The following is a 53582-nucleotide window of genomic DNA, read 5'->3' on the forward strand; positions in this document are numbered from 1 at the left end:
CGACAACGCGGGCCTGCTGCTGCGCGGCACCAAGCGTGACGACGTGGAGCGTGGCCAGGTGCTGGCCAAGCCGGGTTCGATCACCCCGCACACCGAGTTCGAGGCCGAGGTGTACGTGCTGTCGAAGGACGAGGGCGGCCGCCACACTCCGTTCTTCAAGGGCTACCGCCCGCAGTTCTACTTCCGCACCACCGACATCACCGGCGCGGTTCAGCTGCCGGAGGGTGTGGAGATGGTGATGCCGGGCGACAACGTGAAGATGGTGGTCACGCTGATCAACCCGGTGGCGATGGACGAAGGCCTGCGGTTCGCGATCCGCGAAGGCGGCCGCACCGTCGGTGCCGGCGTCGTGGCGAAGATCGTCAAGTAATTCAGTGGTTTACGGTCGCCGCCCCCTGGGCGGGTGGCGACCCTACAGCGAAAAGAGGCACAGGACGTGCCTCGTGTTCGCCGGACAGGGAAGGGTCGCGTGACGTATCGCGCGCAGCAGCCGGATCGGCTGTTGACGCGCATGTTTACGCGTTCTATACTTTTCCGTCTGGGCAGACCGGCTTGCTGGTCTGCCCGCGCTTTTGGGGCCAGAAGGCCTGGCCGGAGTCTCCGCGGCGACCGGCCGAAGCTTCACGAACCATACCGGGGCAGGCATCCCAGAGGCCGCGCCCGTCGCTCTTTTAACGAAGGAACTCCGTCATGGCGGACCAAAAGATCCGGATTCGGCTCAAGGCGTTCGATCATCGTCTGATCGACCGTTCGGCCAGCGAGATCGTCGAGACGGCCAAGAGGACCGGCGCGCAGGTGCGTGGCCCGATCCCGCTGCCGACCAAGATCGAACGTTACACCGTTCTCGTCTCCCCGCATGCCGACAAGGATGCGCGTGACCAGTACGAGACCCGCACGCACAAGCGCGTGCTCGACATCGTCGACCCCAACGACAAGACCGTGGACGCGCTGATGAAGCTCGAGCTCGCGGCTGGCGTCGACGTCCAGATCAAGCTCGCCTGAGGACTGCCGACATGACGAAGAAGTATTCGTTGGGTCTGGTCGGCCGCAAGGCCGGCATGAGCCGCGTGTTCACCGATGATGGCCGCTCCATCCCGGTGACGCTGATCGAGGCCACCCCGAACCGCATCACCCAGATCAAGACCGTCGAGGCCGATGGCTACAGCGCCGTCCAGGTGACGACCGGCTCGCGCCGTGCCGCCCTGATCAACAAGCCGCTGACCGGCCACTACGCCAAGGCCAAGGTCGAAGCCGGCCGCGGGCTGTGGGAGTTCCGCGTTGCCGACGACAAGCTCGGCGACTTCGCCGTTGGTGGCGAGATCAAGGCCGACATCTTCGAGGTCGGCCAGATCGTCGACGTCCAGGGCGTGACCAAGGGCAAGGGCTTCCAGGGCACGATCAAGCGCCACAACTTCACCATGGGTGACGCCACCCACGGTAACTCGCTGTCGCACCGCTCGCCGGGTTCTATCGGCCAGCGCCAGACGCCGGGTCGCGTGTTCCCGGGCAAGAAGATGTCCGGTCACATGGGTGCCGAAACCCAGAGCGCGCAGAACCTCGAAGTGGTGCGCGTCGATGCCGAGCGCGGCCTGATCGCCGTTCGCGGCGCCGTCCCGGGTGCCCCGGGTGGCGACGTGGTCGTGCGCCCGGCGAGCAAGGCGTAAGGAGAATCACGATGGAACTCACCATTACGGGTAGCGCCAACAAGCTGTCGGTTTCCGACGAAGTGTTCGGCCGCGATTTCAGCGAGGACCTGGTCCACCAGGTCGTCGTCGCCTACCGCAACGCCGGTCGCGCCGGCACCAAGGCGCAGAAGACCCGCGCCGAGGTCAACGGCACCACCAAGAAGTCGAAGAAGCAGAAGGGCGGCGGCGCGCGTCATGGCGCCCTTACGGCCCCGATCTTCGTCGGCGGCGGCGTCACCTTCGCGGCCAAGCCGCGCAGCTTCGCGCAGAAGGTCAACCGCAAGCAGTACCGCGCGGCGATCGCCTCGATCCTGTCGGAGCTCAATCGGCAGGGCCGCCTGAAGGTCGTCGAGTCGTTCGACGTCGACACCATCAAGACCAAGGGCCTGATCGAGAAGCTGGCCGGTTACGAGCTGGGCAAGCGCCCGCTGATCGTCACCGAGGACGCCTCCGAGAACCTGTTCCTGTCGTCCCGCAACCTGCCGTACGTGCAGGTCCGTGACGTGCAGGGCCTGGATCCGGTCGCCCTGGTCGGCGCCGATTCCGTGCTGATCACCGCCGATGCGGTCAAGAAGGTCGAGGAGTGGCTGGCATGAGCGCCAACGAGAAAGTTTTCAGCGTGCTGCTCGCGCCGCGCGTGTCCGAAAAGACCGCGCGCCTGCAGGAAGTCAGCAACCAGTACGTGTTCGAGGTTTCGAACGACGCCACCAAGGCCGACGTCAAGGCCGCCGTGGAGCAGCTGTTCGACGTGAAGGTCGAGTCGGTCAACGTCGTCAACGTGAAGGGCAAGAACAAGTCCTTCCGCTTCCGTTCCGGTCGCCGCGGCGACTGGCGTAAGGCGTACGTGCGCCTGGCCGACGGCCAGAGCATCGACGTGTCCGCCAAGGCCTGAGGGTGATCCCATGCCATTGATGAAGTTCAAGCCCACCTCTGCCGGCCGCCGTTCCGCGGTCCGCGTGGTCACGCCCGACCTGCACAAGGGTGCTCCGCACGCCGCGCTGGTCGAGAAGCAGAGCAAGTCCGGTGGTCGCAACCACCACGGCCGCATCACGACCCGCCACGTTGGCGGCGGCCACAAGCAGCATTACCGCCTGATCGACTTCAAGCGCGACAAGGAAGGCGTCGTGGCGCGCGTCGAGCGGATCGAGTACGACCCGAACCGCACCGCGCACATCGCCCTGCTGTGCTATGTCGACGGCGAGCGCCGCTACATCATCGCGCCGAAGGGCCTGAAGGCCGGCGACCAGGTGATCGCGGGTTCGGATGCGCCGATCAAGGCCGGCAACACGCTGCCGCTGCGCAACATCCCGGTCGGTACGACGGTGCACTGCATCGAGCTGAAGCCGGGCAAGGGCGCGCAGATCGCCCGTGCCGCCGGCGCCGGCGTCCAGCTGGTCGCCCGCGAAGGCACCTACGCGCTGCTCCGCCTGCGTTCGGGCGAGATGCGCAAGGTCCCGGCCGAGTGCCGCGCCACCATCGGCGAAGTCGGCAACGACGAGCACAACCTCGAGAAGCTGGGCAAGGCCGGTGCCAAGCGCTGGCGCGGCGTCCGTCCGACCGTCCGCGGTGCGGCCATGAACCCGGTCGACCATCCGCACGGCGGTGGTGAAGCCAAGGCCGGCCAGGGCAACCCGCACCCGGTCACCCCGTGGGGCGTGCCGACCAAGGGCTACAAGACGCGCAAGAACAAGCGCACCCAGCAGTTCATCGTTCGTGATCGTAGGGGCTAATCGACCATGCCACGTTCCCTCAAGAAAGGCCCGTTCGTCGATCACCACCTCGTCAAGAAGGTGGAGGCTGCGGGCGGCACCAAGAAGCCGATCAAGACCTGGTCGCGCCGTTCCATGATCCTGCCGGAAATGGTGGGTTTCACCATCGCCGTGCACAACGGCAAGAACCATGTTCCGGTCCTCGTGAACGAGAACATGGTCGGCCACAAGCTCGGCGAATTCGCTGTCACCCGGACCTTCAAGGGTCACGGCGGCGACAAGAAGTCGGGCAAGTAAGGAGATGACCATGGAAGCGAAAGCCATCCTGCGCACCGCGCGCATCTCCCCGCAGAAGGCCCGCCTGGTCGCCGACCAGGTGCGCGGCCTGCCGGCCGAACGTGCCGTCAACCTGCTGAAGTTCTCCGACAAGAAGGCCGCCGCCCTCATCAAGAAGGTGGTCGAGTCTGCCATTGCCAACGCCGAGAACAACCAGGGCGCCGACGTCGACGCGCTGAAGGTCAAGACCATCATGGTCGACGAGGGCCCGACCCTGAAGCGCTTCATGGCGCGTGCGAAGGGCCGCGGCACCCGCATCCTCAAGCGGACCAGCCACATCACCGTCGTCGTGGGAGAGGGCAAGTAATATGGGTCACAAAGTTCATCCCACCGGCATCCGTCTTGGCATCGCCAAGGACTGGAATTCGAAGTGGTACGCCGACAAGGGCGAGTACGCCCAGTACTTGGCGGCCGACCTGAAGGTGCGCGAGATGCTGCGCAAGAAGCTGGCGCAGGCCGGGATCAGCAAGATCCTGATCGAGCGTCCGGCCAAGACCGCGCGCGTCACGATCCACACCGCCCGCCCGGGCGTGGTGATCGGCAAGCGCGGTGAGGACATCGAGAAGCTGCGCAAGGAAGTCAGCGAGCTGATGGGCGTCCCGGCGCACATCAACGTGACCGAGGTCCGCAAGCCGGAACTCGACGCGCAGCTGGTCGCCGAGTCGATCGCGCAGCAGCTCGAGCGCCGCATCATGTTCCGCCGCGCGATGAAGCGCGCGGTCGGCAATGCGATGCGCCTGGGTGCCCTGGGCATCAAGGTCAACGTCGCCGGTCGCCTGAACGGCGCCGAGATCGCGCGTTCGGAGTGGTATCGCGAAGGCCGCGTGCCGCTGCACACCCTGCGCGCGGACATCGACTACGGGTTTGCCGAGGCTCACACCACCTACGGCGTGATCGGCATCAAGGTATGGGTCTACAAGGGCGAGATCTTCGACTTCGCCCAGGTCGGACAGGAGAAGCAGGAAGAAGCCAGCAGCCCGCGCCCCGAGCGTGGTGACCGCGAGCGTCCCTCCCGTCCCGCACGTGAAGCGAGGTAACGGCGATGTTGCAACCCAAGCGAACCAAGTTCCGCAAGCAGTTCAAGGGCCGTAACGAGGGCCTGAGCTGGAGCGCCAACGCCGTGTCCTTCGGCGAGTACGGCCTCAAGGCCACCGCCCACGGCCGCCTGACCGCGCGCCAGATCGAAGCGGCCCGCCGCACGATCAGCCGCTACGTCAAGCGCGGCGGCAAGATGTGGATCCGCGTCTTCCCGGACAAGCCGATCACCCAGAAGCCGATCGAAGTCCGCATGGGCTCGGGCAAGGGTAACGTCGAGTACTGGGTGGCCCAGATCCAGCCGGGCCGCATGATCTATGAAATCGAGGGTGTGCCGGAAGACCAGGCGCGCGAGGCGTTCCGGCTGGCGGCCGCCAAGCTCTCGGTCACCACCACCTTCGTGACCCGCACGGTGCGCTAATGGCTACGATCAACGAACTCCGCGAAAAGTCGGCCGACGAGCTGAAGGCCCACCTGCTGGATCTTCGCAAGGAGCAGTTCTCCCTGCGTATGCAGCGGGCGACCGGTCAGCAGTCGAAGACCCACGAAACCCGCCAGGTGCGCCGCGAGATTGCTCGCGTGAAGACCCTGCTCGGCAGCAACCAGTAAGGGATCGCAGCGATGAGCGACAACAACAGCAAGACGCTGCGCACGGTCGAAGGCCGCGTCGTCAGCAACAAGATGGACAAGACGGTGACCGTGCTGGTCGAGCGTCAGGTCAAGCACGCCCTGTACGGCAAGTACATCAAGCGTTCGACCAAGCTCCACGCCCACGATGCGGACAACAGCTGCAACGAAGGCGACGTGGTGCGCGTGACCGAGATCGCGCCGCTGTCCAAGACCAAGAACTGGCGCGTGGTGGAAATCGTCACCCGCGCGGCCGAATAAGGGAGATCTGAATCATGATCCAGATGCAGAGCTACCTCGACGTGGCCGACAACTCCGGTGCCAAGGAGCTGATGTGCATCAAGGTGCTGGGCGGCTCGAAGCGCCGCTATGCCGGCATCGGCGACATCATCAAGGTGACCGTCAAGGACGCGATCCCGCGTGGCAAGGTGAAGAAGGGTGAGGTCTACGACGCCGTCGTGGTCCGTACCCGCAAGGGCGTCCGTCGTGCCGACGGTTCGCTGATCCGCTTCGATGGCAACGCCGCCGTCCTGCTGAACAACAAGCAGGAGCCGATCGGTACCCGTATCTTCGGACCGGTGACCCGTGAGCTGCGTTCCGAGAAGTTCATGAAGATCGTTTCGCTCGCGCCTGAAGTGCTCTGAGCGGAGGAAGCAGACATGGCTAACCGTATCAAGAAGGGCGACCAGGTGGTCGTCACGACCGGCAAGGACAAGGGCAAGCAGGGCGAGGTGGTGCGTGTGGACGGCGACCGCGTGGTCGTTTCCAACGTCAACCTGGTCAAGCGGCACACCAAGCCGAACCCGCAGGCGGGCGTCGCCGGCGGCGTGGTCGAGCGCGAGAGCTCGATCCACATTTCCAACGTGATGCCGGTCAACCCTGCCACTGGCAAGGGCGAGCGCATCGGATTCAAGGTCCTGGAGGATGGACGCAAACTGCGTGTGTTCCGCTCCAGTGGTGAGGCGCTCGACGCCTGAGGAATGAAGCAATGACCACGCGGCTCGAAAAGATCTACAAGGAACAGGTTGTGCCGGCTCTCATGGAGAAGTTCGGCTACACCAACCCGATGGAAGTCCCCAAGCTCGTCAAGATCACGCTCAACATGGGCGTGGGCGAAGCGGCTGCCAACAAGAAGGTGCTGGAGAACGCCGTCGCCGACCTGGCCAAGATCACCGGCCAGAAGCCGGTGACGACCAAGGCCCGCGTGTCGGTCGCGTCGTTCAAGATCCGCGACGGCTGGCCGATCGGCTGCAAGGTCACCCTGCGTCGCCACCAGATGTTCGAGTTCCTCGACCGCCTGATCAGCGTCTCGCTGCCGCGCGTCCGCGACTTCCGCGGCGTGTCGGGTCGTTCGTTCGACGGCCGTGGCAACTTCAACATGGGCGTGAAGGAGCAGATCATCTTCCCGGAAATCGACTTCGACGCCGTCGACGCGATCCGCGGCATGGATATCGCCATCACGACCACCGCCAAGACCGACGCCGAAGCCAAGGCGCTGCTCGAGGCGTTCAAGTTCCCGTTCCGCAACTAAGGGTTAGAGACATGGCAAAGACCTCCATGGTCAACCGCGACGCGAAGCGGGAAAAGCTGGCCAAGAAGTACGCCGCCAAGCGCGACGCCCTGAAGAAGGTCGTTTCGTCGCAGACCGCGTCGTACGAAGAGAAGATCGAGGCGGCGACCAAGCTGGCCAAGCTGCCGCGCGATTCTTCGCCGAGCCGTCAGCGCAACCGTTGCGAGCTGTCGGGGCGCCCGCGCGGCGTGTACCGCAAGTTCGGCCTGGGCCGCAACAAGCTGCGCGAAGCCACCATGCGCGGCGACGTACCGGGCCTGCGCAAGGCCAGCTGGTAACCGGCGTCGGGCGGCCACGGCCGCCCGGGCGCGGCGACCTGGGGTGAAGCCGGCTATGGGCCGGTTTTATCCGCTATACTTGCCGGCTTCCCGGGGCGATCCCGGGTGCGGCACGAGGGCCTGGCCTCTCCAGGACACAATCCAGATTTCGCGAAAGCGGATATCGGTGCACTCAAGGAACCATTCATGAGCATGACTGATCCCATCGCCGACATGCTGGTCCGCATCAAGAATGCGGCCGCTGTGGGCAAGCAGACGGTGAAGCTGCCGTCCTCCAAGATCAAGGTCGCCATCGCCACCGTCCTGAAGGACGAGGGCTACATCTCGGACCTGCGCGTCGTCCAGGGCGAGAACAACAAGGCCGAACTCGAGATCGTGCTGAAGTACTTCGAAGGCCGCCCGGTCATCGAGCAGCTCAAGCGCGCCTCGCGCTCGGGCCTTCGCCTGTACCGCGGCAAGAGCGAGCTGCCGAAGGTCCTTGGCGGCCTCGGCGTGGCCATCATCTCCACTTCCCAGGGCATCATGACCGACAAGCAGGCGCGCAACGCCGGCGTTGGCGGCGAAGTCCTGTGCTACGTGGCCTAAGGAGTTACGACGACATGTCCCGCGTAGCCAAGAAGCCGATCGCCCTGCCGAAGGGCGTCGAACTGAACATCCAGGACACCAGCGTCAGCGCCAAGGGTCCGAAGGGCACCCTGTCGCTGGCCAAGCCGGCGGGCGTGCAGATCGCCGTCGAGGACGGCAATGCCGTGCTGTCGGCCAACGACGCCTCGCTGGTCCCGCTGACCGGCACCGTGCGCGCCATCTTGGCCAACATGGTCAAGGGCGTGTCCGAGGGCTTCGAGCGCAAGCTCGAGCTGGTCGGCGTCGGTTACCGCGCCGCGATGCAGGGCAAGGACCTGAGCCTGTCGCTCGGCTTCTCGCACCCGGTCGTGTTCCAGGCGCCGGAAGGCATCACCCTGGCCACCCCGACCCAGACCGAAATCCTGGTGCAGGGCGCCGACAAGCAGCGCGTCGGCGAAGTCGCCGCCAAGATCCGTGGCTTCCGTCCGCCGGAGCCGTACAAGGGCAAGGGCGTGAAGTACTCCGACGAAGTCATCATTCGCAAGGAAGCCAAGAAGGCCTAACGGCCGATCCGCTTTCCGAGGACACCTATATGAGCATCAAGAACGACGCCCGCCTGCGCCGCGCCAAGTCGACCCGCGCCCACATCCGCAAGCTCGGCGTGCCGCGCCTGTCGGTGCTGCGCACCGGCCAGCACCTGTACGCCCAGCTGTTCACCGCCGATGGCGCCAAGGTCATCGCGGCCGCCAATACCCTCCAGGCCGACGTCAAGGAAGGCCTGAAGAACGGCAAGAACAGCGATGCCGCCGCCAAGGTCGGCAAGCTGATCGCCGAGCGCGCCAAGGCCGCGGGCATCGAGAAGGTCGCCTTCGACCGCTCGGGCTACCGCTTCCACGGCCGCATCAAGGCGCTGGCCGACGCCGCGCGCGAAGGCGGCCTGCAGTTCTGATCCAGCGGGCCCGCTGCGGCGGGCCCCGACCTGCCGGCGCAGGGTGCGCCGGGCGCCGTCCTCCTTCTGCGGGGACGTGACGCTACACCGCGACAGCCCACAACCATAAGCGGCCCTGAGCCGTACATACTCCAGACAACCAAGGAATTCGAAATGGCAGAAGAGCGTCAGCCGCGGGGCCGCGATCGCGACCGCAACCGCGAAGAGAAAGTCGACGATGGCATGATCGAGAAGCTGGTCGCGGTCAACCGCGTCAGCAAGACCGTCAAGGGCGGCCGCCAGTTCACCTTCACCGCGCTGACCGTGGTCGGCGACGGCGACGGCAAGGTCGGCTTCGGCTACGGCAAGGCCCGCGAGGTCCCGGTGGCCATCCAGAAGTCGATGGAGTATGCGCGCAAGGGCATGCTGACCGTCGACCTGAACAATGGCACCCTGTGGCACCCGGTCAAGGCCGGCCACGGCGCGGCGCGCGTGTTCATGCAGCCGGCTTCGGAAGGTACGGGCGTCATCGCCGGCGGCGCGATGCGCGCCGTGCTGGAAGCGGTCGGCGTGAAGAACGTGCTGGCCAAGGCCGTCGGTTCGCGCAACCCGATCAACCTGGTCCGCGCCACCCTTGCGGGCCTGGAAGCCATGCAGTCGCCGGCACGCATCGCGGCCAAGCGCGGCAAGAAGGCGGAGGAACTCCTCAATGGCTAACGAGTCCAACAAGACCGTCAAGGTGCGCCTGGTGCGCGGCCTACGCGGCACCCAGTCCCGCCACCGCCTGTCGGTGAAGGCGCTGGGCCTGAACAAGCTCAACGACGTCCGCGAGCTGAAGGACAGCCCGCAGGTTCGTGGCCTCATCAACCAGCTGCACTACCTGGTGCGGGTCGAGGACTAAGGAGAACACCATGCGTCTCAACACTCTCAAGCCCGCCGAAGGCGCCCGCCAGGAGCGGACCCGCGTCGGTCGCGGCATCGGCTCCGGCCTGGGCAAGACGGCCGGCCGCGGCCACAAGGGCTCGTTTGCGCGCGCCGGCAAGGGCAAGATCAAGGCCGGCTTCGAAGGCGGCCAGACCCCGATGCAGCGCCGCCTGCCGAAGGTCGGCTTCCGCTCGGTGACCGCCAAGGACACCGCCGAGGTGCTGCTGTACAAGCTCGAGCTGGTCGAAGGCGATACCGTCGACTTCGCGACGCTGAAGGCGGCCAAGCTGGTCCCGTCGACCGCCAAGCGCGCCAAGATCGTCAAGAAGGGCGAGCTGTCGCGCAAGCTGACCATCAAGGGCGTGCAGGTGACCGCGGGTGCCAAGACCGCGATCGAAGCCGCCGGCGGCAGCATCGAGGAGTAAGAAGCACATGGCGCAAGCTGGCATCGGCAATCTCGGCAGCGGCCTGGGCAAGTTCACGGAACTTCGCCAGCGCCTGCTGTTCGTGCTGGGTGCGTTGATCGTCTACCGCATCGGCTGCTTCGTGCCGGTGCCGGGCGTCAACCCCGATGCCATGCTCGCCATGATGCAGGCGCAGGGCGGCGGCATCGTCGACATGTTCAACATGTTCTCGGGCGGCGCCCTGCACCGTTTCAGCATCTTTGCGCTGAACGTGATGCCGTACATCTCGGCGTCGATCGTGATGCAGCTGGCCGTGCACATCTTCCCGGCGCTGAAGGCGCTGCAGAAGGAAGGTGAGTCCGGCCGCCGCAAGATCACCCAGTACTCGCGCGTCGGCGCGGTGTTGCTGGCGGTCGTGCAGGGCGGCAGCATCGCCCTGGCGCTGCAGAACCAGATGGCCCCGGGCGGGGTACCGGTGGTCTATACGCCGGGGATGGGCTTCGTCCTGACCGCGGTGGTTTCGCTGACCGCCGGCACGATCTTCCTGATGTGGCTGGGCGAGCAAGTCACCGAGCGTGGCATCGGCAACGGCGTGTCGCTGATCATCTTCGCGGGCATCGTCGCCGGGTTGCCGTCGGCCGTCATCCAGACGGTGCAGGCCTACCAGAACGGCAGCATGAACTTCCTGTCGCTGCTGCTGATCGTGGCGGTGGTGCTGGCCTTCACCTGGTTCGTGGTGTTCGTGGAACGCGGCCAGCGCCGGATCACGGTGAACTACGCGCGCCGTCAGGGGGGCCGCAACGCGTACATGAACCAGACCTCGTTCCTGCCGCTCAAGCTCAACATGGCGGGTGTGATCCCGGCGATCTTCGCGTCCAGCATCCTGGCGTTCCCGGCGACGCTGAGCATGTGGTCCGGCCAGGCCACTCAGGCGACCTGGCTGCAGCGCGTTTCCAACGCGCTCGGCCCGGGCGAACCGCTGCACATGATCGTGTTCGCTGCGTTGATCACCGGTTTCGCGTTCTTCTATACGGCGCTGGTGTTCAACTCGCAGGAAACGGCGGACAACCTGAAGAAGTCGGGCGCGCTGATTCCTGGCATCCGTCCGGGCAAGGCGACTGCGGATTACATCGATGGCGTGCTGACGCGGCTGACCGCAGCCGGCGCGGCTTACCTGGTGATCGTCTGCCTGCTGCCGGAAGTGATGCGCACGCAGCTGGGGACCTCGTTCTATTTCGGTGGGACCTCGCTGCTGATCGTGGTGGTGGTGGTGATGGATTTCATCGCCCAGATCCAGGCCCACCTGATGTCGCACCAGTACGAGAGCCTGCTCAAGAAGGCCAACCTGAAGGGCGGTTCCCGCGGCGGCGGTCTGGCCCGGGGCTGATCCACAGAACAGATTCCATCCCGGCGGACCCATTCCGCCGGCATCCGGGGCGACCGGATCATCCAAATGGGCGGCCCGTGCGACGTCTCGCGCGCGGGTGAGACGATGCGGTGCCGCGCTGGAGTAGCGCGGCCGGCGGTTCCGGGAAACCGGACCCGCCAGCAAAGTCCGGCGCCGGAGCATGGGCACACTCCCCATGCCGGGTTCAGGGCCTCAGGGCCCCGGGCTTCCAAGTAATCCGGGACATTGATAGAATTCGCAGTTCACTTTTGAACCAATCCTGTCGGGCGTGCCCAGTGCGCGTGCCGACCCTCAAGTTTGGAGATCGCGTCATGGCGCGTATTGCAGGCGTCAACCTGCCGACCCACAAGCACGTCTGGGTGGGTTTGCAGAGCATCTATGGCATCGGCCGCACCCGGTCGAAGAAGGTGTGCGAGGCCGCCGGTGTGGCGTCCAACACCAAGATCCGTGACCTGTCCGAGCCGGAAGTCGAGCGCCTGCGCGCCGAGATCGGCAAGTACGTGGTCGAAGGCGACCTGCGCCGCGAAATCGGCATCGCCATCAAGCGTCTGATGGACCTGGGCTGCTACCGCGGCCTGCGTCACCGCCGCGGGCTGCCGCTGCGTGGTCAGCGTACCCGTACCAACGCCCGCACCCGCAAGGGCCCGCGCAAGGCGATCAGGAAGTAAGGGACTAGAAGACAATGGCCAAGCCAGCTGCTGCCAAGACCAAGAAGAAGATCAAGCGCGTCGTCACCGACGGCATCGCGCACGTGCACGCTTCTTTCAACAACACCATCGTCACCATCACCGATCGCCAGGGCAATGCGCTGTCGTGGGCCACTTCGGGCGGCGCGGGCTTCCGCGGTTCGCGCAAGTCGACCCCGTTCGCCGCGCAGGTCGCCGCCGAGAAGGCCGGCAAGGCCGCGCTCGACTACGGCGTGAAGTCGCTGGAAGTCCGCATCAAGGGGCCGGGCCCGGGTCGTGAGTCGGCCGTCCGCTCGCTCAACAACGTGGGCTACAAGATCACCAACATCATCGACGTGACGCCAATCCCGCACAACGGGTGCCGTCCGCCGAAGAAGCGTCGCGTCTAAGGGGGCGATAAGAAATGGCTCGTTATATCGGTCCTACCTGTAAGCTCGCGCGCCGCGAAGGCGCCGACCTCTCCCTCAAGAGCCCGGCCCGTGCGCTGGACTCCAAGTGCAAGCTGGAGCAGAAGCCCGGCCAGCACGGCGCGACCGCGCGCAAGGGCAAGCTCTCCGACTACGCCACCCAGCTGCGCGAGAAGCAGAAGGTCAAGCGTATCTACGGCCTGCTGGAGCGGCAGTTCCGCAACTACTACAAGAAGGCCTCGACCAAGAAGGGCAACACCGGCGAGAACCTGCTGCAGCTGCTGGAAACCCGCCTGGACAACGTCGTCTACCGCATGGGCTTCGCCGTGACCCGGCCGTCGGCCCGCCAGCTGGTGAGCCACCGCGGCGTGCTGGTCAACGGCAAGCCGGTGAACCTGCCGTCCTACCAGGTGAAGGCCGGCGACGCGATCGCGCTGTCGGAGAAGGTGCAGAAGCAGCTCCGCGTGCAGGAGGCCCTGACCGTCGCCGAGCAGCACGACACCACCCCGTCGTGGATCGAAGTCGACGCGAAGAAGTTCGCCGGCGTGTTCAAGGCCGTCCCGGACCGGGCCGACCTGCCGGCCGACATCAACGAAGCGCTGATCGTCGAGCTGTACTCGAAGTAACAGTGGCTGGCTGCCGCGTCCCCCAGGGACGCGGCGCCGCATCCCACGCCCCGGCCGGATCGCGTTGCCCCGCCTTCCGGTCGCCCCCGGATGACGGGGCCACAAGCCAGAGCCGGCGGTTCCCCTGATCGTCGGCTCATTGCAGGAGAATCCGCAACATGACGGTTACCGCCAACCAGGTCCTGCGTCCCCGCGGACCGCAGATCGAACGCCTCACCGACAATCGCGCCAAGATCGTGATCGAGCCGCTCGAGCGCGGCTACGGCCACACGCTGGGCAACGCGCTGCGCCGCGTCCTGCTGTCCTCGATCCCCGGCTTCGCGATCACCGAGGTCGAGATCGACGGCGTGCTGCACGAGTACACCACGGTCGAAGGCCTGCAGGAGGACGTGCTGGAAGTCCTGCTGAACCTGAAGGACGTCGCCATCCGCATGCACAACGGCGAAAGCGCCACCCTGAGCCTGTCCAAGCAGGGTCCGGGCGTGGTCACCGCCGGTGACATCAAGACCGACCACAACGTCGAGATCCTCAACGTCGACCACGTGATCTGCCACCTCACCAAGGACACGGCGCTGAACATGCGCCTGAAGATCGAGCGCGGCTTCGGCTACCAGCCGGCCACCGCCCGTCGCCGTCCGGACGAGGAAACCCGTACGATCGGCCGTCTGGTGCTGGACGCGACCTTCTCGCCGGTCCGCCGTGTCGCCTACGCGGTCGAGGCCGCGCGCGTCGAGCAGCGTACCGACCTGGACAAGCTGGTCCTGGACATCGAAACCAACGGCACGATCGACGCCGAGGAAGCGGTGCGCACCGCCGCCGACATTCTCAGCGACCAGCTGTCGGTGTTCGGCGACTTCACCCACCGTGACCGCGGCGCCGCCAAGGCGGCTCCGACCGGCGTGGATCCGGTGCTGCTGCGCCCGATCGACGACCTCGAGCTGACCGTGCGTTCGGCCAACTGCCTCAAGGCCGAGAGCATCTACTACATCGGCGACCTGATCCAGAAGACCGAGGTCGAGCTGCTCAAGACCCCGAACCTGGGCAAGAAGTCGCTCACCGAGATCAAGGAAGTCCTCGCCCAGCGTGGCCTGTCCCTCGGCATGAAGCTCGAGAACTGGCCGCCGGCCGGCGTTGCCGCCCACGGCATGCTCGGCTGAGAAGCAACGCCGTTCCCGCATCCATCGGATGCGGGAACGTTTCGGCGCCGACGTGCCTGAAGGCATGCGGCGACTCACCGGCCACGGAATGCCGGTTCGGGCCAGCGCAGTCCACAGCTCCAACGCCTGGATGGCGACAGCGAACCACAACCGTCCCACCATTCCACAGGAACCACGCCCATGCGTCACCAGAAAGCCGGCCGCAAGTTCAGCCGCACCAGCGCCCACCGCGAAGCGATGTTCAAGAACATGGCTGCGTCGCTGTTCAAGCACGAACTGATCAAGACCACCCTGCCGAAGGCCAAGGAACTGCGCCGCGTCGCCGAGCCGCTGATCACCCTGGCCAAGGTCGACAGCGTCGCCAACCGCCGCCTCGCCTTCGCGCGCCTGCGCGACAAGGAAGCGGTGGGCAACCTGTTCACCATGCTGGGCCCGCGCTACCAGGCGCGTCCCGGTGGCTACCTGCGCATCCTCAAGTGCGGCTTCCGCGCCGGCGACAACGCGCCGATGGCGTACGTCGAACTGGTCGACCGCCCGCAGGCGGCCGAGTAAGGTCGCAGCAGCCGCAGCGCACCACGAAAGCCCCGGCACCCGCCGGGGTTTTTCGTTTCACACGCCACGATTACCGCTGCGGCCCCGGATGCGGAATAATCAGCCGGTTCTTCAGGCATCGGGCATTACCCGCCAATGAATCCGTTCCGCTGGAGTTTCCGCGCGCAGTTCCTCGCCGGCTTCCTGGGATGCGTCGCCCTGCTGGGCTACGCGATCAAGACCCAGCTGTACGATGGGCTGGAACCGTGCCCGCTATGCATCTTCCAGCGCCTGGCCTATGCATCGCTGGCGCTGGTCTTTCTGGTCGGCGGCCTGCATGCCCCGCGCTCCCCCGGTGGCCGCGGGCTGTACGGCGTGCTGGTGGCGATCGCGGCCCTGGTCGGGATCGGCATCGCCGGTCGCCACGTCTGGCTGCAGTCGTTGCCCCCCGAACTGGCGCCGTCCTGCGGGCCGCCGCTGTCGTTCCTGCACGAAACGCTCGGGACGTTCGAAACGGTGCGCAAGGTGCTCACGGGCAGCGGCAACTGCGGCGACATCGACTGGACCCTGCTGGGGCTAAGCATGCCCGCCTGGAGCCTGATCGGCCTCGTCCTGCTCGGTGCCTGGGGCCTGCAGGCCGCGTTCCGCCGCCGCAAGGGCCGTAGCCGGCTCTGAGCCTTCTCCCTCCACGATCGCGAGCCATCCATGAGTACGCCCGAACGCAACCTGCATCCCGTCAACCTCGCGGAGGACTGGTCGCCGGGCAGCTGGCGCGGCCGTACCGCGCTGCAGATGCCGCAATACCCCGATGCGGCTGCGCTCGAATCCGCGCTGGCGGAACTGCGCCTGCTGCCGCCGCTGGTGACTTCCTGGGAAATCTTCGCGCTGAAGAAGCAGATCGCCGAGGCGCAGGAAGGCAAGCGTTTCCTGCTGCAGGGCGGGGACTGTGCCGAGAACTTCAGCGACTGCGAGTCGGGCACCATCTCCAACCGCCTGAAGGTACTGCTGCAGATGAGCCTGGTGTTGGTCCACGGCCTGCGCCTGCCGGTGGTGCGCGTGGGTCGCTTCGCCGGGCAGTATGCAAAGCCGCGTTCGGCCGACATGGAAACCCGTGGCGACGTGAGCCTGCCGAGCTACCGCGGCGACGTCGTCAACGGGCCGGAGTTCACGCCGCAGGCGCGCGTGCCGGATCCGCGGCGCATGATCACCGCGCATGCCCGTTCCGCGATGACGATGAACTTCGTCCGTGCACTCATCGATGGCGGCTTCGCCGATCTGCACCACCCGGAATACTGGAGCCTGAGCTGGGTCGGCTGCTCGCCACTGGCCGAGGATTACCAGAAGATGGTCAATTCCATCGGCGATGCGGTGCGCTTCATGGAGACGCTCGCCGGCGTCGAGGTGCACAACCTCAACCGGATCGACTTCTACACCTCGCACGAAGCGCTGCTGCTGCCGTACGAGGAAGCGCTGACCCGGCAGGTGCCGCGGCAGTGGGGCTGGTTCAACCTGTCCACGCACTACCCGTGGATCGGCATGCGCACCGCCGCGCTGGATGGCGCGCACGTTGAGTATTTCCGCGGGATCCGCAATCCGGTCGCGATCAAGGTCGGCCCCTCGGTGCAGCCGGACCAGCTGCTCAGGCTGATGGACGTGCTCAATCCCGACGACGAGCCGGGCCGGCTGACCTTCATCCACCGCATGGGGGCGGTGCAGATCGCCGACAAGCTGCCGCCGCTGCTGGAAGCCGTGCGCCGCGACGGCCGGCGCGTGCTCTGGGTGTGCGATGCGATGCACGGCAACACCGAAAGCACCGCCAACGGCTACAAGACCCGCCGCTTCGCCAACATCCTGGCCGAGGTGGAGCAATCCTTCGACCTGCACGCGGCGGCGGGCACCCGCCTGGGTGGCGTGCACCTGGAGCTGACCGGCGAGGACGTCACCGAATGCACCGGCGGTGCGCGCGAGCTGACCGAGGTGGACCTGGAGCGCGCGTACCGCTCCACCGTCGATCCCCGCCTCAACTACGAGCAGTCGCTCGAGATCGCGATGGCGATCGTGCGCAAGCAGGGCCAGCGCGTCCCGCGCACCACGGCCTGACCGGCGGCGCGCGTCCCGCGACGCGCTTTCCCGCTGCTGCAATGCATCCCCGTCACCCGTGGGCGGGCAGGATGTCGGCATCGACGCGATGCCGGCCAGCATCCTGTTCGCGCTGGGCCCGGCTCGCACCCGTGAGGTCGCGACAGGAGGAGAAGGATGCGAGGTCTGCAAGCAGCGGAATGGGGATGGCTTACCGATTACGTGGTGCCCCTGGGTGGAGCGCTGGCGCTCGGGATCCTGGTGCACCTGGTGTTGCGCTTCGTCGCCCGCCGTGCGGGCACGCGTGAATCCGCGCGCGCGCGCGTGGTCGGCGTCGTGGCCTTGCCGCTGGCGTTCGCGCTGCCATTGCTGTTCGCAAGCGTCGCGTTGCGCAGCGTGCCGATGCCTGCCGAGCACCTCGCATTGTGGATCCAAGTCCTGCGGCTGGCGCTGCTGGCCTGCGTCACCTGGCTGCTGGTGCGCATCGTCGGGGCCGTCGAGGCGTCGATCCTGCGCCGCAATCCGATGGAGATCGCCGACAACCTGCATGCGCGGCGGATCCAGACCCAGGCCCGCGTGCTCAGCCGCATCGCCAGCGGCACCATCCTGCTGCTCGGCGTGTCGCTGGCGCTGATGACGTTCCCGGCGGTGCGCCAGATCGGCACGACGCTGCTGGCCTCGGCCGGCATCATCGGCCTGGTCGCGGGCATCGCCGCCAGGCCGGTGTTCGGCAACCTCATCGCTGGCCTGCAGATCGCCCTGGCGCAACCGATCCGGCTGGATGACGTGGTCATCGTCGAGGGCGAGTGGGGCAGGGTCGAGGAGATCTCCAGCACCTATGTCGTCGTCCGCATCTGGGACGAGCGGCGGATGGTGGTTCCGCTGTCGTGGTTCATCGAGAACCCGTTCCAGAACTGGACGCGGCGCACCGCGCAGATGCTGGGTACCGCCTTCCTGTGGCTGGACTACCGCACGCCGATGGAGGAGGTGCGCGCGGAACTGGAGCGCATCTGCCGCGCTGATCCGCGCTGGGACGGGCGCGTCTGCATCGCGCAGGTCACCGAGACCGGGGAGCATGTGATGCAGGTGCGCCTGCTGGTCAGCGCACGGGATTCGGGCGAAGCGTTCGACCTGCGCTGCGTGGTCCGCGAACGCATGATCGCGTTCCTGGCTGCGCGGCATCCCTACGCATTGCCACGGCTGCGGGCCGAAGTGGAGCTCGACGGCGCGACGGAACCCGCGACCGGGTCACCCCGGCCGGCGGGCGACATCCCGAGCTCACCCCGCGCCGAGGATGGCGACGAGGCGGAGATGCCGGCGCCCGCGTGAACTTCAGTGGTGCACCGGCTCGGGGACCGAAGCCGGGAACGTGGGCGGTCGTCGCGCGCGGGTCAGCTGTTCGTAGGCATGGCCGATGCGCAGCAGGCGCGCCTCGCTCCACGCAGGCCCGATGAAGGTCAGTCCCAGCGGGAGGCCGCGGCTGTGCCCCATGGGGACGGTCAAGGCGGGGTAGCCGGCGACGGCGGCGGCGCCGTAACCGCCGCCGGGAAACACGTCACCGCCTGCGGGGTCGATCCTCCACGCCACGCCCGTGGTCGGCGCGACGAGCACGTCGAGGCGCTGCGCGCGCAACGCCGCGTCGATGCCCTCGACGCCCGCCAGTCGCCGTGCACGCATGCGTGCGGCGATGTAGGCCGGCGCGGCCAGGCCTTCGCGCCGCTCCGCCTGCTCGAACAGTTCCTGCCCGAACAGGGCCATGGCCTCGTCCGCATGCTGCCGGTTGTAGTCGATCAGGCCTGCGAGGCTTTGGTAGGGCGCGTGGCGCTGCCGCAAGTAGTGTTCCAGCGCCGGTTTGAATTCGCTGAGCAGCACTTCGAGTTCGTCGTCCTCCCACTGGTCTTGGGTCGGAATCGCCGAGTCGACCACGGTCGCGCCCGCCTCGCGCAACGCCGCAACCGCGCGCTCCGTCGCCGCCGCGACCTCCGGCGAGATGGCCATGCGGTCACGCAACAGGCCAATGCGGACGCCACGCAGGTCGGTATTGCGCAGTTGTTCGAGGTAGTCGAAGGTGGCCAGCTGGCGGGTGCCGGAGGTGGCCGGGTCGTCCGGGTCACGCCCGGCGATGGCCGCGAGCAGGATCGCGGCGTCCTCGACGCTGCGCGCCATGGGCCCGGCGGTGTCCTGGCTGGGGGAAATCGGCACGATGCCGGCGCGGCTCACCAGCCCCACGGTGGGCTTCAGGCCCACGATGCCGTTCATCGCCGCCGGGCACAGGATGCTGCCGTCGGTCTCCGTCCCGATCCCGGCCGTGGCCAGGTTGGCGGCAACGGCCACGGCCGTGCCGGAGCTGGAGCCGCACGGCGAACGGTCGAGCGCATACGGGTTGCGCGTCTGTCCGCCGAGCGAGCTCCACCCCGAGGTCGAGCGGGTGGAGCGGAAGTTCGCCCATTCGCTGAGGTTGGCCTTGCCGAGGATGACCGCGCCAGCCGCGCGCAGCCGGCGCACCAGATAGGCGTCGTCGCCGGGCCGGAAGCCGGCAAGGGCGAGGGAGCCGGCGGTCGTGGCCATCGGCGTGGCGTCGATGTTGTCCTTGAGCAGGACCGGGATCCCGTGCAACGGACCGCGCAGGTGGCCCGCGGCGCGCTCGGCATCCAGTGCGGTGGCCTCGTTGCGCGCGTGCGGATTGAGTTCGAGGATCGCGTTGAGCCGGGGGCCATTGCGGTCCAGTTCGATGATCCGCGCCAGGTACGCCTGGACGAGCGCGTGGCTGCTGGTTTCGCCGCGGGCCATGGCCGCCTGGAGCTCGGCGATCCCCGCTTCGGCATAGGCGAAGCCGGCCGCCGGCGCCGCGGGCTGTGCCGGCGGCACGCCGGCATCCGGCGCGGGCCGGCAGGCGGAAGCGGCACAACACAGGGCGGCCGCGGCCAGCCATGCGGTGAGGCGCATCTGGAACTCTCCCCGTGACCTGCAGGCAGAGCGTACGTCCGCCCCGGGCCCGAGGCAAACCCCGGAAAGCAGGACGCCGGCACATGGCCGGCGTCCTGGAGGTTCTCGCGTCCGCCGTGGCGGCGCGCGGTCAGGCGGCGCGCGAGGCGCGCTTGCGGTCGCTCTCGGTCAGCATCTTCTTGCGCAGGCGGATCTCCTTCGGGGTGACTTCGACCAGCTCGTCGTCCTCGATGAAGTCCAGCGCCTGTTCCAGCGAGAACTTGATGGCCGGGGTCAGCTTGATCGCGTCGTCCTTGCCCGAAGCGCGCATGTTGGTCAGCGGCTTGGTCTTGATCGCGTTGACGGTCAGGTCGTTGTCCTTGGAATGGATGCCGACCAGCTGGCCTTCGTACACGTTGTCGCCTTCGGCCGCGAACAGGCGGCCGCGCTCTTCCAGCGGGCCCAGCGCGTAGGCCGGGGTCGGGCCGGGCGCGTTGGCGATCATCACGCCGTTGATGCGCTTGGCGATCGCGCCCTGCTCCTTCGGGCCGTAGTGGTCGAACACGTGGAACAGCAGGCCCGAGCCCTGGGTCAGCGTCTTGAACTCGTTCTGGAAGCCGATCAGGCCCCGCGCCGGGATTTCATAGTCCAGGCGCACGCGGCCCTTGCCGTCCGATTCCATGTTCTTCAGCTGGGCCTTGCGGGTGCCGAGCTTCTCCATCACGCCGCCCTGGTGGATCTCCTCCACGTCGACGACGAGCTGCTCGATCGGCTCCATCAGCTGGCCGTCGATTTCCTTGATGATCACTTCCGGGCGCGACACGGCCAGTTCGTAGCCCTCGCGGCGCATGTTCTCGATCAGCACCGACAGGTGCAGCTCGCCGCGGCCGGAGACCAGGAACTTGTCCGCGTCCTCCAGCTGCTCGACCTTCAGCGCGACGTTGTGCACCTTCTCGCGGTCCAGGCGGTCCTTGAGCTGGCGGCTGGTCAGGAACTTGCCGCCGGACAGGTCCTTGTTGCCGGCGAACGGCGAGTTGTTGACCTGGAAGGTCATCGAGATGGTCGGCTCGTCGACCGTCAGCGCCGGCAGCGCCTCGGGCGATTCCAGCGCGCAGACGGTGTCGGAGATGGTCAGCTCGGCGATGCCGGAGATGGCGACGATGTCGCCGGCCTCGGCGGTCTCCTGCTCGATCCGCTCCAGGCCCATGAAGCCCAGCACCTGCAGGACCTTGCCCTGGCGCTTCTTTCCTTCGCGGTCGATCACCGCCACCGGCATGTTCTTCTTCAGCGTGCCGCGCTGGATCCGGCCGATGCCGATGACGCCGACGAAGCTGTTGTAGTCCAGCTGGCTGATGCGCATCTGGAACGGGCCTTCGACGTCGACCTCCGGCTTGGGCGCGTGCTGCATGATCGCTTCGTACAGCGGGGTCATGTCGCCCGAGCGCGCTTCCGGATCGAGCGAGGCGTAGCCGTTCAGGGCCGAGGCGTAGACGATCGGGAAGTCCATCTGCTCGGCGGTGGCACCGAGGCGGTCGAACAGGTCCCACACCTGCTCCACGACCCAGTCGGGACGCGAGCCGGGGCGGTCGATCTTGTTCACCACGACGATCGGCTTGAAGCCCATCGCGAACGCCTTCTGGGTCACGAAGCGCGTCTGCGGCATCGGGCCGTCCATCGCGTCGACCAGGATCAGCACGGTGTCGACCATCGACAGCACGCGCTCGACCTCGCCACCGAAGTCGGCGTGGCCGGGGGTGTCGACGATGTTGATCCGGTTGCCCTGCCAGGTGATGGCGGTGTTCTTGGCCAGGATGGTGATGCCGCGTTCCTTTTCCTGGTCGTTGCTGTCCATCACGCGCTCGGCCAGCACGGTGCGTTCGGACAGGGTGCCGGACTGCTTCAGGAGCTGGTCGACGAGGGTGGTCTTGCCGTGGTCGACGTGGGCGACGATGGCGATGTTGCGCAGGTTTTCGATGGACATGGATTCTGGGATCGTGGCGCTTGAGATCAGAAACGCGCACCCAGGTACCCCCTTCGAAGGGGCAAGGCGCGCGGAGGGGTCGAAAAGGAAGCGCGCTATTATAACCGGTCAACCGCCCCCACCGGGCATCTGGAGCTGAATACATGAGCCTGACCGCCACCTTCGACACCGCCAAGGGCGTCATCAAGGTCGACCTGCTGCCCGAGAAGGCGCCGCTGACCGTGGCCAACTTCGTTAACCTGGCCCAGCGGGGCTTCTATGACGGGCTGAACTTCCATCGGGTCATCGCCGATTTCATGGTCCAGGGCGGCTGCCCCGAGGGCTCCGGCCGCGGCGGCCCGGGCTACCGCTTCGAGGACGAGACCAGCAACGGCGTGGCCCACGAGCGCGGCGTGCTGTCCATGGCCAATGCCGGCCCGAACACCAACGGCAGCCAGTTCTTCATCACCCACGTCGCCACCCCGTGGCTGGACGGCCGCCATACCGTGTTCGGCAAGGTGGTCGAGGGCCTGGATGTGGTCGACGCCGTCGCCCAGGGCGACAAGATCAACTCGGTGAAGATCGAGGGCGACGCCGCCGCGGTGCTGGCCGCCAAGGCCGACCGCGTCGCCGAGTGGAACCGTTACCTGAGCGCCTGACCGGCGCCCGCGGCCGTGTCCGGCGAAACCTCCGCCGGACCGGCCGGCCCGGGGCCGCGTGATAAAATCGCCGGCTCCCGGCCCGGCCGCCCGACCCGAATCCACATGCGCATCCTCGGTCTGCTGCTGGTCGTCGGCCTCCTCGGCGGGCTCTATGCCTGGTGGTCGGCGGATCGCCAGCCGGAGCTGCATCCGGACGACCCGCGCACGCTCACCGGCGAAGCGGGCATCGTCATGCTGGCCGCCGAATGGTGCGGCTACTGCCGCAAGCAGCAGGGCGACTTCGAGCGCGCCGGCGTGCGCTACCGGGTGCTGGACATCGACGACGAGGACGGCGACCGCGCCATGCGCGCGCTTGGCGCCCGCGGCGTGCCGGTGACCGTGGTCGGCCAGGCCGTGATCCGCGGCTACAACACCAGTGCCCTCGACGAGACCCTGACCCCGCTGGGGTACGACGTCTACTAACCCGCGCGCCGCCACGGCCCGCATTGTTCTCCACGCGACACATCGCACCCACCGAAGGACCTCCCCACCGATGAAGACCCCCGTTCGAGTTGCCGTCACCGGCGCCGCCGGCCAGATCGGCTACGCCCTGCTGTTCCGCATCGCCTCCGGCGAAATGCTGGGCAAGGACCAGCCCGTGATCCTGCAGCTGCTCGAGCTGCCGATGGAGAAGGCCCAGGCCGCGCTCAAGGGCGTGATCATGGAGCTGGAGGACTGCGCGTTCCCGCTGCTGGCGGGCGTGGTCGGCACCGACGACCCAGAAGTGGCGTTCAAGGACGCCGACGTGGCCCTGCTGGTCGGCGCGCGTCCGCGCGGCCCGGGCATGGAGCGCAAGGACCTGCTGCTGGAGAACGCGAAGATCTTCACCGCCCAGGGCGCGGCGCTGAACAAGGTCGCCTCGCGCGACGTGAAGGTGCTGGTGGTCGGCAACCCGGCCAACACCAATGCCTACATCGCCATGAAGTCCGCCCCGGACCTCAAGCCCGAGAACTTCACCGCCATGCTGCGCCTGGACCACAACCGCGCGCTGAGCCAGCTGGCCGCCAAGGCCGGCGTGGCCGTGGGCGACATCGAGAAGCTGGTGGTGTGGGGCAACCACAGCCCGACCATGTACCCGGACTACCGCTTCGCCACCGCCGGCGGCGTGTCGCTGAAGGACAAGATCAACGACGCCGACTGGAACGCCAACGACTTCATCCCGAAGGTAGGCAAGCGCGGCGCGGCGATCATCGAGGCCCGCGGCCTGTCCTCGGCCGCCTCGGCCGCCAATGCCGCCATCGACCATGTCCGCGACTGGCTCCTGGGCAGCAACGGCAAGTGGGTCACGATGGGCATCCCGTCCGACGGCTCCTACGGCATCCCGGAAGGCGTGATCTTCGGCTTCGCGGTCACCACCGAGAACGGCAAGTACACGATGGTCCGCGACCTGCCGGTGGACGACTTCAGCCAGAAGGCGATCGACAAGACCCTGGCCGAACTGGAAGAAGAGCGCAGCGGCGTCGCCCACCTGCTCTGACCCGCGGTTTGCACGGTGTCACGCGGGGCGGCTTCGGCCGCCCCGTTTTTTTTGCACCCGATACCGTGGCCGCGATGCGGTCCGCGAACCGGGCGCGTTGCGCGTGCCAGCGCCTCCACCGGCGCATGACCGATGGCACATGCGTGGCCTGGCCGGGGAGGGCGGTGTTGTCGCCATGCTAGGTTGCACGATCTTCATGATCGCGGGGACATGCATGCGCACGACGTGGCGCCCTCTAGGGCTGGGAATGGGGATCGTGGTGCTGGCCGGAGGCGGGTTCGCCCCGATCGCACAGGCGGCTGGCGACGGCTACCGGCAGCCGCCCGAGCCGCTGCTGGGCGTGCTGCGCGCGCCGCTGAACCCCTCGCCCGTGATCGACTCCACCGGTAGCCGCGCCTTGCTGGTGCGGCAATCGCTGTATCCGCCGGTCGAGCGCGTCGCCGAGCCCTACCTGAAGCTGGCCGGCGTGCGGATCGAGCCACGCAACCGCAGTCGGCACGACCGCTCCAACGGCTATGGCATCCGCACCTGCCTGGACGGCTTCAGCGTGCTCGACCTGGCCACCGGCGCGCAGACGGTCGTGGCGCTGCCTGCCGGCGCCTGCCCGGGCATGCCTTCGTGGTCGCCGGATGGCCAGCGCTTCGCCTTCGACAACACCACCGACCGCGGGGTGGAGCTGTGGTTGGGCGACGCGACGACCGCGGCGGTGCGGCGCATCGAAGGCGTGCAGCTCAACACCATGCTGGGCAGCGAGGTGCAATGGCTGGGCGCGCAGCAGACGTTGCTGGTCAAGCGCGTCCCACCGGGCCAGGGGCCGGCGCCGCAGAAGGCCGCGGTGCCACCGGGGCCCGAGATCAAGGAGGCGATCGCCGGCAAGGGCGAGAGCAGCACCTACGAGGCCCGCGACACCCTCTCGGGGCCCGAGGACGAGGCGCTGTTCGACTACTACGCGGCATCGCAGTTGGCGACGGTGGATGTGGCGACCGGCGCGGTCGCCGCGATCGGCCAGCCGGCGGTGATCGGGGAAGTCGATGCGGCGCCCGATGGCCGGCATGTGCTGGTCGAGACGCTGCAGCGTCCGTATTCCTACGTGACCACCTGGAGCCGCTTCGCCCGTGACGTCGCGGTGCTCGACCTGGACAACGGCCGTGCCCGCACCGTGGCGCAGCTCCCGGTCGCCGACCGGGTGCCCGTGCGCGGGGTCCCGACCGGACCGCGCAGCCACGGCTGGCGCGCGAACCAGCCGGCGACCCTGGTCTGGGCCGAGGCGCTGGATGGCGGCGACTGGAAGGCGGACGTGCCTGCACGCGACCGCCTGATGAGCCTGGCCGCACCGTTCACCGCCAAGCCGCGCGAGGTCGCCCGACTGAAGCAGCGCTACGCCGGCATCGACTGGTTCGCCGAGGGCGGTCGCGCGCTGGCCCACGAATACGACGCCAATCGCAACTGGCAGACGACGACGCTGGTGGACGTGGACCAGCCCAGCGTGCCTGGACGCGTGCTGTGGGACCTGTCCACCGACGAGCTCTATGCCGATCCGGGCAGCCCGCAGTATCGCCGGCTCGCGAGCGGCGCGTGGGTGCTCCGCGAGGAGGACGGCGCGCTGTTCCTGGCCGGTGGTGGCGCGACCCCGCAGGGCAATCGCCCGTTCCTGGACCGCTACGACCTCGCCAGCGGCCGGACCCAGCGGATGTTCCGCAGCGCGCCGGACGCCTTCGAGAATTTCATCGGCTTCGCCGGGGGCGACACTTCACGCCTGCTGACCTGGCACCAGTCGCCGGTGGATCCGCCGAACCTGCACCTGCGCGCGCTCGGCGACGCCTCCCCGGATGCGGCCGGGGGCGAGGCCGTCTTCGCTTCGACGGCGCGGGCGGTGACCACCTTCCCGGATCCAACGCCGCTGGTCCGGGGCGTCAAGAAGCGACTGGTGACGTACAGGCGCAAGGACGGCGTGGAGCTGTCGTTCACGCTGTACACGCCGCCGGGCTACCAGGACGGCACGCGGGTGCCGGCCATCCTCTACGCGTATCCGGCCGACTACGCCGATCCCTCCAAGGCCGGCCAGGTCAGCGGGTCCGAGCAGACCTTCACCCGGCTGGCCGGGTACCGGCTGCTGCTGCTGGCCGGCTACGCGATCATCGACAACGCGTCCTTCCCGATCGTGGGCGACCCGAAGACCGCCTACGACACCTACCTGGAGCAGCTGGTGGCCAACGCGGAGGCGGCGGTGGACAAGGCGGTGGAGCTGGGCGTCGTCGACCGCGGGCGGATCGGCGTGACCGGCCACAGCCACGGCGCGCTGATGGCGGCCAACCTGCTCGCGCATACCGACCTGTTCCGCGCCGGCGTGGCCTCCAGCGGCGGCTACAACAAGACCCTGACCCCGTTCGGCTTCCAGAACGAGCGGCGTTCGTTCTGGGCCGCGCCGCAGGTCTACGACCAGGCATCGGCGTTCTTCCATGCCGACCGCATCGACGAGCCGCTGCTGATCGTGCACGGCAGCGACGATGCCAACCCGGGTACCGAGTCGACCCAGTCGCCGCGCCTGTTCCAGGCCATCCGCGGCAACGGCGGCACGACCCGCCTGGTGATGCTGCCGTTCGAACCGCACTGGTACACCGCGCGGGAATCCAACGAGCACTTCGTGGCCGAGATGCTGGCCTGGTTCGACCGCTACGTGAAGGAAGCGCCGTCGCAGCGGTCCGCTCGCGCCGAAGCGGGCAGGGGCGTCGGCAAGCCGTCGGGTTGATCGGACCGGTCAACCCGTGGCGGACGGAAAGGCCGGGTTTTCCGGCCTTTCCACATCCATGTGCGTGGATTTCGACCAAGGTCGCAGGGTCGTTCAAGGTGGGCGGGACTATGCTCCGGCCATCGCCAGCCCGTCGTCCCCTGGGAGGGAGGCCGCCATGCGCTACGAAGACCTGTACCGGCGTTCGGTGGAAGAACCCGAAGCGTTCTGGGCCGAGGCCGCCGCCGCCATCGACTGGCAGGTGCCGCCGCAGGCGATCCTCGAATACACCGATCCGCCGTTCCGCCGCTGGTTCGCCGGGGGCACCACCAACCTGTGCCACAACGCGGTCGACCGGCACCTGGCCGAGCGCGCCGACCAGCTGGCGCTGGTGGTGGTGTCCACCGAGACCAACGTCACCCGCGAGATCACCTACCGCGAGCTCCATCGCGAAGTGAACGCGTTCGCGGCGGTGCTGAAGAAGCTCGGCGTCGGCAGGGGCGACCGGGTCGTCGTGTACATGCCGAACATGGCCGAGGCGGTGTTCGCGATGCTGGCCTGCGCGCGCATCGGCGCGATCCACTCGGTGGTGTTCGGCGGATTCGCCGCACACAACCTGGCGCTGCGCATCGACGACGCGCAGCCGAAGCTGCTGGTCGCCGCCGATGCCGGCAGCCGCGGCGGCAAGGTCATCCCGTACAAGCCGCTGGTCGACCAGGCCTGCGCGGAAGCGAAGTTCCCGCCGCCGAAGGTGCTGCTGGTCTCGCGCGGGCTGGACCCGGCGCAACCGCGCGTCGCCGGCCGCGACGAGGACTACGCGGTGCTGCGCGCGCAGGCCCTCGAGGAGCACGCCGGCGACATCCAGGTCCCGGTGGAATGGCTGGAGTCCAACGAGCCCAGCTACCTGCTGTACACCTCGGGCACCACCGGCCGGCCCAAGGGCGTGCAGCGCGACGTCGGCGGCCACGCGGTGGCGCTGGCGCTGTCGATGCGCACGGTCTACGACGTCGGCCCCGGCCAGGTCATGTTTTCCACCTCCGACGTGGGCTGGGCGGTGGGGCATTCGTACAACGTCTATGGGCCGCTGCTGGTCGGCGCGACCTCGCTGCTCTACGAAGGGTTGCCGGTGAACCCGGATCCGGGCGTGTGGTGGTCGCTGTGCGAACGCTACGGCGTGCGCACGATGTTCTCCTCGCCGACCGCGGTGCGCGTGCTGAAGAAGCACGACGTGGCGTACCTGCGCGACCACGACCTGTCCAGGCTGCGCTACCTCTTCCTGGCCGGCGAGCCGCTGGACGAGCCGACCGCGCAATGGATCACCGATGCACTGGGCAAGCCCGTGATCGACAACTACTGGCAGACCGAGACCGGCTGGCCGGTGCTGTGCCTGCTGCCCGGGGTGGACATGAAACCGGTGAAGTTCGGGTCGCCCGGGCTTCCCAACCTCGGCTACCGGCTGCGTGTCATCGACGAGGCGACGGGCAACGAAGCGGCCGCCGGGCAGAAGGGCGTGCTGGTGATCGAGCCGCCGCTGCCGCCGGGCTGCATGACCACGGTGTGGAACGACGACGCCCGCTTCCTGAGCAGTTACTTCAGCCATTTCAGGGAGCTGCTCTACAGTTCGCTGGACTGGGCGATCCGCGACGAGGACGGCTACACCTTCATCCTGGGCCGCACCGACGACGTGATCAACGTGGCCGGCCATCGACTCGGTACGCGCGAGATCGAGGAGTCGGTGTCCAGCCACCCGGCCGTGGCCGAGGCGGCCGTCATCGGCGTTCAGGACGAGCTGAAGGGCCAGGTGCCGGTGGTGTTCGCCACGCTCAGGCGCAGCGACACCGTGCCCGCCGAAGCGGCCGCGCAGATGATGCGTGCGGTGACCGACCAGCTCGGCGCGGTGGCGCGGCCCTCGCGCGTGTACGTGGTCAGCGCGCTGCCCAAGACCCGCTCGGGCAAGCTGCTGCGGCGCTCGCTGCAGGCCCTGGCGGAACATCGCGACCCGGGCGACCTGTCCACCCTGGACGATCCCGGCTCGCTGGAGGAAGTCAGGCGCGCGCTGGAGCGGGACGCCGACGCCGGGAGCTGAAGCGGCGTTACAGTTGGGCCTGCGTGGATGGCGCGCGGATGCGGGTGGCGGCGATGCTCACGGGAGGCTGCCTGTGCGGGGCATCGCGGTACCTGTCCCCGGGGCCGGTCCTGTTCGCGGCGATCTGCCACTGCCGCGACTGCCAGCGCGCGTCCGGCAGCGGCGGGGTGCCGGTGATGGGCGTGGAGAAGGCCTCGTTCGCCTGCAGCGGTCCCGTTCGCGCGTGGCGCTCCCCCGGCGGCAGCGGCCGGTCCGCGGTGCGCAACTTCTGCGGCGAATGCGGCAGCCTGCTGTTCGGCACCCCGGAGTCGGCGCCGGACCTGGTCACCGTGTATGCCGGCAGCCTCGACGAGCCGGCGCGGTTCGAACCGAGCGCCGCGCTGTTCGTCGCCCAGCGCCCGCACTGGGCCAGGCTGGCGGCGCGGCTGGCCGAACACGACGGGTTGCCGCCGGATGCCTGATGCGGGGGCGGTGCGCGGTCGCAGCAGCGCGGCGCGGCGTCGACATGGCCGCGCCGGCGGTTTGTGCGAGGCCTGCGCCTCCGGCACCTGTGGAAGCTGAAGTATTCACGCCGTCTTCACCCCTTCCGCCACGCCGGTTGTCCACGCAAGACCGCGTACCCGAATTCAGTTACGCTCCTCCGACTAAGTCGGCTGGGGGGGCCCGCGTGTGTGGCGGGCGTGGCCCGGCCGCCCACACAGGAACCCATGCATGGCCGCCCTCGACCCGCGCACGCTCAAGCTCATCGAATCCAGCCAGACCGCCGTCATCGACGCGTGGGTCGCCAGCCTGGCCCAGGCCTCGCAGGACGGGCGCACCTCGCAGCGCGAACTCGATGTCCAGGTCCGCGAATTCTGGCGGCTGTTCCTCGGCGCTATGCACGCGGCGGACGCAGGCAACCTGCAGGGCCGGGAGTGGGACGAGATCCGCCACTTCCTCGAAGACCTCTCGCGCGAGCGCGTGCTCAAGGGCTTCAGTTCGTCCGAGACGGCGACCTTCATCTTCTCGCTCAAGCGCCCGCTGTTCGACGTCATCCAGCAGGCCAATGCCGACTCGCCGGTGGAACTGGCACGGCAGCTGTGGGCGGTTTCCGAACTGCTCGACCAGCTCGGCCTGCACACGGTCAAGGCCTACCAGAAGACCCGCGAGGAAGTGATCCAGCGCCAGCAGGAAGAAATGCTGGAGCTGTCCACCCCGGTGGTGAAGCTGTGGGACGGCGTGCTGGCGCTGCCGATGATCGGCACGCTCGACTCGCAACGTACCCAGGTGGTGATGGAGTCGCTGCTGCAGCGGATCGTCGAGACCGGCTCGGAGATCGCCATCATCGACATCACCGGCGTGCCCACGGTGGACACGCTGGTCGCCCAGCACCTGCTCAAGACCGTCACCGCGATCCGCCTGATGGGCGCCGACGCGATCATCAGCGGCGTGCGCCCGCAGATCGCCCAGACCATCGTCCACCTGGGCCTGGACCTGCAGGGCATCGTCACCAAGGCCAACCTGGCCGACGCGCTGGCGCTGGCGCTCAAGCGCACCGGCCTGACCGTGTCGAAGGCGGGCTGACGCGTGGAACGCATCCCGATCCTGCAGATGGGCGACATCCTGCTGGTCACCATCCAGGTGGACATGCATGACCAGCTGGCGCTGACCCTGCAGGACGACCTGACCGAGCGCATCCGCGCCACCTCCGCGCGCGGCGTGCTGATCGAGATTTCCGCGCTGGACATCGTCGACTCCTTCATCGGCCGGATGATCGCCACGATCTCGGCGCTGGCCTCGGTGATGGACGCGCGTACCGTGGTGGTGGGCATGCAGCCGGCCGTGGCGATCACCCTGGTGGAGCTGGGCCTGAACCTGACCGGCGTGCGCACCGCGCTGAACGTGGACCGGGGCATGAAGCTGCTGCAGCAGATCGACGACGAGGCCCGATGAGCACCAGCGGCCAGTTGCCGGTTCGCACCGAACAGGACGTCGTGCTCGCCCGCCAGGCAGCGCGCCAGGCGGCGGTCGCCTGCGGCCTGCGCCTGGTCGACCAGACCAAGCTGATCACCGCCGCCAGCGAGCTGGCGCGCAACGCCGTGGTCTATGGCGGCGGCGGCCACATGAACTGGGAAACGGTGCAGCAGGGCGTGCGCAAGGGCGTGCGCCTGGAGTTCGTCGACCAGGGCCCGGGCATTCCCGACATCGACCAGGCCCTGACCGACGGCTGGACCTCCGGCAACGGCATGGGCCTGGGCCTGTCCGGCTCGCGCCGGCTGGTGGACGCGTTCGAGCTGGACAGCGCACCCGGGCGTGGAACCCGGGTAGCGATCACCAAATGGGCGTAGGGTTCGCCGGCCACGCCACCCGCACGATACCGGTCGAGGAGTCCTCCCAGGTAGGCCAGGTGCGGCGCGAGGCGCTGGGCCTGGCGGTGCTGGCGGGGTTCGGTGAGCTCGATGCGGGGCGCGTGGCGCTGGCCGCGACCGAGCTGGCGACCAACGTGCTCCGCCATGGCGGGGGCGGACGGATCCTGCTGTCGCTGGTGCAGGGGCGGGCGGGCAAGGGCGTGGAGGTCTGTGCGACCGATCGCGGCCCGGGCTTCTCGCTGGCCCGCTGCCTGCCCGACGGCTTCTCCACCGCCGGCAGCCAGGGCCAGGGCCTGGGCGCGATCCAGCGCCAGTCGCAGGTGTTCGACGCATGGTCCGACGACCGGGGGGCGGTGGTGCTGGCGCGCATCTACGCCGAAGAGGCGCCGGCCAGCGACCTCGGCTACGGCGCGCTGCGCGTGCCGATGCGGCATGAGCTGGTGTGCGGCGACGGCTGGTTCCTGGGCTGGGACGCGGGGCGCCTGGTCGTCGCGCTGGTCGACGGCCTCGGCCACGGGGTGCAGGCCAACGAGGCGGCCGAGCTCGGGACCGCCGCGGTCGCCGAAGCGCCGGACCTGCCGCCGGACGAACTGATCGCGCGGATGCATGCGCGGATGTCGCGCACCCGGGGCGGCGCGGCGGCGGTGTTCTGCCATGACGAAGCCACCGGCCAGGCGCGCTTCGCCGGGGTCGGCAACATCGCCGCTTCGATCCACGAGGGCGGCGCCTCCGGCCGGGGCATGGCCTCGCATCCGGGGATCGTCGGCGGGCAATACCGGCGCGCGGCGCCGTTCGCCATCCCGGCGGCGTCCGGTGCGCTCCTGCTGATGCATAGTGACGGCCTGCAGTCGCGCTGGAACCTGGGCCAGTACGAAGGCCTGGTGTTCCGCCACCCGGCGCTGGTGGTGGCGGTGCTGCTGCGGGATTTCGATCGCGGGCGCGACGACACCAGCGTCATCGCCGTCCGCCTGGGAGGACGGGCATGAACAGTGCCGTGGACATCGACGCCGAACTGCAACGGCTGCGCGCGGAAAACGCGGCCCTGCGGGCCGAGCTGGACGAGACCAACCAGGGCGTGCTCGCCCTGTACGCCGAACTGGACCAGCAGGCCGAGGAGCTCAAGCAGGTCTCCGAGCTCAAGAGCCGCTTCCTTTCCTACATGAGCCACGAGTTCCGCACGCCGCTGGGTTCGATCCTGAGCATCACCCGGCTGCTGGAGGACGGGCTGGACGGCCCGCTCAACGACGAGCAGCTCAAGCAGGTGCGCTTCGTCAGCGCCGCGGCCGTGGAGCTGCGCGACATGGTCGACGACCTGCTGGACCTGGCCAAGATCGAGGCCGGGCGCATCTCCATCTCGCCGGCGTGGTTCGACCTGATGGACCTGTTCTCCGCCTTACGCGGCATGTTCCGCCCGCTGGTGGAGGGCGCCGGCAGCGTCGAGCTGGTGTTCGAGGATCCGCCGCCGCTGCCGATGCTGTACACCGACGACAAGAAGCTGGCGCAGATCCTGCGCAACTTCATCGCCAACGCCCTGAAGTTCACCCCGCAGGGCCGGGTCTCCGTTTCGGCGCGCCTGCAGGGCGAGAGCCACGTCTGCTTCAGCGTGCGCGACACCGGCATCGGCATCCCCGAGCACATGCTGGGCGCGCTGTTCGAGGACTTCGTCCAGGTCGACTCGCCGATCCAGAAGCGCCTGCGCGGCACCGGCCTGGGCCTGGCCCTGTGCCGGCGCTTCGCCGAGCTTCTGGGCGGCAGCGTCGGCGTGAACAGCGTGGTCGGCGAAGGGTCGGAATTCCACGTGATCCTGCCCATCGCGCTGCCGGAGGGAACCGATGACGGAGGCTAGCCGCATCCTGGTGGTGGACGACAACGTCGCCACCCGCTACTCGGTGCGCCGGGTACTGGAACACCACGGTTTCAGCGTCGAGGAGGCCGGTACCGGCACCGAGGGCCTGGAGCGGCTCGAACGCGAGGCATTCGTCGCGCTGGTCCTGGACGTGAACCTGCCGGACATGAGCGGCTTCGACGTCGTGCGCACCCTGCGCGCCTCGCCGCGCACCAGCCTGCTGCCGGTGGTCCATGTCTCGGCCGCCTCCATCGCCACCGGCGACCTGATCACCGGGCTCAACGCCGGCGCCGACGCCTACCTGGTCCATCCGGTGGACCGCGACGTGCTGCTGGCGACGCTGCGCACGCTGCTGCGCGTGCGCAGGGCCGAGGAAGCGCTGCATGCCAGCGAGGCGCGCTTCCGCGAGATCTTCGAGAACGTTGCCGCGCCGATCGCGGCGGTGTCCTGCGACCTGGACGTGCGCGAGGAGAACCCGGCGTTCCGCAAGTTGCTGGTCGAGGCTGGCGCGCCGACCCTGGCCGCGCTGTTCGGCGACCAGCCGGTCGCCGGCCTGCGGGACGCGCTGCGCAACGACGGCAGCTGGCGCGGCACGTTCACCCTGCAGACGCCCGCCGGCGCGCGCGTCACCGAATGGCGGGTCACGCCCTACAAGGAGCCGGGCGTCGGCCTGCTGTACGTGGAAGACCAGACCGAGCACCACGCCCGCGAGCGCGCGCAGCGGCTGCAGCTGGACTCGGCCACCAGCGAGCTGGCGGTGCAGATCGCCGAGCGCGAGCGCACCGAGCTGGAGCTGCAGCAGGCGCTGAAGATGGACGCGCTGGGCAAGCTGACCGGTGGCATCGCGCACGACTTCAACAACCTGCTCACCGGGATCATCGGTGGCCTGGACATGATCGGCATGGCGCTGGAGAACGGGCGGCTGGAGCGCATCCCGCGCTTCGCCAGCATGGCCTCGACCTCCGCCTTCCGCGCCGCGGCGCTGACCCAGCGCATGCTCGCCTTCGCCCGCAAGCAGTCGCTGGACACCACCGCCTTCGACATCGGCGCGCGCGTGTCCACCCTGGCCGAGCTGCTGACCCGCTCGATCGGCGAGAACATCGCGCTGGAGTTCGACCTGCCCGCGCAGGGGCTGGTGGTGGTGGCCGACGCCAACCAGCTCGAGAGCGTGGTCCTGAACCTGGTGATCAACGCCCGCGATGCGCTCGCCGGCGCCGGACGGATCACGATTTCCGCGCGGCCGGTGGTGGTCCACGGTGGCGAACTGGCCCCCGGCGACTACGTGAGCCTGTGCGTGTCCGACGACGGCCCCGGCATTCCCGCGGACATCGTCGACAAGGTGTTCGAGCCGTTCTTCACCACCAAGCCGATCGGCGAGGGCACCGGCCTGGGCCTGTCGATGACCTACGGCTTCGCCCGCCAGAGCGGCGGCACGGCCCGCGTGCACAGCGTGGTCGGGCAGGGCACGACCATCGAGCTGCTGCTGCCGCGCGGCGAGCAGGCAGGCGACGCCGACGCCGGCGACGAGGCCGCGGTCGAAGGCGGGGCGGAGAGCATCCTGCTGGTGGACGACAACGAGCTGGTGAGGGCCATGTCGCAGGAAGTGCTGGTCGACGCCGGCTACGAGGTGGTGGCCTGTGCGGACGCCGGCGAGGCGCTGCAGGCGCTGGCCGGGCGCCGTTTCGACCTGCTGCTCACCGACGTCGGCCTGCCCGGCATCAGTGGCCGCGAACTCGCCGACCGGGCCCGCGAGCGACAGCCGGCGCTGCCGGTGCTGTTCATCACCGGCTACGCGGAGAACGCGCAGAACCGCCAGGCCTTCCTCGGCGAGGGCATGGACATGCTGCTCAAGCCGTTCAACCTCAACGAACTGCTGCGCGCGGTCCGGCAGAACCTGGGCTGAGCCGGACGGCGGAGGCGCGGGCCGCCGCCAAGGCAAGGCGCTTGCGTCGCGCGCTGGCGGGAGGATGATGCGGCGATGGCCGGACGTCCCGGCGCGCCGCCGGTTGTCCGCCTGCGACTGCGCATGTGCGCAAGGGAGACGTGACCGTGGCTTCATCGAGGAAGAAGACGGCACCGGCGGGCAACAACGGCTGGAAGACCTGCAGCCGCGGGCACAAGTACCGCGGTCCCGGCCCGTGTCCGGTCTGCTGGCCGGGCGGCGCGGGGAAAAAATGACCCGCGCGGCCGGGGAGGCAAGCCGGAGCGGAACGCGGTCCCGGCGGGGGCGGGAGGGCCTCGGCGAGGCGCGCGGCCGAAGAGGACTTGCGCGGTGATGCATCCCGGTGACGGTCGAGAGCGTCCGTTCGAGCTTCCGGTTCGGGAGACGTGCGACCTGTGCGAAGGCATCGCCGGGCGCGAGGAACGATGGGCCGTCATCGAGGAGGGCGCGGCCACGCTCACGGTGATCAACCCGTGGCAGTTCGAGGTCGGCCAGTGCTGCGTCATCACCCGCCGGCACGTCGCCACGCTGCTCGACCTGTCCGACCAGGAGTGTGCGGCGGTACTGCGGGCGGCCAGGCGGGCCGCGGCAGCGCTCGTCGCGGCCTATCGCCCGCTGGGCCTCCTCACGTTCCAGAACAACGGGGTCTACAGCGGCCAGGAAACCCCGCATTTCCATTTCCACGTGGTGCCGCGGCAGGCGGGCAGCGACTGGGGCATAGGGCCGCCCCAGCTGGCCACGTTCGACGGCGCCGGCCGCCGGCCGGGCACGCGGCACGATCCCGCCGGCGATGCGCCGCGCCGCGAGCGCGTCCGTGCTCCAGCGGGTCAGTTGGCTGCAACGGCGGCCCTGATCCGGTCGAACCTGCCGGACTAGTGAAGCGCACGGGCGGCGATGCCGGCCTTGGCTGTGCCGGTCCCCCCAAGGCCCGCGTGCGCATGCCCGGTCCGGGCGAATCGAGTGTGCGCGTGTCCATCGATTCCGCTCATGCCGCGATCCCGTGCTGCGGAGCAGCGGGGTCGTGGTGCACGCACAAGATGGTCAGGCCGTGGCCACCTGCGCCTGGCCGGAGAGATGGGCCCGCGTCACTGCGCACGCGGATCGGCTCATCACGCATGCGACCGGGAGGGGCCCGACGCCGGCGGGCCTCGCCTGCCGTCGCGATACCGCCAACACGTTTGCCGCCGGGCCGGATGGAACGTAGGATCAGGTCCAGGCATCACGCCGTTCCACCCGCATCGCCGTCTTTGTCCTTCGGTTTATCGAGGAGATCAGCATGGCCGTCGCAGGGAAATGGGCAGTCGCATCGATCGTCCCCATGCTGTTCCACGCGTGGGCTGCCGGCGCGGAACCGGTGGGGAACGCGTCCGCTGCGCCGGACCGGCTCAGCGCAATGTTCGCCTGGTGGAACCAGGCGATGGCCACGCCCGGCGCCTTCACCGAAGAAGCCTTCGCGCGCCACTTCACCGACGACGCCCCGCTGGTGATCAACGGGGTGGAAACCATGCGCGGGCCCGCGGGCTGGGCCGAGCGCTTCCAGATGATCCAGGCCGCCACCGACGCGGTGGAGATCGTGCTGCCGTTCCGCTACAGCTTCCAGCAGGGTGATCGCATCTACACGTACCACGTCATCCGCAGCCGCGCGGGAGGCAAGGTGGACTGCATGCTCGCGGCAACGACATCTCCGCGTTGCGCAGCCTGGGCTTCGTGATGAAGGGCGGACGCGTGTACCGAAACGACTGGGATGCGGCGGCCGGCGGCGATGCCACCGGACCGGGCAGCGACGTGGTCGGCGGGACCGGGATGCCGGGGCACGACGACGTCTTCTGAACATGCGGTGCGGATGCCGCGCCGGCAAGGTGCCGTTGCGGGATTGCAGTGTGTCGCCGGCCTCGCGTGGAGGCCCCCGTGGGCCGCTCGGCCCGAACAGGAGAGGATCATGAAGAAGCTGATGCCGGCGCTGCTGGCGATGGTGCTGACGGCGGGCGTGGCGGCGTGCGGCAGTTCCGGCGCGCCCAGGGCCACCGATGCCGAGCGCCTGGCGTTCTATCACGCGCACGCGGGCGACCCGGTGCGCAGTTTCCGCATGTTCGGCCGCCTCAATGGCTGGACGCCGCTGGGCAACAGCGCGCTCGTGGTCTGGACCCGGCCGAACGAGGCCTTCCTGCTCAATTTCACCGGGCCCTGCCAGGACCTGCAGTTCGCCAGCTCGATCACCTTCTCCCACTTCTCCAACCAGGTCACCGCGCGCTTCGACACGGTCAGGCCGGTCGGGCCCGGGATCAGCCAGGTCGGGCGCATTCCGTGCCGGATCGACACGATCCGTCCGATCGACGTGCAGGCCTTGAACCAGAGCCGCGAGGAGATCCGCCAGGCCAATGCCGAGGCCCGGCAGGACGCGCCGCCGGCCGAGCCGCCGCCGTCGAACTGACGCGCCACCCGACGCCTCCCGTCGGGGCGGTGGAAGCCGCCTCGCCGGGAGGTTCTCCGCGGCATGCGCGCGGCGCGTGCCGCGCGAGGTCCGCCGTCTGCGTGGAGGCCGGGGACGCGCAGCGGATTCCGGATCCACGGAGCGCGCGCGCCCGGACGCGTTGCCCTCGGCGGGGGGGCGAGCGATCGCGGGCCGCATACACGCCGCCACCCGGACGTGGTCTGCCACGTCGCCGGGCCTGTGCGCGGCGGCACAGCCGCCATGCGGCCCTCCCGCGAACGCGCGCACACCGTGTCGGGCGGGCCTGCTGGCATCCGGCGCATGCCGCCCCCATGGACTCCGCACGCAGAGGGAGAAAACCGATGGGCCGCGAATGCATCGTGACGGTCTGCATCACTGCCGGAGAGGGAGGCGAGACCACCCGCCGGGACCTGGGGGAGTTCCACGCGGTCTGGGGCAAGGGGGTGGCGATCGGTCGCGATGGCTGGTGCGACATCAGCCTGCCGGGGTTGGAAACGGTGGCGGCGATCGTGCTGGCGGTGTCGAACCACAAGCTGCTGTACCGGGCCGGCTCGCCCGGGTTCGCGGAGGCGTGCAACCACGTGCGCGGGCAGGGTATTCCCGACTACGACGCACGCGTCGACAACAGCGTGTTCGCGGTCGGCCCGTACCTGGTGCAGTTCGGCGAGCGCTACGAAGACCTGCCACGCGCGCGGGATCACGCCGGCGGATGATCCCGGACCCCGTCCGCGCACGTGCGCATCCACGGCAGGCACCTGCGCCATCCGCCGGAGTCGTCCACGGCCCCTGCATCCGCGGCTGACTACAGTCGCTGTTTCCGCCAACAGGTCCAGCGCACGCGTGACCGACCCGCTCTACACCCCGGACCGGCGCTACCTCGTCGTGCGCGGACGCCTGTGGCGGGCGGCCAACCCGCACCTGTCCGAAGACGTCCGCCAGCGACTGGTCCGGCAGTTGATGGAGGCGCGCAGGGGCGTGCGCGCCGCGTTGCGCGACGGCGATGCGGACCGGTTGGGCCAGGCGCGTGCCGCGGTCCAGGCCGCCAAGGTCGCGCTGGGCGAACGCGGGCCGGCGTGGTGGACCGATGGCGCCAGGGACTACAACCGGCACCTGGCGCGGAGCAGTCCTTACGCGGACTGGTACCGCGGGCTTGGGCTATCGTAGGACCGCATGCCGGCCGCGCGTCGCATGAAGGGAGGGCGCCCGTCGGGGCGCGCGGCTCGAACCGGGCATGCCCACCATCACGGAGATCGCCATGGGTCGCATCGTCCGCCACATACTTGCCGTCGTCGTCGGGCTGTTCGCGGGCAGCCTGGTCAACATGGGACTGATCCAGCTGGGTGCAGGCCTGGTCCCGCCGCCCGCCGGGGCGGACGTGGGCACCATCGAAGGCCTGCAGGCCGCGCTCCCGCTGTTCGAGCCCAGGCACTTCCTGTTTCCGTTCCTGGCGCACGCACTGGGGACGCTGGCGGGCGCGATCGGGGCCACCCTGCTGGCGCCCGGGCGCAGCGCGGGTCCGGCCTGGGCGGTCGGCGTGCTGTTCCTCTGCGCCGGCATCGCCAACGTGTTCCTGCTGCCGGGGCCGCTCTGGTTCGACGTCCTCGACCTGGTGTGCGCCTACCTGCCGATGGCCTGGCTGGGCCAGCGGATGGTGCGTGGACGCGCCGCCCGGGTGGTCCGCACGGAGGCCGCCTGACCTTCGCTACCCCGTGACCGGGCGGCCCGCGATCCGCTTGGCGTGATCCGTCCGGCGCGGCAGTGGCGGGTGGTCCTGCTCGGGCTCCGGCCGCGCCGCCCCGCGCCCGACGCGTTGCCAGGGGCCTCGACGTCGTCCATGCCGCACATCGCCCGCAGCCGGCGGCGGCCTGGCCAGTCCGGTCGCCGCATGCGCCGGGCCAAGCCATCGGTCCACGGCATACCTTCGCCCCACATTCGAATACCGGCCGCGTCCATCGGGCCGCTATGCTCGATCGTTCTTCGACCCGCAGGTACGGACGCATGCGCGGTGGCATTCTCCTGGTGCTCCTGGCCGCGTTCGCCCCGGCGGGGGCAGCGAACGAACACGCGCCACGCGCGATCCGGCTCGACGTCGCCCGGGCGGTCGAGCCGGTGGACCGGTTCCACGACCTTTCGGTCGGCTCGGATTTCCCCGGCACGCTGATCCGCGACGACGCACAGGCGCACCTGGGGCTGGCCGTCGACGAACTCGGCTTCCGCTACGTGCGCTTCCACGACCTGTTCCACGACGCGCTCGGCACCGTCCGCAGGGTGGACGGCCGGATCGTCTACGACTGGACAAGGATCGACCAGCTGTACGACGGGATGCTGGCCAAGGGCATCCGTCCGTTCGTGGAGCTCGGATTCACCCCGGCCGAACTGCGGACCTCGGAGCAGACGCTGTTCTACTGGAAGGGGAACACCTCGCACCCGAAGACCGCGATGTGGAACGAACTGGTCGATGCCTACCTGCGGCACGTGATCGCGCGGTACGGCATCGACGAGGTCCGGCGCTGGTACTTCGAGGTGTGGAACGAGCCGAACCTGGCGGGCTTCTGGGAGGGCGCCGACCAGGCCGCCTACTTCGACCTGTACGCCAATACCGCCCGCACCCTCAAGGCGGTCGACGCGCGGCTGCGCGTCGGCGGGCCCTCCACCGCCGGCGCGGACTGGGTGCCGGAACTGCTGGCGTTCTGCCAGGCCCACGGCGTGCCGATCGACTTCGTGACCACGCATACGTACGGCGTCGCCGGCGGTTTCCTGGACGAGGAGGGCAAGGAAGACACCAAGCTGCTCGACTCGCCGGACGCGATCACCGCCGACGTGCACCGGGTCAGGCGGGAGATCGAGGCGTCCGCCTTCCCCGGCCTGCCGCTGTTCTTCACCGAGTGGAGCAGCAGCTACAGCCCGCGCGATTTCGTGCACGACAGCTACATCAACGCGCCGTACGTGCTGACCAAGCTCGCCCAGGTCGAAGGCGTCGTCCAGGGCATGAGCTACTGGGCCTACAGCGACCTGTTCGAGGAAGCCGGCCCGCCGCCGGCGCCGTTCCATGGCGGGTTCGGCCTGGTCAACCGCGAGGGCGTGCGCAAGCCGACCTGGTTCGCCTACAAATACCTGCACCAGGTCGCGGGCCTGCGGATCCCGGCAGCCGACGCCCAGGTGCGGGCGGCGGTCGATGGCGGGCGGATCACGGTGCTGGCGTGGGACTGGCAGCAGCCGCGGCAGGACGTCAGCAACACGCCGTTCTACACGCGCAAGTTTCCCGCCGGCGGCGCCGCGCCACTGTCGATCCAGCTGGCGGGCGTCGCCCCCGGTCGCTATCGGCTGGCGGTCCACCGCACCGGCTACCTCCGCAACGACCCGCTGTCGCACTACATCGACATGGGCCGGCCGGTGGACCTCACCGCCGCGCAGCTGGCGCAACTGCAGTCGGCCACTGCCGACGAAGCCGAACAGGACCGGGTGGTGCGCGTGGCGGCCGACGGCGCGTTCGCGCTGGACCTGCCGATGCGCAGCAACGACGTGGTCCTGGTGACGCTGGAGCCGGTCGCCGAATAACGCGCGCGCCGCCGTCGCAATCGGGTCGCCGTGGCGCGTGCTCGACCGCAGCCGCCGGGACGGACCGGCCTGCTTCAGTCGTGCGCCACGTCCGCGTCCGCCTCGGGCTGCAGTCCGGTGTAGCTCGCGCGCGGCCGGATCAGCTGCCCCTGCGCCTGCTGCTCCAGCGCATGCGCCAGCCAGCCCGCCAGGCGCCCGGCCGCGAAGATCGACAACGCCGGCGCCGGCGGCAACCCGTGGGCCAGGCAGATCGCGGCCAGGGTGAAGTCCACGTTCGGGCGGCGGCCACTGGTGGCTTCGGCCGCGGCGATCACCGCGTCCAGCGTGCGCATCGTGCGGGTATCGGCCGCGGTGGCGCGCAGCATCGCCAGCAGCGTCGCGGCACGCGGGTCGCCATCGGGATAGAGCGCGTGGCCGAACCCGGGCAGGTCCTCGCCACGCTGCCAGCGCTGGCCGATGAAGCGTTCGACGTCCGTCGAGTCGCGGGCGCCTTCGACCAGCGCATAGGCGCGGGCGGTCGCGCCGCCATGGCGCGGGCCGGACATCGCGGCCAGGCCTGCGCAGACGGTCGCATGCAGGTGCGCGCCGGTGGAGGCGACCACGCGTGCGGCGAAGGCCGACACGTTGAGCTCGTGGTCCGCGCACAGCACCAGCGCGGCGCGGACCAGGTCGGCGAAACCCGCGTCGCCGGGGCGCCAGGCCTCGCCGAGCAGGTGGTGGACCGGACCGGCCGGACGCCGGGCGACGAGCAGCGCGGCGTTCTGGCGGAGCAGGGTGGCGGCCACCGCGCGGCGGGTCGGCTGGTCGGCCTGGAAGGAATGCGGCACGTGCAGCGCCAGCAGCGGGATGGCGGCCATCGCCCGGCTCAATGGCGGCAGTTCGGCGTCGGTGGCCAGCGGCGCCACCCGCGCGGGCCAGCCGCCGGGCGGATCGGAGAACGGGTCCTGGCTGCCGCAGTCCCACAGCAGGCGGGCGATGTCCTCGAGGGTGGCGCCAGCCTCGGCGGCAGCCACCGCCGAGCGGCCGCGGTAGTACGGGCCGTCCGGACGGATCAGCGAGATCCGGGTCTCCAGCACCGGCAGGCCGCGGTCCAGGCTCTGCGCGGCGCCGCGCGCAGGGCCGCGGCCCAGGCGCTTGCGTTCGGCCAGCCGCTCCACGTCCTGGCGCCGGTAGACGCGGCTGCGGTGGTCCTGGCCGGGGCGCGACTCCAGCAGCCCCCGGCTGACGTAGGCATAGAGCGTGGCGGCGCTGATGCCGAGGATCCGGCAGGCTTCGGCGGCGGGAATCAGGTCGCGGTCCATCGGGAAATATTGATCGATACGATCAAGATTGATCAACCGGTGGCAGGGTGACACATTGCCCCGGCCGCGTGCACCCTGCGCACCGAGGAACCGATCCATGTCCAGTCCGACTTCCGCGGGCGCGAAGTTCCGCGCCGCGCTCGCCGCCGAATCGCCGCTGCAGGTGATCGGCGCGATCAACGCCAACCATGCGCTGCTCGCGCAGCGCGCCGGCTATCGCGCGATCTACCTGTCCGGCGGCGGCGTGGCGGCCGGTTCGCTGGGCCTGCCGGACCTGGGCATCAACACCCTCGACGACGTGCTGGTCGACACCCGCCGCATCACCGACGTGTGCGAGCTGCCGCTGCTCGTGGACATCGACACCGGCTTCGGCCCGAGCGCGTTCAACATCGAGCGCACGATCAAGTCGCTGATCAAGGCCGGCGCGGCGGCGTGCCACATCGAGGACCAGGTCGGCGCCAAGCGCTGCGGCCATCGCCCGGGCAAGGAGATTGTTCCGGCCGGGGAGATGGCCGACCGGGTCAAGGCCGCGGCCGATGCGAAGACCGACGCCTCGTTCTTCCTGATCGCCCGCACCGACGCGATCGCGGTGGACGGCGTCGATGCGGCGATCGAACGCGCCATCGCCTGCGTGGAAGCCGGCGCCGACGGCATCTTCGCCGAGGCCGCCTACGACCTGCCGACCTACCGGCGCTTCGTCGATGCGGTGAAGGTCCCGGTGCTGGCCAACATCACCGAGTTCGGCAAGACCCCGCTGTTCACCCGCGACGAGCTGGCCTCGGCGGGCGTGGCGATCCAGCTGTTCCCGCTGTCGGCGTTCCGCGCGGCCAACAAGGCCGCCGAAAACGTCTACCAGGCGATCCGCCGCGATGGCCACCAGCAGGGCGTCATCGACAGCATGCAGACCCGCGAGGAGCTGTACGACCGGATCGGCTACCACGCCTTCGAGTCGAAGCTCGACGCGCTGTTCGCGGCGAAGAAATAGCCTTTTTCGTCCTTCCCGACCGGGAGGGATCCACATTGCGGACGGGAGCATCCAGATGAGCGAGACCACCGCCACCTTCAAGCCGAAGAAGTCGGTCGCCCTGAGCGGCACGCCGGCCGGCAACACCGCGCTGTGCACCGTCGGCCGCAGCGGCAACGACCTGCATTACCGCGGCTACGACATCCTCGACCTGGCGACCACCAGCGAGTTCGAGGAGATCGCCCACCTGCTGGTCCACGGCAAACTGCCCAACGCCGCCGAGCTGGCCGGCTACAAGGCCAAGCTGAAGTCGCTGCGCGGCATCCCGGCGGCGGTCAAGGCCGCGCTGGAGGAACTGCCGCCCTCGGCGCACCCGATGGACGTGATGCGCACCGGCGTCTCGGTCCTGGGCTGCGTGTCGCCGGAAAAGGACGACCACAACCACCCCGGCGCGCGCGACATCGCCGACAAGCTGATGGCCTGCCTGGGCTCGATGCTGCTGTACTGGTACCACTGGAGCCACAACGGCCGCGCCATCGACGTGGAGACGGACGACGATTCCATCGGTGGCCACTTCCTGCACCTGCTGCACGGCGTGCCGCCGCGGCAGTCGTGGGTGCGGGCGATGCACACTTCGCTGATCCTGTATGCGGAGCACGAGTTCAACGCCTCGACCTTCACCGCCCGGGTCATCGCCGGCACCGGCAGCGACATGCACAGCTGCATCGCCGGTGCGATCGGCGCGCTGCGCGGGCCCAAGCACGGCGGAGCGAACGAGGTCGCCTTCGAGGTGCAGAAGCGCTACGACAGCCCGGACGACGCCGAGGCCGACATCAAGGCGCGGGTGGAGCGCAAGGAAGTGGTGATCGGCTTCGGCCATCCGGTGTACACGGTCGGCGACCCGCGCAACCAGGTCATCAAGCAGGTGGCCCGCGACCTGTCCGCCGAGCAGTCGAGCATGAAGATGTACGACATCGCCGAGCGGCTGGAGGCGGTGATGTGGGACATCAAGAAGATGTTCCCCAACCTGGACTGGTTCAGCGCGGTCAGCTACCACATGATGAGGGTGCCCACGGCCATGTTCACCCCGCTTTTCGTGATCGCCCGCACGTCGGGCTGGAGCGCCCACGTGATCGAGCAGCGGATTGATGGCAAGATCATCCGGCCCAGCGCCAACTACACCGGTCCGGAGAACCTGGAGTTCGTCCCGATCGACCGGCGCGGGTAGGGGATACAACGTGACCACGCGGACGCTCGGGGGGAGCCATGCGCGAGGGGATCTACCGCAAGACCGATGCCGGACGGGACGAGATCAGTAACCGCGGCCGGCGGCTTTCGCCGCCGCTGCGCACCGTCCTGCTGATGGTGGATGGCCAGCGCCCGCTGGCCCAGCTGCGCGAGGTGATGGCCGGCATGAAGGCGCCGGAGGACGCGCTGCAGGCGCTGCTGGCCGACGGCCTGATCGAGCTGGTGCCGTCCGGCTTCGACCCGGCCGCGCTGGCCGGGGCGGTCGCACCGCGACCGGTCAGCCAGCCGCCGAACGTGGTCATGGCCGAGGCGCCGAAGGCCGCCGGCAACGGGCGTTCCGCCGAATACCTGCGGCTGTACGAGCGCATGAGCGAGGCGGTGCGGGCCCACCTGGGCCTGCGCGGCTACTTCCTGCAGCTGAAGGTCGAACGCTGCACCGATGCCGGCGCCCTGCAGGCCTTGCTGCCGGAGCTGCGGGCCGCCCTGGCCAAGAGCAAGGGCGAGAGCTTCGCTTCCGACTGGGAGCGGACGCTGGAACAGCCTGCCTGAGGCGCTGGCCGGGCGGCGCCCGGCCAGGCCCGCACGGTTTCAGGCCAGCCCTTCGGCCGTGAGCGCGCGCTGCACCCCGTCGTCGGCGTCCATCCGCTCCCGGAACGCGGCCAGCGCCTGCAGGCCGGACAGGTCCACGCCCACCCGCCCGGCCCAGCGCAGGGTCACGTACAGGTAGGGGTCGGCGAAGCTGCGGAAGCCGGCCAGCCACTGGCGGCCCTGCAACTGGCGATCGGCGGTCTCGAACAGGCCGCGCAGGCGGTGGCGGGCGGCGGCCTTGACCGCGTCGTGCTGGGCGGGATCCCCGATGAACATGGCCGGTCCGAACAGCGGCTTGAACGCCGGGTGCAGGTCGGAATTGACGAAGGACAGCCAGCGGGTCGCCTCGGCGCGCTGGCGCGGGCTGCCGTCGCCGGCCAGGCCGGCCTGCGGCTGGCGGTCGGCGATGTAGCCGACGATGGCCGCGTTCTGGGTCAGCACGAAATCGCCGTCGACCAGCACCGGCACCGAGCCCGCCGGATTGAGCGCGCGGAAGGCCGGGGCCTTCATCGCCTCGGCGTCGAGCACCTGGACCTCGAACGGCGCGCCGGTCCAGGCCAGGTCGATGTGGACGGCGGTCGAGCAGGCGCCGGGCTTGGTGTAGAGCTTCATGCGGGATCCTCGGCCACGGCCGGAAAGGGAGAGGGCCCGCGATTATCGCGGGCCCTCCGTTCATTGCGTGTGCCTTGCCCGCAACGGACCGTCGTGCCGGCCCGCCTTGCGTCCCTCAGGTGCGCGGCTTCAGCCGCTGGACCCGGTAGAACGTGTGATCGCCGATGGTGGCCACCTGGTAGGCGTTGCTCCAGCTCGGGTTGGCGATCGCATGGGCGGCGAAGTGGCTGGCGCCCGGGACGATTTCCCGGCGCTCGCCGACCGGCAGGGCCCAGTTGCGCTCGGCGCGCAGGGCGACATCGATCGACCGGTCCCAGGCCTTCATGTTGCCCAGCTGGGTGTTGGGCGAGACGATCGTCGGTGCGAACTGCTTGCGGGCGGTGACCACGTCGCACATCGAATCGCCCCACAGGCCGCTGTCACGGCGGCGCAGGGCCACCTCGGCGACGGCTTCCTGGCCGCGCACGCTCTGGTCGCGGGCTTCCAGGTACACGGTGGTGCTCAGGCACAGCGAGTCGGCGGCCGGCTGCGGCAGGAGCTGCGACAGCCAGAGGATCCATGCCAGTTTCATCAGTTTCTCCTTGCTCCGTCTGCGCGGGGGGCAGCCTCGCCTCCAAGGGAGAACGAGCATTGCGCCGCGGGGCGTCATGGGGAGGCGGCCTTGGTGACCACGGGCCGCCCGGGTTGCCGGCGAATCTGGAGGCCGGCGGGTCCGCCAAGTGAGGGGGCGGACCGGGAAAGTGGCGGCACGATAGGGGCCGCTTTCCCAACCGAAACTGAACGCTTCGGCTTGACAGGACCGGCTGGCACGGGGTGTGAAACCGTGAGCCCGCGCAAGTTTTCCGCGCGTATTCAGTGACTTCCCGGCGCCGGGATTCGCGCCCGAGCGCTTTCGAACCGCCAGGCCGACCGCGCGCGGGAGCCGCCGCCGCTACAGCGCAGCGGCCAGCCGGCTCCCCTGGTCGATCGCGCGCTTGGCGTCCAGTTCGGCCGCCACATCGGCGCCGCCGATGAGGTGGACCGGCACGGTGACGCCCGCCGCCTGCAGCTCCGCCTGCAGTTCGCGGCGCGGTTCCTGGCCGGCGCAGACGACGACAGTGCCCGCCGGGATCAGCTGCGCTTCGCCATCCACCCGGACATGGAGTCCTTCACCGTCGACGCCCAGGTACTCGACCCCGCCCAGCATCTTCACGCCCTTGGCCTTGAGCGTGGCCCGGTGGATCCAGCCGGTGGTCTTGCCGAGGCGGGCGCCCGGGCGACCCGGGCTTCGCTGCAGCAGCCAGACCTCGCGCGCCGCCGGCTCGGGGCGGGGAGCGACCAGGCCGCCGCGGGTGTCGCCGTGGAAATCCACGCCCCATTCGGCGCGCCAGCGGGCCGGGTCGAGACTCGGCGATGCCCCCTCCTGGACCAGGAACTCGCCGACGTCGAAGCCGATCCCGCCGGCACCGATGATGGCCACGCGCCCGGCGACCTCCACCCGCCCGGCAAGCACGTCCAGGTAACTGACCACCTTCGGATGGTCGGCGCCCGGGAAGTCCACCTGGCGCGGGACGATCCCGGTGGCCAGCACGATCTCGTCGAAGCCGGCCAGCTCGGCCGGGCCCGCGCGGGTGCCGAGCCGCACCTCGACGCCGGTGTCCTCCAGGCGATGGCGGAAATAGCGCAGCGTCTCGTGGAACTCCTCCTTGCCCGGGATCCGCTTGGCCAGGTTGAACTGGCCGCCGATCTCGGCCGCCGCATCGAACAGGGTCACCGCGTGCCCGCGCTGCGCGGCCACCGTCGAGCAGGCCAGGCCCGCGGGTCCGGCGCCGACCACCGCGACGCGCTTGCGGCGTGCGGCCGGGCGGTACTGCAGTTCGGTTTCGTGGCCGGCGCGCGGGTTGACCAGGCAGCTGGCGACCTTGTTCTCGAACACGTGGTCCAGGCAGGCCTGGTTGCAGGCGATGCAGGTGTTGATCGCGTGCGCCCTGCCGGCGCGGGCCTTGTTCGGCCATTCCGGGTCGGCCAGCAGCGGCCGTGCCAGCGAGACCATGTCGGCCTGGCCGGCGGCGAGGATGCCTTCGGCCACCTCGGGCATGTTGATCCGGTTGACCGCCACCAGCGGCAGCGAGACGTATGGCTTCAGCCGCGCGGTGATCCCCGCGAAGGCGCCGCGTGGCACCGACGTGGCGATGGTCGGCACGCGCGCCTCGTGCCAGCCGATGCCGGAATTGATGACGGTCGCGCCGGCGGCCTCCACGGCCCTGGCCTGGGCGACGATCTCCTCCCAGGCATTGCCATCCTCGACCAGGTCGAGCAGCGAGAGCCGATACACCAGGATGAAGTCCGGGCCGCAGGCCTCGCGTACCCGGCGCACGGTCTCCACCGCGAAGCGCATGCGCCGTTCCGGCGTGCCACCCCACGGATCGTCGCGGCGGTTGGTGCGCGGCGCGGTGAACTGGTTGATCAGGTAGCCCTCCGAGCCCATCACCTCGACGCCGTCGTAGCCGGCGTCGCGGGCGCGGGCGGCGGCGCTGGCGAACGCGTCGATCTGGCGCTCGACCCCGCGCGCGGACAGGGCGCGCGGGGTGAAGGGATTGATCGGCGCCTTCAGTTTCGACGGCGCGACCTGCAGCGGGTGGTAGCCATAGCGTCCGGCATGCAGCAGCTGCATGCAGATCTTGGCGCCGTGTTCGTGCACGGCCCGCGTGACCTGCCGGTGCGGGGCCACTTCCCAGGGCCAGGACAGTTTGCCGCCGAACGGCTTGAGCCAGCCGGCCACGTTCGGGGCGAAGCCGCCGGTGACGATCAGGCCCGCCCCGCCGGCGGCGCGCTCGGCGAAATAGGCGGCGAGCTTCGGGAAGTCCCGGGCGCGGTCTTCCAGGCCGGTATGCATCGACCCCATCAGCACCCGGTTGCGCAGGGTCGTGAACCCCAGGTCCAGCGGCGCGAACAGGTGCGGGTAGGCGGGTGGCGGGGAAGTGGCGGCGTCGGGCGTCATGCGGGCGGGATACGCTGGCGTACGGAAGGCGCATCCTCCCGCCAAACGCCCACCGCGGCAAGTGCGGCGGGCGGGTCGGTCAGGCCCAGCCCGCCAGCGCCAGCTTGCCGACCGTGCTGCCCGATTCGATGCGGCGATGGGCTTCGCGCAGGTTGGCGGCGTTGATGGGGCCCAGCACTTCGGTCAGGGTCGTGCGCAGCTTGCCGGCTTCGACCAGGCTGCCGACCCGGCCCAGGATCTGGTGGTGGCGGATCATGTCGTCGGTGCGGAAGCGGGGGCGGGCGAACATGAACTCCCAGTGGATGCCGATGCACTTGGCCTTGTAGGGATCGCCGATCCGCAGCGCGCCCGCGGGCTCGACGATCAACCCGACATGCCCCTGCGGGGCGAGGAGTTCGCCCAGCGCATCCCAGTAGAGGTCCGTGTCGGCCAGGTTGAGCGCGGCGTCCACCGAGGCCAGGCCCAGGGCCTGCAGCTGGGGGGCGAGCGGCTGGCGATGGTCGACCACGTGGTCGGCGCCCATCCGCCGGCACCAGTCGGCGCTTTCGGCACGCGAGGCGGTGGCGATGACCTGGAAGCCCGCGCACCGGGCCAGCTGGATCGCGATCGAACCGACGCCGCCGGCCCCGGCGACCACCAGCAGGCTGCGGCTGTTGCCTTCGGCGTCGAAGTCGAACGGCATGCGCTCGAACAGCAGTTCCCAGGCGGTGATGGTGGTCAGCGGCAGGGCCGCGGCTTCGGCGAAATCCAGGGTGGTCGGCTTGGCGCCGGCCAGGCGCTCGTCGACCAGCTGGTACTCGGCGTTGCAGCCCGGACGGGTCACGTCGCCGGCGTAGTAGACCTCGTCCCCGGGCTGGAACAGCACCACCTCGTCGCCGACGGCTTCCACGACGCCGGCGGCGTCGAAGCCCAGCACGCGTGGAGCTGGCTCGACCTGCGGCTTGGGCGCGCGCAGCTTGGCGTCCACCGGATTGACCGAAACCGCTTCCACGCGGACCAGGAGGTCGCGGGGGCCGGGGGCAGGCCGGGGCAGGGAGACCTCTTCCAGCGAGGACGGGTCCTGGATGGGCAGGTACCGGGTCAGGGCGACGGCCTTCATGCGTTCTCCTCGGGTTTGCCGAAGGGGAGTATGCCGGGCCCGGGGCGCCCGCAGGCACGGCTCGCAGGCCCGCGCGCGTAAGCACAAAGGCGCTTGCGGAGCCACATGGAATGCGTGAAAGTGCCGACGGATCGACGGTTTTCACATGTTATGGTACTGTTAACACCGTCTTCACCTCCTCCCGCCTAGGCTTTCGCGGGACGACGTGCAGAACGGCCGTCAGGGATGTCCGCCGGAAAATTCGTGAAAGTGGGCATCTGTAGTGACCTGAGGCAACACGGTTTCTTCACCCCCGAATCAGCAAGGAGCTAGATGAGATGAACAAGAAACTTCTGACCGCTGCACTGCTTGGCGGCCTGGCCGTCGCGCAGGCGGCTTCCGCGCAGGAGTTCGATGACCGCTGGTACCTGACCGGTTCGGCGGGCTTCAACTTCCAGGACAGCGGCCGTGGCACCGAAGACGTTCCGTACCTGGGCCTGGGCATCGGCAAGTTCGTCAGCCCGAACTGGTCGATCGATGCCGAGCTGAACCACCAGAACCCGGGCCTCAACAGCAACCGGAACCTGAACTGGAGCCAGTACGGCGTGTCGCTGGACTTCCGCCGCTTCTGGCTGCAGGAAGGCCGTGAGTACAACCCGTACTTCCTGTTCGGCGTCGGCTACCAGCAGGCCGAGGAAGAGTGGGACGCCTTCCCGAACCCGGACTCGCCGCAGCAGCGCGAGGACGGCAACCTGGCTGCCAAGGTCGGCCTGGGCCTGCAGACCACCTTCGACCAGCGCGTCGCCGTGCGTGCCGAAGTGGCGTACCGCGCCGACTTCGACGACCGCAGCGTCAACGCCCCGAGCGAAGACTGGTTCGGCGACATCCTCGCCTCGATCGGCCTGGTGATCCCGCTGGGCCCGCCGCCGGCTGCCCCGGTTGCCCCGCCGCCGGCCGCGCCGAGCTGCGCCGACCTGGATGACGACGGCGACGGCGTCAACAACTGCGACGACAAGTGCCCGGGCACCACCGCCGGCACCGTCGTGGGTCCGGACGGCTGCCCGGTCCCGGTGTCGATCGACCTGAAGGGCGTCAACTTCGACTTCGACAAGGCCACCCTGCGTCCGGACGCGCTGTCCATCCTGGGCGAAGCCACCGAGATCCTGCGCCGCTATCCGCAGCTGAAGGTTGAAGTGGCCGGTCACACCGACCTGTGCGGTGCCGAGGACTACAACCAGAAGCTGTCGGAGCGTCGCGCCAAGGCGGTGTACGACTACCTGACCAGCAACGGCATCGACACCTCGCGTCTGGCCGGTCCGGTGGGTTACGGCGAGAGCCGTCCGCTGGAGCCGACCCCGCAGACCCTGCCGGGCTGCAAGAACGAGACCAACCGTCGTACCGAGCTGAACGTCCAGAACTGATCGGACGCCAAGCGCAAGACCACAAGGCCCGGCATCTGCCGGGCCTTGTTTTTTTCCGTGGAGCCGCGCGTATCACGGCGTTTTTGCGCCCTGCGTCCTTGAATCGCCCGTGACCGCTGCCTACACTCCTCGCGACCATTACAGGAGTCGTTCGATGCGCGCATTCGTCGCTGCCGGCCTGATCGCCCTCGCCTATGTCCCGGCTGCCGCGATCGCCGCCGCCAACTGCTCCGGTCCCATGGTGCAGGCGCCATTGCCGCTGCCCGCCACGGTCGCCGCGCCCGTCGCCGCCGAACTGGGTTCGCGCACCTCGCAACTCGGCATGCCGAGCGGCGTGCTGGCCCCCGTCGTCGATCCGTCGCAGTCGCTCGACCGCGTGCTGTTGCGCTTGCGCATCGAAGGCTGCCGCAACGTCGCCCGCGCGCTGCCCGCGGCGCCTGCCGCGGCGAACCCGAATGATCCGGCGGCCTACAAGCCCAAGACCGAGTTCGACAACACGCCCTGGCGCTTCAACATGACCCAGGGCGGCAAGCGCATGACCGCCGACGAGTTCGACGCGTGGATGAAGTCCAAGGGCGCACGCGTGGCGACCGGCAAGCCCGCCGCCCAGCCGGCCGCCGCGCCGGCGCCGGCCACGCCGCCGGCCAAGGACTGAGATCCCCGATGGGCGGGAAGACCTCCCGTCCAGCCGCGTCATCCACCCGCCCGGCGTCGGGCGTGCGGGGCACGCCGCGTCACGGGCTGGCGCGCGTGCTTTCAAAGGCCGGCCTGTGCTCGCGCACCGAAGCGGCCACGTGGATCCGCGAGGGACGCGTCCGGGTCGACGGCCAGGTGGTCCGCGACCCCGAATTTCCGCTGCATGATGGAATGCGCCGGGTCCGCGTCGAGGGCGCCGCCGCCGCGCTGCCTCCCGAACGCTGCTACGTGATGCTCAACAAGCCGCGCGGACTCGTCACGACGACGCGCGACGAACGCGGCCGCGACACCGTCTACCGTTGCCTGGACGATGCCGCACTGCCGTGGCTGGCGCCCGTCGGCCGGCTGGACAAGGCCAGCGAGGGACTTCTGCTTTTCAGCAACGACCCCGCGTGGGCCGCCGCGGTGCTGGATCCGGACCGTGGCCCGGACAAGACCTACCACGTGCAGATCGACCGCATTCCGGACGAGGCGCTGCTGCTCGGCCTGTGCGAGGGCGTGCCGGACGACGCCGGGGGGCGGCTGCGGGCGAAGTCGGCCGCGATTCTGCGCGCCGGCACCCGGAATGCATGGCTGCAGATCGTGCTGGACGAGGGGCGCAATCGCCAGATCCGGCGCCTTCTTGCCGCGTTCGATGTACAGGTGTTGCGGCTGGTGCGCGTGGCCATCGGCGGGGTTGTACTGGGCACGCTGGCGAAGGGCGCCTGGCGTGTCCTGGACGAGGCCGAGTGCCGGGCGCTGGCCCCGCCGACGCGCAGCGCGCCCTGACTTTCGGCGGCAAGTACGCACTGCCGCACGTTTTGCCCGGGCGTTTTGCCCCTAGACTCCGGCACATCCAGGGCACGCGGGGAGCTGCGCCATGTTGGGGACACAGGTACTGAGGGCATTCGTTCTGGGCGCGGCGGTAGCCGGGCTGGCCGCCTGCGCGGGCGCGCAGCACAAGGCCGCGCGGGCCGTCCCGGCCAAGCAGCCGGTGGCCGCGAAGAAGGGGCCGCACGGCTACCGGTTCGACATGACCCAGCATGGCAAGAAGATGAGCGCGGACGACTTCGAGGCCTGGATGAAGGCCAACGGGTTGCACGTGGCCAAGGGCAAGGGCGCCCCGGGTGGCGACGGCAAGGCCAGCGCCAAGGCGAAGCCCAAGCCCAGGCCGGCGAAGAAGGTCGCCGCGGCCGCGGCTCCCGCACCGAAGCCGTCGCGCGACTGAGCGAAGAGCACTTCGCCCGTTCCGCAACCGGGGTTGCTTGGGCTCAGCCCGGGATGACGCCCAGTTCGCGGCCGATCCGGGTGAAGGCATCGATCGCCACGTCCAGCTGCTCGCGCGTATGCGCCGCGCTCATCTGGGTGCGGATGCGCGCCTGCCCCTGCGGCACGACCGGGAAGAAGAAGCCGATCGCGTAGACGCCTTCCTCGAGCAGGCGCTGGGCGAACCTTTGCGCCAGCGGCGCGTCGTACAGCATCACCGGGCAGATCGGGTGCACGCCCGGCTTGATGTCGAAACCGGCCGCACCCATGCGCTCGCGGAAATAGGTGGTGTTGTCCTGAAGCCGCGCGCGCAGCTCGCCGGCCGAGGCCAGCATGTCGAAGGCCTTGATGCCCGCGGCGACCACGTGGGGCGGCAGCGAATTCGAGAACAGGTACGGGCGCGAGCGCTGGCGCAGCAGCTCGACGATCTCGGCGCGGGCCGTGGTGAAGCCGCCCAGGGCGCCACCCATCG

The 53582-nt window shown here is 69.3% G+C and carries 65 protein-coding genes (1 of these 65 running past the window's edge); 57 read left to right on the plus strand and 8 right to left on the minus strand.

Features of this window, described 5'->3' with window-relative positions; genetic code table 11:
* The 31 genes from ACA089_RS00005 to ACA089_RS00155 all read left to right on the plus strand — a co-directional run.
* A partial coding sequence (locus tag ACA089_RS00005) for an EF-Tu C-terminal domain-related protein (RefSeq protein WP_459077387.1) occupies positions 1–370 on the plus strand: 370 nt, incomplete at its 5' end.
* Positions 371–690: 320 nt separating this feature from the next.
* On the plus strand, positions 691–1002 hold the full coding sequence (gene rpsJ, locus ACA089_RS00010) for a 30S ribosomal protein S10 (RefSeq protein ID WP_052630556.1): 312 nt from the start codon (positions 691–693) through the stop codon (positions 1000–1002).
* 11 nt (positions 1003–1013) lie between these two features.
* A complete protein-coding gene (gene rplC, locus ACA089_RS00015; RefSeq protein ID WP_372012246.1) occupies positions 1014–1664 on the plus strand; it encodes a 50S ribosomal protein L3 in 651 nt (216 codons plus the stop codon).
* A gap of 11 nt (positions 1665–1675) precedes the next feature.
* Positions 1676–2281: a 50S ribosomal protein L4 gene (gene rplD / locus ACA089_RS00020; RefSeq protein WP_372012248.1), complete on the plus strand. Its 606-nt coding sequence runs from the start codon at positions 1676–1678 to the stop codon at positions 2279–2281.
* Positions 2278–2577, plus strand: a complete 300-nt coding sequence (gene rplW / locus ACA089_RS00025; RefSeq protein WP_024870247.1) for a 50S ribosomal protein L23 — start codon at positions 2278–2280, stop codon at positions 2575–2577. Before rplD ends, rplW begins: the two co-directional genes overlap by 4 nt.
* 10 nt (positions 2578–2587) lie before the next feature.
* Positions 2588–3415, plus strand: coding sequence for a 50S ribosomal protein L2 (gene rplB / locus ACA089_RS00030; protein ID WP_372012249.1), 828 nt, complete (start codon positions 2588–2590; stop codon positions 3413–3415).
* Between the two features lie 6 nt (positions 3416–3421).
* On the plus strand, positions 3422–3691 hold the full coding sequence (gene rpsS, locus ACA089_RS00035) for a 30S ribosomal protein S19 (protein ID WP_372012250.1): 270 nt from the start codon (positions 3422–3424) through the stop codon (positions 3689–3691).
* 10 nt (positions 3692–3701) lie between these two features.
* On the plus strand, positions 3702–4037 hold the full coding sequence (gene rplV, locus ACA089_RS00040; protein WP_028918209.1) for a 50S ribosomal protein L22: 336 nt from the start codon (positions 3702–3704) through the stop codon (positions 4035–4037).
* Between the two features lies 1 nt (position 4038).
* Entirely contained in the window at positions 4039–4767 is a 729-nt protein-coding gene (gene rpsC, locus ACA089_RS00045) for a 30S ribosomal protein S3 (protein ID WP_372012252.1), read from the plus strand.
* A gap of 5 nt (positions 4768–4772) precedes the next feature.
* The gene (gene rplP / locus ACA089_RS00050; RefSeq protein ID WP_162376527.1) at positions 4773–5186 is read left to right on the plus strand and encodes a 50S ribosomal protein L16; all 414 of its coding nucleotides are present in this window, start codon (positions 4773–4775) and stop codon (positions 5184–5186) included.
* Positions 5186–5374 carry a 50S ribosomal protein L29 gene (gene rpmC, locus ACA089_RS00055; protein WP_052630541.1) on the plus strand — a complete coding sequence of 63 codons (189 nt, stop codon included), beginning with the start codon at positions 5186–5188 and terminating at the stop codon, positions 5372–5374. The genes rplP and rpmC overlap by 1 nt, the downstream gene beginning before the upstream one ends.
* A 12-nt stretch (positions 5375–5386) precedes the next feature.
* Entirely contained in the window at positions 5387–5653 is a 267-nt protein-coding gene (rpsQ, locus tag ACA089_RS00060; RefSeq protein ID WP_372012255.1) for a 30S ribosomal protein S17, read from the plus strand.
* Positions 5654–5667: 14 nt separating this feature from the next.
* A complete protein-coding gene (gene rplN, locus ACA089_RS00065; protein ID WP_052630536.1) occupies positions 5668–6036 on the plus strand; it encodes a 50S ribosomal protein L14 in 369 nt (122 codons plus the stop codon).
* Between the two features lie 15 nt (positions 6037–6051).
* The gene (gene rplX / locus ACA089_RS00070; protein ID WP_162376530.1) at positions 6052–6369 is read left to right on the plus strand and encodes a 50S ribosomal protein L24; all 318 of its coding nucleotides are present in this window, start codon (positions 6052–6054) and stop codon (positions 6367–6369) included.
* Positions 6370–6380: 11 nt separating this feature from the next.
* Positions 6381–6923: a 50S ribosomal protein L5 gene (gene rplE, locus ACA089_RS00075; protein WP_372012256.1), complete on the plus strand. Its 543-nt coding sequence runs from the start codon at positions 6381–6383 to the stop codon at positions 6921–6923.
* 11 nt (positions 6924–6934) lie between these two features.
* Positions 6935–7240, plus strand: coding sequence for a 30S ribosomal protein S14 (gene rpsN / locus ACA089_RS00080; protein ID WP_162407460.1), 306 nt, complete (start codon positions 6935–6937; stop codon positions 7238–7240).
* A 186-nt stretch (positions 7241–7426) separates the two neighbouring features.
* Complete coding sequence (gene rpsH / locus ACA089_RS00085; protein ID WP_372012257.1) at positions 7427–7825, plus strand: 30S ribosomal protein S8; 399 nt, start codon at positions 7427–7429, stop codon at positions 7823–7825.
* 14 nt (positions 7826–7839) lie between these two features.
* The gene (rplF, locus tag ACA089_RS00090) at positions 7840–8367 is read left to right on the plus strand and encodes a 50S ribosomal protein L6 (RefSeq protein WP_162407458.1); all 528 of its coding nucleotides are present in this window, start codon (positions 7840–7842) and stop codon (positions 8365–8367) included.
* Between the two features lie 29 nt (positions 8368–8396).
* The gene (gene rplR, locus ACA089_RS00095; RefSeq protein ID WP_372012260.1) at positions 8397–8753 is read left to right on the plus strand and encodes a 50S ribosomal protein L18; all 357 of its coding nucleotides are present in this window, start codon (positions 8397–8399) and stop codon (positions 8751–8753) included.
* Positions 8754–8906: 153 nt separating this feature from the next.
* Positions 8907–9449, plus strand: a complete 543-nt coding sequence (gene rpsE, locus ACA089_RS00100) for a 30S ribosomal protein S5 (RefSeq protein ID WP_372012261.1) — start codon at positions 8907–8909, stop codon at positions 9447–9449.
* The gene (gene rpmD, locus ACA089_RS00105) at positions 9442–9633 is read left to right on the plus strand and encodes a 50S ribosomal protein L30 (RefSeq protein ID WP_162407456.1); all 192 of its coding nucleotides are present in this window, start codon (positions 9442–9444) and stop codon (positions 9631–9633) included. Before rpsE ends, rpmD begins: the two co-directional genes overlap by 8 nt.
* A gap of 10 nt (positions 9634–9643) precedes the next feature.
* A complete protein-coding gene (gene rplO, locus ACA089_RS00110; RefSeq protein WP_372012264.1) occupies positions 9644–10081 on the plus strand; it encodes a 50S ribosomal protein L15 in 438 nt (145 codons plus the stop codon).
* A gap of 7 nt (positions 10082–10088) precedes the next feature.
* Positions 10089–11447 carry a preprotein translocase subunit SecY gene (gene secY, locus ACA089_RS00115; RefSeq protein ID WP_372012266.1) on the plus strand — a complete coding sequence of 453 codons (1359 nt, stop codon included), beginning with the start codon at positions 10089–10091 and terminating at the stop codon, positions 11445–11447.
* Between the two features lie 332 nt (positions 11448–11779).
* Positions 11780–12136, plus strand: coding sequence for a 30S ribosomal protein S13 (gene rpsM / locus ACA089_RS00120; RefSeq protein WP_372012268.1), 357 nt, complete (start codon positions 11780–11782; stop codon positions 12134–12136).
* Positions 12137–12150: 14 nt separating this feature from the next.
* Positions 12151–12543 carry a 30S ribosomal protein S11 gene (gene rpsK, locus ACA089_RS00125; RefSeq protein ID WP_013535974.1) on the plus strand — a complete coding sequence of 131 codons (393 nt, stop codon included), beginning with the start codon at positions 12151–12153 and terminating at the stop codon, positions 12541–12543.
* Between the two features lie 14 nt (positions 12544–12557).
* A complete protein-coding gene (gene rpsD, locus ACA089_RS00130) occupies positions 12558–13187 on the plus strand; it encodes a 30S ribosomal protein S4 (RefSeq protein WP_052630511.1) in 630 nt (209 codons plus the stop codon).
* A 158-nt stretch (positions 13188–13345) separates the two neighbouring features.
* Positions 13346–14344: a DNA-directed RNA polymerase subunit alpha gene (locus tag ACA089_RS00135; protein ID WP_372012271.1), complete on the plus strand. Its 999-nt coding sequence runs from the start codon at positions 13346–13348 to the stop codon at positions 14342–14344.
* Positions 14345–14524: 180 nt separating this feature from the next.
* On the plus strand, positions 14525–14896 hold the full coding sequence (rplQ, locus tag ACA089_RS00140) for a 50S ribosomal protein L17 (protein ID WP_372012273.1): 372 nt from the start codon (positions 14525–14527) through the stop codon (positions 14894–14896).
* 135 nt (positions 14897–15031) lie between these two features.
* A complete protein-coding gene (locus ACA089_RS00145; protein ID WP_372012275.1) occupies positions 15032–15550 on the plus strand; it encodes a disulfide bond formation protein B in 519 nt (172 codons plus the stop codon).
* A gap of 30 nt (positions 15551–15580) precedes the next feature.
* Entirely contained in the window at positions 15581–16975 is a 1395-nt protein-coding gene (locus ACA089_RS00150) for a class II 3-deoxy-7-phosphoheptulonate synthase (protein ID WP_372012276.1), read from the plus strand.
* Between the two features lie 156 nt (positions 16976–17131).
* On the plus strand, positions 17132–18283 hold the full coding sequence (locus ACA089_RS00155) for a mechanosensitive ion channel family protein (protein ID WP_372012277.1): 1152 nt from the start codon (positions 17132–17134) through the stop codon (positions 18281–18283).
* 3 nt (positions 18284–18286) lie between these two features.
* Here the strand turns inward: ACA089_RS00155 and ACA089_RS00160 are convergent, their stop codons facing one another.
* A complete protein-coding gene (locus tag ACA089_RS00160; RefSeq protein ID WP_372012279.1) occupies positions 18287–19900 on the minus strand; it encodes an amidase in 1614 nt (537 codons plus the stop codon).
* Between the two features lie 130 nt (positions 19901–20030).
* Positions 20031–21860 (minus strand): translational GTPase TypA, encoded by a 1830-nt coding sequence (gene typA, locus ACA089_RS00165; RefSeq protein ID WP_372012281.1) that lies wholly within the window; start codon positions 21858–21860, stop codon positions 20031–20033.
* A 143-nt stretch (positions 21861–22003) separates the two neighbouring features.
* On the opposite strand from typA, the gene ACA089_RS00170 reads away from it, so the two are divergent.
* The 19 genes from ACA089_RS00170 to ACA089_RS00260 all read left to right on the plus strand — a co-directional run bounded on the left by ACA089_RS00170 (position 22004) and on the right by ACA089_RS00260 (position 40977).
* Positions 22004–22498, plus strand: a complete 495-nt coding sequence (locus tag ACA089_RS00170; RefSeq protein ID WP_372012283.1) for a peptidylprolyl isomerase — start codon at positions 22004–22006, stop codon at positions 22496–22498.
* A 105-nt stretch (positions 22499–22603) separates the two neighbouring features.
* Positions 22604–22963, plus strand: coding sequence for a glutaredoxin family protein (locus tag ACA089_RS00175; protein WP_372012284.1), 360 nt, complete (start codon positions 22604–22606; stop codon positions 22961–22963).
* A 70-nt stretch (positions 22964–23033) separates the two neighbouring features.
* The gene (locus ACA089_RS00180; protein WP_372012285.1) at positions 23034–24017 is read left to right on the plus strand and encodes a malate dehydrogenase; all 984 of its coding nucleotides are present in this window, start codon (positions 23034–23036) and stop codon (positions 24015–24017) included.
* A gap of 247 nt (positions 24018–24264) precedes the next feature.
* Positions 24265–26766 carry a S9 family peptidase gene (locus ACA089_RS00185; RefSeq protein WP_372012287.1) on the plus strand — a complete coding sequence of 834 codons (2502 nt, stop codon included), beginning with the start codon at positions 24265–24267 and terminating at the stop codon, positions 26764–26766.
* 157 nt (positions 26767–26923) lie between these two features.
* A complete protein-coding gene (gene prpE / locus ACA089_RS00190) occupies positions 26924–28831 on the plus strand; it encodes a propionate--CoA ligase (protein WP_372012289.1) in 1908 nt (635 codons plus the stop codon).
* Positions 28832–28884: 53 nt separating this feature from the next.
* Positions 28885–29292, plus strand: a complete 408-nt coding sequence (locus tag ACA089_RS00195) for a GFA family protein (RefSeq protein ID WP_372012291.1) — start codon at positions 28885–28887, stop codon at positions 29290–29292.
* Between the two features lie 250 nt (positions 29293–29542).
* A complete protein-coding gene (locus tag ACA089_RS00200; protein WP_372012293.1) occupies positions 29543–30394 on the plus strand; it encodes an STAS domain-containing protein in 852 nt (283 codons plus the stop codon).
* Between the two features lie 3 nt (positions 30395–30397).
* Positions 30398–30763 (plus strand): STAS domain-containing protein, encoded by a 366-nt coding sequence (locus ACA089_RS00205; RefSeq protein ID WP_372012295.1) that lies wholly within the window; start codon positions 30398–30400, stop codon positions 30761–30763.
* Positions 30760–31158: an anti-sigma regulatory factor gene (locus ACA089_RS00210; RefSeq protein WP_372012296.1), complete on the plus strand. Its 399-nt coding sequence runs from the start codon at positions 30760–30762 to the stop codon at positions 31156–31158. The genes ACA089_RS00205 and ACA089_RS00210 overlap by 4 nt, the downstream gene beginning before the upstream one ends.
* Positions 31149–32165, plus strand: coding sequence for an ATP-binding protein (locus ACA089_RS00215; RefSeq protein WP_372012297.1), 1017 nt, complete (start codon positions 31149–31151; stop codon positions 32163–32165). Before ACA089_RS00210 ends, ACA089_RS00215 begins: the two co-directional genes overlap by 10 nt.
* Positions 32162–33025, plus strand: a complete 864-nt coding sequence (locus ACA089_RS00220) for a sensor histidine kinase (protein WP_372012299.1) — start codon at positions 32162–32164, stop codon at positions 33023–33025. Before ACA089_RS00215 ends, ACA089_RS00220 begins: the two co-directional genes overlap by 4 nt.
* Positions 33012–34928, plus strand: a complete 1917-nt coding sequence (locus ACA089_RS00225; protein ID WP_372012300.1) for a response regulator — start codon at positions 33012–33014, stop codon at positions 34926–34928. The genes ACA089_RS00220 and ACA089_RS00225 overlap by 14 nt, the downstream gene beginning before the upstream one ends.
* Before the next feature lie 372 nt (positions 34929–35300).
* A complete protein-coding gene (locus ACA089_RS00230; RefSeq protein ID WP_372012301.1) occupies positions 35301–35843 on the plus strand; it encodes an HIT family protein in 543 nt (180 codons plus the stop codon).
* Between the two features lie 517 nt (positions 35844–36360).
* On the plus strand, positions 36361–36678 hold the full coding sequence (locus tag ACA089_RS00235) for a hypothetical protein (protein WP_372012303.1): 318 nt from the start codon (positions 36361–36363) through the stop codon (positions 36676–36678).
* A 228-nt stretch (positions 36679–36906) separates the two neighbouring features.
* Complete coding sequence (locus tag ACA089_RS00240; protein ID WP_372012305.1) at positions 36907–37398, plus strand: DUF6491 family protein; 492 nt, start codon at positions 36907–36909, stop codon at positions 37396–37398.
* Positions 37399–37760: 362 nt separating this feature from the next.
* The gene (locus tag ACA089_RS00245) at positions 37761–38132 is read left to right on the plus strand and encodes a hypothetical protein (RefSeq protein WP_372012306.1); all 372 of its coding nucleotides are present in this window, start codon (positions 37761–37763) and stop codon (positions 38130–38132) included.
* 127 nt (positions 38133–38259) lie between these two features.
* Positions 38260–38583 carry a hypothetical protein gene (locus ACA089_RS00250; protein ID WP_372012307.1) on the plus strand — a complete coding sequence of 108 codons (324 nt, stop codon included), beginning with the start codon at positions 38260–38262 and terminating at the stop codon, positions 38581–38583.
* Between the two features lie 67 nt (positions 38584–38650).
* Positions 38651–39115: a hypothetical protein gene (locus ACA089_RS00255; RefSeq protein ID WP_372012308.1), complete on the plus strand. Its 465-nt coding sequence runs from the start codon at positions 38651–38653 to the stop codon at positions 39113–39115.
* A gap of 302 nt (positions 39116–39417) precedes the next feature.
* Positions 39418–40977: a GH39 family glycosyl hydrolase gene (locus ACA089_RS00260; protein ID WP_372012310.1), complete on the plus strand. Its 1560-nt coding sequence runs from the start codon at positions 39418–39420 to the stop codon at positions 40975–40977.
* Between the two features lie 74 nt (positions 40978–41051).
* Here the strand turns inward: ACA089_RS00260 and ACA089_RS00265 are convergent, their stop codons facing one another.
* Positions 41052–42278, minus strand: coding sequence for a citrate synthase family protein (locus ACA089_RS00265; protein WP_372012312.1), 1227 nt, complete (start codon positions 42276–42278; stop codon positions 41052–41054).
* A 97-nt stretch (positions 42279–42375) separates the two neighbouring features.
* Between ACA089_RS00265 and prpB the strand changes: the two genes are divergently transcribed.
* The 3 genes from prpB to ACA089_RS00280 are packed head-to-tail and all read left to right on the plus strand — an operon-like array spanning position 42376 to position 45039.
* Positions 42376–43263: a methylisocitrate lyase gene (prpB, locus tag ACA089_RS00270; protein ID WP_372012313.1), complete on the plus strand. Its 888-nt coding sequence runs from the start codon at positions 42376–42378 to the stop codon at positions 43261–43263.
* A gap of 55 nt (positions 43264–43318) precedes the next feature.
* A complete protein-coding gene (prpC, locus tag ACA089_RS00275; protein WP_372012314.1) occupies positions 43319–44470 on the plus strand; it encodes a bifunctional 2-methylcitrate synthase/citrate synthase in 1152 nt (383 codons plus the stop codon).
* Positions 44471–44508: 38 nt separating this feature from the next.
* On the plus strand, positions 44509–45039 hold the full coding sequence (locus tag ACA089_RS00280; RefSeq protein ID WP_372012315.1) for a hypothetical protein: 531 nt from the start codon (positions 44509–44511) through the stop codon (positions 45037–45039).
* A gap of 39 nt (positions 45040–45078) precedes the next feature.
* Here ACA089_RS00280 and ACA089_RS00285 read toward each other — a convergent pair whose 3' ends face one another.
* The 4 genes from ACA089_RS00285 to ACA089_RS00300 form a co-directional block, all read right to left on the minus strand.
* On the minus strand, positions 45079–45690 hold the full coding sequence (locus tag ACA089_RS00285; protein ID WP_372012316.1) for a glutathione S-transferase family protein: 612 nt from the start codon (positions 45688–45690) through the stop codon (positions 45079–45081).
* A 115-nt stretch (positions 45691–45805) separates the two neighbouring features.
* On the minus strand, positions 45806–46261 hold the full coding sequence (locus tag ACA089_RS00290; RefSeq protein WP_372012317.1) for a cell wall hydrolase: 456 nt from the start codon (positions 46259–46261) through the stop codon (positions 45806–45808).
* A gap of 360 nt (positions 46262–46621) precedes the next feature.
* Positions 46622–48670 (minus strand): oxidoreductase, encoded by a 2049-nt coding sequence (locus ACA089_RS00295; protein WP_372012319.1) that lies wholly within the window; start codon positions 48668–48670, stop codon positions 46622–46624.
* Positions 48671–48749: 79 nt separating this feature from the next.
* The gene (locus ACA089_RS00300; RefSeq protein ID WP_372012320.1) at positions 48750–49769 is read right to left on the minus strand and encodes a zinc-binding alcohol dehydrogenase family protein; all 1020 of its coding nucleotides are present in this window, start codon (positions 49767–49769) and stop codon (positions 48750–48752) included.
* A 317-nt stretch (positions 49770–50086) separates the two neighbouring features.
* Here ACA089_RS00300 and ACA089_RS00305 point away from each other — a divergent pair, with 317 nt between their 5' ends.
* The 4 genes from ACA089_RS00305 (at position 50087) to ACA089_RS00320 (ending at position 53072) form a co-directional block, all read left to right on the plus strand.
* Complete coding sequence (locus ACA089_RS00305; RefSeq protein ID WP_372012321.1) at positions 50087–51169, plus strand: OmpA family protein; 1083 nt, start codon at positions 50087–50089, stop codon at positions 51167–51169.
* Positions 51170–51323: 154 nt separating this feature from the next.
* Positions 51324–51824, plus strand: coding sequence for a hypothetical protein (locus ACA089_RS00310; RefSeq protein WP_372012323.1), 501 nt, complete (start codon positions 51324–51326; stop codon positions 51822–51824).
* A gap of 8 nt (positions 51825–51832) precedes the next feature.
* Positions 51833–52633: a pseudouridine synthase gene (locus ACA089_RS00315; RefSeq protein ID WP_372012325.1), complete on the plus strand. Its 801-nt coding sequence runs from the start codon at positions 51833–51835 to the stop codon at positions 52631–52633.
* A 91-nt stretch (positions 52634–52724) separates the two neighbouring features.
* Positions 52725–53072 (plus strand): hypothetical protein, encoded by a 348-nt coding sequence (locus ACA089_RS00320; protein WP_372012327.1) that lies wholly within the window; start codon positions 52725–52727, stop codon positions 53070–53072.
* Positions 53073–53115: 43 nt separating this feature from the next.
* Here ACA089_RS00320 and kbl read toward each other — a convergent pair whose 3' ends face one another.
* Positions 53116–53582 carry the end of a glycine C-acetyltransferase gene (gene kbl / locus ACA089_RS00325; protein ID WP_372012329.1) on the minus strand. 733 nt of this gene lie beyond the right edge of the window, so the window shows 467 of its 1200 coding nt (coding positions 734–1200); the start codon falls outside the window, past its right edge — the gene reads right to left on this strand; it ends in the stop codon at positions 53116–53118.

The sequence above is a fragment of the Pseudoxanthomonas fibrivorans genome (genome assembly GCF_041464125.1).
Lineage (GTDB): Bacteria > Pseudomonadota > Gammaproteobacteria > Xanthomonadales > Xanthomonadaceae > Pseudoxanthomonas.

Bases quoted from the DNA above. Each gene is read 5' to 3' on its own strand.
- rplW (WP_024870247.1), top strand. From the start codon at position 2,278: ATGAGCGCCAACGAGAAAGTTTTCAGCGTGCTGCTCGCGCCGCGCGTG.
- ACA089_RS00170 (WP_372012283.1), top strand. From the start codon at position 22,004: ATGAGCCTGACCGCCACCTTCGACACCGCCAAGGGCGTCATCAAGGTC.
- ACA089_RS00245 (WP_372012306.1), top strand. From the start codon at position 37,761: ATGGGCCGCGAATGCATCGTGACGGTCTGCATCACTGCCGGAGAGGGA.
- ACA089_RS00280 (WP_372012315.1), top strand. From the start codon at position 44,509: ATGCGCGAGGGGATCTACCGCAAGACCGATGCCGGACGGGACGAGATC.
- rplP (WP_162376527.1), top strand. From the start codon at position 4,773: ATGTTGCAACCCAAGCGAACCAAGTTCCGCAAGCAGTTCAAGGGCCGT.
- ACA089_RS00180 (WP_372012285.1), top strand. From the start codon at position 23,034: ATGAAGACCCCCGTTCGAGTTGCCGTCACCGGCGCCGCCGGCCAGATC.
- ACA089_RS00235 (WP_372012303.1), top strand. From the start codon at position 36,361: ATGTTCGCCTGGTGGAACCAGGCGATGGCCACGCCCGGCGCCTTCACC.
- ACA089_RS00315 (WP_372012325.1), top strand. From the start codon at position 51,833: ATGGGCGGGAAGACCTCCCGTCCAGCCGCGTCATCCACCCGCCCGGCG.
- secY (WP_372012266.1), top strand. From the start codon at position 10,089: ATGGCGCAAGCTGGCATCGGCAATCTCGGCAGCGGCCTGGGCAAGTTC.
- rpsJ (WP_052630556.1), top strand. From the start codon at position 691: ATGGCGGACCAAAAGATCCGGATTCGGCTCAAGGCGTTCGATCATCGT.
- rpsQ (WP_372012255.1), top strand. From the start codon at position 5,387: ATGAGCGACAACAACAGCAAGACGCTGCGCACGGTCGAAGGCCGCGTC.
- rpmC (WP_052630541.1), top strand. From the start codon at position 5,186: ATGGCTACGATCAACGAACTCCGCGAAAAGTCGGCCGACGAGCTGAAG.
- rpsC (WP_372012252.1), top strand. From the start codon at position 4,039: ATGGGTCACAAAGTTCATCCCACCGGCATCCGTCTTGGCATCGCCAAG.
- rplE (WP_372012256.1), top strand. From the start codon at position 6,381: ATGACCACGCGGCTCGAAAAGATCTACAAGGAACAGGTTGTGCCGGCT.
- ACA089_RS00255 (WP_372012308.1), top strand. From the start codon at position 38,651: ATGCCCACCATCACGGAGATCGCCATGGGTCGCATCGTCCGCCACATA.
- rplX (WP_162376530.1), top strand. From the start codon at position 6,052: ATGGCTAACCGTATCAAGAAGGGCGACCAGGTGGTCGTCACGACCGGC.
- ACA089_RS00295 (WP_372012319.1), bottom strand. From the start codon at position 48,670: ATGACGCCCGACGCCGCCACTTCCCCGCCACCCGCCTACCCGCACCTG.
- rpsE (WP_372012261.1), top strand. From the start codon at position 8,907: ATGGCAGAAGAGCGTCAGCCGCGGGGCCGCGATCGCGACCGCAACCGC.
- rplB (WP_372012249.1), top strand. From the start codon at position 2,588: ATGCCATTGATGAAGTTCAAGCCCACCTCTGCCGGCCGCCGTTCCGCG.
- ACA089_RS00265 (WP_372012312.1), bottom strand. From the start codon at position 42,278: ATGGACCGCGACCTGATTCCCGCCGCCGAAGCCTGCCGGATCCTCGGC.
- prpC (WP_372012314.1), top strand. From the start codon at position 43,319: ATGAGCGAGACCACCGCCACCTTCAAGCCGAAGAAGTCGGTCGCCCTG.
- rplC (WP_372012246.1), top strand. From the start codon at position 1,014: ATGACGAAGAAGTATTCGTTGGGTCTGGTCGGCCGCAAGGCCGGCATG.
- ACA089_RS00175 (WP_372012284.1), top strand. From the start codon at position 22,604: ATGCGCATCCTCGGTCTGCTGCTGGTCGTCGGCCTCCTCGGCGGGCTC.
- ACA089_RS00300 (WP_372012320.1), bottom strand. From the start codon at position 49,769: ATGAAGGCCGTCGCCCTGACCCGGTACCTGCCCATCCAGGACCCGTCC.
- rpsS (WP_372012250.1), top strand. From the start codon at position 3,422: ATGCCACGTTCCCTCAAGAAAGGCCCGTTCGTCGATCACCACCTCGTC.
- ACA089_RS00230 (WP_372012301.1), top strand. From the start codon at position 35,301: ATGCATCCCGGTGACGGTCGAGAGCGTCCGTTCGAGCTTCCGGTTCGG.
- rplQ (WP_372012273.1), top strand. From the start codon at position 14,525: ATGCGTCACCAGAAAGCCGGCCGCAAGTTCAGCCGCACCAGCGCCCAC.
- prpE (WP_372012289.1), top strand. From the start codon at position 26,924: ATGCGCTACGAAGACCTGTACCGGCGTTCGGTGGAAGAACCCGAAGCG.
- rpmD (WP_162407456.1), top strand. From the start codon at position 9,442: ATGGCTAACGAGTCCAACAAGACCGTCAAGGTGCGCCTGGTGCGCGGC.
- ACA089_RS00290 (WP_372012317.1), bottom strand. From the start codon at position 46,261: ATGAAACTGGCATGGATCCTCTGGCTGTCGCAGCTCCTGCCGCAGCCG.
- ACA089_RS00185 (WP_372012287.1), top strand. From the start codon at position 24,265: ATGGGGATCGTGGTGCTGGCCGGAGGCGGGTTCGCCCCGATCGCACAG.
- rpsK (WP_013535974.1), top strand. From the start codon at position 12,151: ATGGCCAAGCCAGCTGCTGCCAAGACCAAGAAGAAGATCAAGCGCGTC.
- ACA089_RS00135 (WP_372012271.1), top strand. From the start codon at position 13,346: ATGACGGTTACCGCCAACCAGGTCCTGCGTCCCCGCGGACCGCAGATC.
- ACA089_RS00260 (WP_372012310.1), top strand. From the start codon at position 39,418: ATGCGCGGTGGCATTCTCCTGGTGCTCCTGGCCGCGTTCGCCCCGGCG.
- rpsH (WP_372012257.1), top strand. From the start codon at position 7,427: ATGAGCATGACTGATCCCATCGCCGACATGCTGGTCCGCATCAAGAAT.
- ACA089_RS00160 (WP_372012279.1), bottom strand. From the start codon at position 19,900: ATGCGCCTCACCGCATGGCTGGCCGCGGCCGCCCTGTGTTGTGCCGCT.
- rplD (WP_372012248.1), top strand. From the start codon at position 1,676: ATGGAACTCACCATTACGGGTAGCGCCAACAAGCTGTCGGTTTCCGAC.
- ACA089_RS00225 (WP_372012300.1), top strand. From the start codon at position 33,012: ATGACGGAGGCTAGCCGCATCCTGGTGGTGGACGACAACGTCGCCACC.
- ACA089_RS00150 (WP_372012276.1), top strand. From the start codon at position 15,581: ATGAGTACGCCCGAACGCAACCTGCATCCCGTCAACCTCGCGGAGGAC.
- rplO (WP_372012264.1), top strand. From the start codon at position 9,644: ATGCGTCTCAACACTCTCAAGCCCGCCGAAGGCGCCCGCCAGGAGCGG.
- ACA089_RS00210 (WP_372012296.1), top strand. From the start codon at position 30,760: ATGAGCACCAGCGGCCAGTTGCCGGTTCGCACCGAACAGGACGTCGTG.
- ACA089_RS00240 (WP_372012305.1), top strand. From the start codon at position 36,907: ATGAAGAAGCTGATGCCGGCGCTGCTGGCGATGGTGCTGACGGCGGGC.
- rpsN (WP_162407460.1), top strand. From the start codon at position 6,935: ATGGCAAAGACCTCCATGGTCAACCGCGACGCGAAGCGGGAAAAGCTG.
- ACA089_RS00195 (WP_372012291.1), top strand. From the start codon at position 28,885: ATGCTCACGGGAGGCTGCCTGTGCGGGGCATCGCGGTACCTGTCCCCG.
- rplV (WP_028918209.1), top strand. From the start codon at position 3,702: ATGGAAGCGAAAGCCATCCTGCGCACCGCGCGCATCTCCCCGCAGAAG.
- ACA089_RS00220 (WP_372012299.1), top strand. From the start codon at position 32,162: ATGAACAGTGCCGTGGACATCGACGCCGAACTGCAACGGCTGCGCGCG.
- prpB (WP_372012313.1), top strand. From the start codon at position 42,376: ATGTCCAGTCCGACTTCCGCGGGCGCGAAGTTCCGCGCCGCGCTCGCC.
- ACA089_RS00285 (WP_372012316.1), bottom strand. From the start codon at position 45,690: ATGAAGCTCTACACCAAGCCCGGCGCCTGCTCGACCGCCGTCCACATC.
- ACA089_RS00145 (WP_372012275.1), top strand. From the start codon at position 15,032: ATGAATCCGTTCCGCTGGAGTTTCCGCGCGCAGTTCCTCGCCGGCTTC.
- rplF (WP_162407458.1), top strand. From the start codon at position 7,840: ATGTCCCGCGTAGCCAAGAAGCCGATCGCCCTGCCGAAGGGCGTCGAA.
- ACA089_RS00155 (WP_372012277.1), top strand. From the start codon at position 17,132: ATGCGAGGTCTGCAAGCAGCGGAATGGGGATGGCTTACCGATTACGTG.
- ACA089_RS00215 (WP_372012297.1), top strand. From the start codon at position 31,149: ATGGGCGTAGGGTTCGCCGGCCACGCCACCCGCACGATACCGGTCGAG.
- rplN (WP_052630536.1), top strand. From the start codon at position 5,668: ATGATCCAGATGCAGAGCTACCTCGACGTGGCCGACAACTCCGGTGCC.
- ACA089_RS00310 (WP_372012323.1), top strand. From the start codon at position 51,324: ATGCGCGCATTCGTCGCTGCCGGCCTGATCGCCCTCGCCTATGTCCCG.
- rplR (WP_372012260.1), top strand. From the start codon at position 8,397: ATGAGCATCAAGAACGACGCCCGCCTGCGCCGCGCCAAGTCGACCCGC.
- ACA089_RS00305 (WP_372012321.1), top strand. From the start codon at position 50,087: ATGAACAAGAAACTTCTGACCGCTGCACTGCTTGGCGGCCTGGCCGTC.
- ACA089_RS00320 (WP_372012327.1), top strand. From the start codon at position 52,725: ATGTTGGGGACACAGGTACTGAGGGCATTCGTTCTGGGCGCGGCGGTA.
- rpsD (WP_052630511.1), top strand. From the start codon at position 12,558: ATGGCTCGTTATATCGGTCCTACCTGTAAGCTCGCGCGCCGCGAAGGC.
- ACA089_RS00200 (WP_372012293.1), top strand. From the start codon at position 29,543: ATGGCCGCCCTCGACCCGCGCACGCTCAAGCTCATCGAATCCAGCCAG.
- rpsM (WP_372012268.1), top strand. From the start codon at position 11,780: ATGGCGCGTATTGCAGGCGTCAACCTGCCGACCCACAAGCACGTCTGG.
- typA (WP_372012281.1), bottom strand. From the start codon at position 21,860: ATGTCCATCGAAAACCTGCGCAACATCGCCATCGTCGCCCACGTCGAC.